The sequence below is a fragment of the Candidatus Chloroploca sp. Khr17 genome, from assembly GCF_004138165.1.
In the GTDB taxonomy this organism is placed as follows: Bacteria; Chloroflexota; Chloroflexia; order Chloroflexales; family Chloroflexaceae; genus Chloroploca.
Genome location: NZ_RYFF01000035.1, coordinates 1 through 57671, shown reverse-complemented (window position 1 = coordinate 57671; position 57671 = coordinate 1). Strand labels below are relative to the sequence as shown.

The 57671-nt window shown below is 57.0% G+C and carries 46 protein-coding genes and 1 riboswitch (1 of these 47 running past the window's edge); of the genes, 17 read left to right on the top strand and 29 right to left on the bottom strand.

The window, feature by feature from the left end:
- From EKD05_RS18245 to EKD05_RS18235, 3 genes are all read left to right on the top strand, one after another.
- Positions 1-506, top strand: partial view of an NAD(+)/NADH kinase gene (locus tag EKD05_RS18245; protein ID WP_129675486.1) — the 3' portion only. The gene continues 328 nt to the left of window position 1, outside the view; only the last 506 of its 834 coding nucleotides appear in the window; its start codon lies beyond the left edge, outside the window; its stop codon occupies positions 504-506.
- Between the two features lie 15 nt (positions 507-521).
- The gene (locus EKD05_RS18240) at positions 522-1133 is read left to right on the top strand and encodes a DNA methyltransferase (protein WP_129675483.1); all 612 of its coding nucleotides are present in this window, start codon (positions 522-524) and stop codon (positions 1131-1133) included.
- Positions 1134-1309: 176 nt separating this feature from the next.
- Positions 1310-2545 carry a BACON domain-containing protein gene (locus EKD05_RS18235; protein WP_129675480.1) on the top strand — a complete coding sequence of 412 codons (1236 nt, stop codon included), beginning with the start codon at positions 1310-1312 and terminating at the stop codon, positions 2543-2545.
- Positions 2546-2624: 79 nt separating this feature from the next.
- On the opposite strand, the gene EKD05_RS18230 is transcribed toward EKD05_RS18235, so the two are convergent.
- The 3 genes from EKD05_RS18230 to EKD05_RS18220 all read right to left on the bottom strand — a co-directional run bounded on the left by EKD05_RS18230 (position 2625) and on the right by EKD05_RS18220 (position 9728).
- Positions 2625-5048 carry an N-acetylmuramoyl-L-alanine amidase gene (locus tag EKD05_RS18230; RefSeq protein WP_129675477.1) on the bottom strand — a complete coding sequence of 808 codons (2424 nt, stop codon included), beginning with the start codon at positions 5046-5048 and terminating at the stop codon, positions 2625-2627.
- A gap of 9 nt (positions 5049-5057) precedes the next feature.
- On the bottom strand, positions 5058-7154 hold the full coding sequence (locus EKD05_RS18225) for a putative glycoside hydrolase (protein WP_129675472.1): 2097 nt from the start codon (positions 7152-7154) through the stop codon (positions 5058-5060).
- A gap of 105 nt (positions 7155-7259) precedes the next feature.
- Entirely contained in the window at positions 7260-9728 is a 2469-nt protein-coding gene (locus EKD05_RS18220) for a GAF domain-containing protein (protein WP_240695844.1), read from the bottom strand.
- Between the two features lie 310 nt (positions 9729-10038).
- On the opposite strand from EKD05_RS18220, the gene EKD05_RS18215 reads away from it, so the two are divergent.
- On the top strand, positions 10039-11163 hold the full coding sequence (locus EKD05_RS18215) for a site-2 protease family protein (RefSeq protein WP_129675468.1): 1125 nt from the start codon (positions 10039-10041) through the stop codon (positions 11161-11163).
- 19 nt (positions 11164-11182) lie between these two features.
- Entirely contained in the window at positions 11183-12046 is an 864-nt protein-coding gene (locus tag EKD05_RS18210) for a fumarylacetoacetate hydrolase family protein (protein WP_129675464.1), read from the top strand.
- A gap of 66 nt (positions 12047-12112) precedes the next feature.
- On the opposite strand, the gene metK is transcribed toward EKD05_RS18210, so the two are convergent.
- From metK to EKD05_RS18170, 8 genes are all read right to left on the bottom strand, one after another.
- The gene (gene metK, locus EKD05_RS18205) at positions 12113-13324 is read right to left on the bottom strand and encodes a methionine adenosyltransferase (RefSeq protein WP_129675461.1); all 1212 of its coding nucleotides are present in this window, start codon (positions 13322-13324) and stop codon (positions 12113-12115) included.
- Between the two features lie 5 nt (positions 13325-13329).
- On the bottom strand, positions 13330-14595 hold the full coding sequence (ahcY, locus tag EKD05_RS18200) for an adenosylhomocysteinase (RefSeq protein WP_129675458.1): 1266 nt from the start codon (positions 14593-14595) through the stop codon (positions 13330-13332).
- Positions 14596-14619: 24 nt separating this feature from the next.
- Positions 14620-15594 (bottom strand): carbohydrate kinase family protein, encoded by a 975-nt coding sequence (locus EKD05_RS18195; RefSeq protein WP_129675455.1) that lies wholly within the window; start codon positions 15592-15594, stop codon positions 14620-14622.
- Between the two features lie 16 nt (positions 15595-15610).
- The gene (locus tag EKD05_RS18190; protein ID WP_129675451.1) at positions 15611-16687 is read right to left on the bottom strand and encodes a hypothetical protein; all 1077 of its coding nucleotides are present in this window, start codon (positions 16685-16687) and stop codon (positions 15611-15613) included.
- 6 nt (positions 16688-16693) lie between these two features.
- The gene (gene mtnA, locus EKD05_RS18185; protein ID WP_129675448.1) at positions 16694-17746 is read right to left on the bottom strand and encodes an S-methyl-5-thioribose-1-phosphate isomerase; all 1053 of its coding nucleotides are present in this window, start codon (positions 17744-17746) and stop codon (positions 16694-16696) included.
- Between the two features lie 46 nt (positions 17747-17792).
- Positions 17793-17915: riboswitch (SAM riboswitch) on the bottom strand.
- A 147-nt stretch (positions 17916-18062) separates the two neighbouring features.
- Entirely contained in the window at positions 18063-19277 is a 1215-nt protein-coding gene (locus EKD05_RS18180; protein ID WP_129675445.1) for a DHHA1 domain-containing protein, read from the bottom strand.
- On the bottom strand, positions 19274-21250 hold the full coding sequence (locus tag EKD05_RS18175; RefSeq protein WP_129675442.1) for a peptidoglycan recognition family protein: 1977 nt from the start codon (positions 21248-21250) through the stop codon (positions 19274-19276). Before EKD05_RS18175 ends, EKD05_RS18180 begins: the two co-directional genes overlap by 4 nt.
- Positions 21251-21270: 20 nt before the next feature.
- Entirely contained in the window at positions 21271-23253 is a 1983-nt protein-coding gene (locus EKD05_RS18170) for a GAF domain-containing protein (RefSeq protein ID WP_165360793.1), read from the bottom strand.
- Positions 23254-23358: 105 nt separating this feature from the next.
- Between EKD05_RS18170 and EKD05_RS18165 the strand changes: the two genes are divergently transcribed.
- Together EKD05_RS18165 and EKD05_RS18160 are read left to right on the top strand one after the other, a co-directional pair.
- The gene (locus EKD05_RS18165; RefSeq protein WP_129675434.1) at positions 23359-24090 is read left to right on the top strand and encodes a TIGR02206 family membrane protein; all 732 of its coding nucleotides are present in this window, start codon (positions 23359-23361) and stop codon (positions 24088-24090) included.
- 120 nt (positions 24091-24210) lie between these two features.
- A complete protein-coding gene (locus EKD05_RS18160) occupies positions 24211-25389 on the top strand; it encodes an META domain-containing protein (protein ID WP_129675431.1) in 1179 nt (392 codons plus the stop codon).
- A 76-nt stretch (positions 25390-25465) separates the two neighbouring features.
- Here EKD05_RS18160 and EKD05_RS18155 read toward each other — a convergent pair whose 3' ends face one another.
- Positions 25466-26821: a Mur ligase family protein gene (locus tag EKD05_RS18155; protein ID WP_240695843.1), complete on the bottom strand. Its 1356-nt coding sequence runs from the start codon at positions 26819-26821 to the stop codon at positions 25466-25468.
- Positions 26822-27592: 771 nt separating this feature from the next.
- Here EKD05_RS18155 and EKD05_RS18150 point away from each other — a divergent pair.
- A complete protein-coding gene (locus EKD05_RS18150) occupies positions 27593-28441 on the top strand; it encodes a deoxyribonuclease IV (RefSeq protein ID WP_129675425.1) in 849 nt (282 codons plus the stop codon).
- 86 nt (positions 28442-28527) lie between these two features.
- Positions 28528-29325, top strand: coding sequence for a ComEA family DNA-binding protein (locus EKD05_RS18145; protein ID WP_129675422.1), 798 nt, complete (start codon positions 28528-28530; stop codon positions 29323-29325).
- Between the two features lie 94 nt (positions 29326-29419).
- Here EKD05_RS18145 and EKD05_RS18140 read toward each other — a convergent pair whose 3' ends face one another.
- The 3 genes from EKD05_RS18140 to EKD05_RS18130 are packed head-to-tail and all read right to left on the bottom strand — an operon-like array spanning position 29420 to position 33449.
- The gene (locus EKD05_RS18140; protein WP_129675419.1) at positions 29420-30520 is read right to left on the bottom strand and encodes a hypothetical protein; all 1101 of its coding nucleotides are present in this window, start codon (positions 30518-30520) and stop codon (positions 29420-29422) included.
- A 47-nt stretch (positions 30521-30567) separates the two neighbouring features.
- Positions 30568-32751, bottom strand: a complete 2184-nt coding sequence (locus tag EKD05_RS18135; RefSeq protein ID WP_129675416.1) for an ATP-binding protein — start codon at positions 32749-32751, stop codon at positions 30568-30570.
- Between the two features lie 17 nt (positions 32752-32768).
- A complete protein-coding gene (locus EKD05_RS18130; protein ID WP_129675413.1) occupies positions 32769-33449 on the bottom strand; it encodes a response regulator transcription factor in 681 nt (226 codons plus the stop codon).
- A gap of 619 nt (positions 33450-34068) precedes the next feature.
- Between EKD05_RS18130 and EKD05_RS18125 the strand changes: the two genes are divergently transcribed.
- Positions 34069-34476: a hypothetical protein gene (locus EKD05_RS18125; protein WP_129675409.1), complete on the top strand. Its 408-nt coding sequence runs from the start codon at positions 34069-34071 to the stop codon at positions 34474-34476.
- A 48-nt stretch (positions 34477-34524) separates the two neighbouring features.
- On the opposite strand, the gene EKD05_RS18120 is transcribed toward EKD05_RS18125, so the two are convergent.
- Together EKD05_RS18120 and EKD05_RS18115 are read right to left on the bottom strand one after the other, a co-directional pair.
- A complete protein-coding gene (locus EKD05_RS18120) occupies positions 34525-35247 on the bottom strand; it encodes an LrgB family protein (RefSeq protein ID WP_129675406.1) in 723 nt (240 codons plus the stop codon).
- A complete protein-coding gene (locus tag EKD05_RS18115) occupies positions 35240-35608 on the bottom strand; it encodes a CidA/LrgA family protein (RefSeq protein WP_129675403.1) in 369 nt (122 codons plus the stop codon). Before EKD05_RS18115 ends, EKD05_RS18120 begins: the two co-directional genes overlap by 8 nt.
- 139 nt (positions 35609-35747) lie before the next feature.
- Here EKD05_RS18115 and asd point away from each other — a divergent pair, with 139 nt between their 5' ends.
- The 4 genes from asd to sppA all read left to right on the top strand — a co-directional run bounded on the left by asd (position 35748) and on the right by sppA (position 40240).
- Positions 35748-36797, top strand: coding sequence for an aspartate-semialdehyde dehydrogenase (gene asd, locus EKD05_RS18110; RefSeq protein WP_129675400.1), 1050 nt, complete (start codon positions 35748-35750; stop codon positions 36795-36797).
- Positions 36794-37849, top strand: coding sequence for a hypothetical protein (locus tag EKD05_RS18105; protein WP_129675397.1), 1056 nt, complete (start codon positions 36794-36796; stop codon positions 37847-37849). Before asd ends, EKD05_RS18105 begins: the two co-directional genes overlap by 4 nt.
- A gap of 171 nt (positions 37850-38020) precedes the next feature.
- Positions 38021-39220, top strand: coding sequence for a PLP-dependent aminotransferase family protein (locus EKD05_RS18100; protein ID WP_129675394.1), 1200 nt, complete (start codon positions 38021-38023; stop codon positions 39218-39220).
- Positions 39221-40240: a signal peptide peptidase SppA gene (gene sppA, locus EKD05_RS18095; protein WP_129675391.1), complete on the top strand. Its 1020-nt coding sequence runs from the start codon at positions 39221-39223 to the stop codon at positions 40238-40240. It abuts the gene before it with no gap.
- A gap of 70 nt (positions 40241-40310) precedes the next feature.
- On the opposite strand, the gene groL is transcribed toward sppA, so the two are convergent.
- From groL to EKD05_RS18075, 4 genes are all read right to left on the bottom strand, one after another.
- The gene (gene groL / locus EKD05_RS18090; protein ID WP_129675388.1) at positions 40311-41969 is read right to left on the bottom strand and encodes a chaperonin GroEL; all 1659 of its coding nucleotides are present in this window, start codon (positions 41967-41969) and stop codon (positions 40311-40313) included.
- Between the two features lie 23 nt (positions 41970-41992).
- A complete protein-coding gene (gene groES, locus EKD05_RS18085) occupies positions 41993-42295 on the bottom strand; it encodes a co-chaperone GroES (RefSeq protein ID WP_129675385.1) in 303 nt (100 codons plus the stop codon).
- Between the two features lie 215 nt (positions 42296-42510).
- Positions 42511-43701 carry a glycosyltransferase family 2 protein gene (locus EKD05_RS18080; protein WP_129675382.1) on the bottom strand — a complete coding sequence of 397 codons (1191 nt, stop codon included), beginning with the start codon at positions 43699-43701 and terminating at the stop codon, positions 42511-42513.
- A 21-nt stretch (positions 43702-43722) separates the two neighbouring features.
- Positions 43723-44775: a hypothetical protein gene (locus EKD05_RS18075; protein WP_129675379.1), complete on the bottom strand. Its 1053-nt coding sequence runs from the start codon at positions 44773-44775 to the stop codon at positions 43723-43725.
- A gap of 265 nt (positions 44776-45040) precedes the next feature.
- On the opposite strand from EKD05_RS18075, the gene EKD05_RS18070 reads away from it, so the two are divergent.
- Positions 45041-46630 carry a biotin/lipoyl-binding protein gene (locus EKD05_RS18070; RefSeq protein ID WP_129675376.1) on the top strand — a complete coding sequence of 530 codons (1590 nt, stop codon included), beginning with the start codon at positions 45041-45043 and terminating at the stop codon, positions 46628-46630.
- A gap of 173 nt (positions 46631-46803) precedes the next feature.
- Here EKD05_RS18070 and EKD05_RS18065 read toward each other — a convergent pair whose 3' ends face one another.
- Genes EKD05_RS18065 through EKD05_RS18040 form a run of 7 tightly spaced genes read right to left on the bottom strand, consistent with a single transcriptional unit; the run spans position 46804 to position 54455 of the window.
- Complete coding sequence (locus EKD05_RS18065; protein WP_129675373.1) at positions 46804-48489, bottom strand: alpha-L-arabinofuranosidase; 1686 nt, start codon at positions 48487-48489, stop codon at positions 46804-46806.
- A 24-nt stretch (positions 48490-48513) separates the two neighbouring features.
- Entirely contained in the window at positions 48514-49317 is an 804-nt protein-coding gene (locus EKD05_RS18060) for a hypothetical protein (RefSeq protein WP_129675370.1), read from the bottom strand.
- Between the two features lie 13 nt (positions 49318-49330).
- Entirely contained in the window at positions 49331-50923 is a 1593-nt protein-coding gene (locus EKD05_RS18055; RefSeq protein WP_165360791.1) for an O-antigen ligase, read from the bottom strand.
- A 5-nt stretch (positions 50924-50928) separates the two neighbouring features.
- The gene (locus EKD05_RS27005; RefSeq protein ID WP_255427234.1) at positions 50929-51063 is read right to left on the bottom strand and encodes a hypothetical protein; all 135 of its coding nucleotides are present in this window, start codon (positions 51061-51063) and stop codon (positions 50929-50931) included.
- A gap of 4 nt (positions 51064-51067) precedes the next feature.
- Positions 51068-51865, bottom strand: a complete 798-nt coding sequence (locus tag EKD05_RS18050; protein ID WP_129675363.1) for a CpsD/CapB family tyrosine-protein kinase — start codon at positions 51863-51865, stop codon at positions 51068-51070.
- A 21-nt stretch (positions 51866-51886) separates the two neighbouring features.
- A complete protein-coding gene (locus EKD05_RS18045) occupies positions 51887-53371 on the bottom strand; it encodes a flippase (RefSeq protein ID WP_129675360.1) in 1485 nt (494 codons plus the stop codon).
- Between the two features lie 19 nt (positions 53372-53390).
- Positions 53391-54455, bottom strand: coding sequence for a hypothetical protein (locus EKD05_RS18040; RefSeq protein WP_129675357.1), 1065 nt, complete (start codon positions 54453-54455; stop codon positions 53391-53393).
- A gap of 484 nt (positions 54456-54939) precedes the next feature.
- Here EKD05_RS18040 and EKD05_RS18035 point away from each other — a divergent pair, with 484 nt between their 5' ends.
- Together EKD05_RS18035 and EKD05_RS18030 are read left to right on the top strand one after the other, a co-directional pair.
- A complete protein-coding gene (locus EKD05_RS18035) occupies positions 54940-55668 on the top strand; it encodes a sugar transferase (RefSeq protein WP_129675355.1) in 729 nt (242 codons plus the stop codon).
- A 39-nt stretch (positions 55669-55707) separates the two neighbouring features.
- Complete coding sequence (locus tag EKD05_RS18030) at positions 55708-57393, top strand: sugar transferase (RefSeq protein WP_129675352.1); 1686 nt, start codon at positions 55708-55710, stop codon at positions 57391-57393.
- A 57-nt stretch (positions 57394-57450) separates the two neighbouring features.
- Here EKD05_RS18030 and EKD05_RS18025 read toward each other — a convergent pair.
- The coding region (locus EKD05_RS18025; RefSeq protein ID WP_165360790.1) for a zinc ribbon domain-containing protein at positions 57451-57671 on the bottom strand (221 nt) is incomplete at its 5' end.

Sequence of the window (57671 nt, the reverse complement as noted above, 5' to 3'; positions counted from 1 at the left end):
GGCACGATGAACGTTCGTTGATCCGAGCGGCGCTCTATCGCGAAGGGCAACCAATCGCCGCCTTTACGGCGCTCAACGATGTGGTGCTTTCACGCAGCGATATTAGCCGTGTGATCAAGGCCCACGTGACGATTGATGACTCACCCTTGACCACCTATCTCGCTGATGGAGTCCTTGTAGCAACCGCAACAGGCTCGACAGCCTATGCACTGGCTGCCGGAGGCCCCATTGTTGACCCGCGCTCGCGTTCGCTTGTGCTGGTTGGCATTGCCCCCCATCTCACCAATGTGCCCTCGATGGTGCTGCACGAGGATGCTGTGGTCTCGATTCGCGTCGAAAGCCATTATCATGCTATCCTAGCGGTTGATGGGCGCGAGAATCTCCCGCTCCATTATGGCGATGAGGTCGTTGTTCGGCGTAGTCCCAAGGTCTGTACGTTTGTCAGGTTACGTCCGAGTAGTCAGTTTTATACGCGGCTGGTAGAACGGCTGCGTCGCGATGCGTGAGAGAGAGGATTCAGTATGCAATACGTTGGAGCATCGGTTGGTGGTGTGATTGATGCACCTATGCAGGCGATCTGGGATCTGATTAGCAATCCAGTCCGCCACCCCGAACTGGCTGGTAGTGGGGAAGTGCAGTCGGTTGAGGTCGTCAGTGGGCCGATGGGCCTTGATGCGATCTTTCAGTCGCGGCAAAATATGCGCGGCATAGAATATACGACGGCCAATCGTGTCGTGATCTGGCAACCACCCTATAATATTGCTTGGCGCATCGGCTTCCCCTTTGCCCCTGGCGTCGCCCAGATCTGGATGTTCACTCTTACCCCGGCTTTCGGCGGAACTCTGGTCGAGAATGGGGTCGTTCTGCCTTTTGTGGTGCCCTCGGTCTTCCCTTTCAGTATGATCCGCAAGCAGATTGCACGCCGCCTGATTGCTGTCATGTATCCGACCATCTCGAATATTTCGCAACTCCTCGGTGTGGCCGCGCCAACGCAATTGACGGCCGCCTATGACCCGCCCTCAATGGTGTCAGTTTTGTTGCCATCGCCTTTGATCCAGGGCGCCGCAATGGCCGGTGGCCTGGCGACCCTCTTGCTTGCGATGAAGAAGAAGTCGCGCGCACGGGCTGCTTAACCTTTTGTCTTAGAAACAACTGGTACCCTAGGAGCGAAGTCTAAGGACTTCGCTCCTATTGTTGTGCCATATGAAGGCTACTACAATAGATCATGAAGCCAGTGTAACCTGTGATACCATTCCACCATCATTGGCATGACTTGTGCTTGTGAGTTGGGGCGCGAGGAACCATCATTATGAAAACCCGTTATCTTGCATCATATCTATGCTGTTCGCTCCTGTGTTTCCTTTTGTTGGCCCGCGCGCCCGTGCCGACCTATGCTCAAATCACAACACCTGCACATCCTTTGCATCCGCCAGTCGCCCCGTTAGCGGTCCACGTTGAACCCAGGGTTGCCCCAACATCAAACCCGGCCCAGGCTTTGCCCCCCCTCAAGGCCGTCTTGATCGTCGGGCCCATTGATGGCGACGAAGGTAGCTGGACAAACAAAGAACGCGGCAATATGGAACTGGCCGCTCAGGAGCTCGAAGCAAATGGCGTGACGGTGATGCGGTTTTATACCCCTGATACCAATTGGGACGCGATCAAGGCGGCTGCGCAAGGTGCCCATTTTCTGCTCTACCGGGGCCACGGGGTCTTTTTGAGTGATATGCCTTCACCGGATGTGGGTGGCCTGGCGCTGAAGGATCAGTTTGTGCTACCCGACGATCTTCGGCAACAGCTTCAACTCGCCCCCAATGCCATTGTGATGCTCTATGGCTGCTTCACCGCAGGCAGTTCGAGTCTCGACGGCTCGATCAGCAGCGAAGAGGCCCAACGACGGGTGGCCCAGTACGCCGATCCTTTCTTTGACATCGGGGCCGCTGGCTACTATGCCAACTGGTTTGGTGATGCCTTCCAACAGTACCTACGCTCACTCTTTGCCGGCAAGACCCTTGGCGAAGCGTATGAGGCTTACTTCGATTTCAACCCGGTAAGTGTCGAGCGCTTGGCGCATCCCGAGCATACCGCGATGGCGATGTGGCTTGATAAAGATGTCTGGAGTGGGGTGGTACGCTACAATAATGCCTTTGTTGGCCAAGCCAACCAGACCCTCGCCGATCTCTTCCAGGTTCCCACAGTTGAGCTATCAGAAACGAGCGTGGCAATGCTCGCCGATGATCAGTCGCCCACCACTACGTATCAGGTTATCGTCGAAAGTTCAACGGAAACCAGCCTCTCATGGCAGGCTCAGGTGACCAATCTTGCCGAAACACCCTGGTTGCAGGTGACCCCCGCGACTGGTACAACGGGACAAGCGCTGACCCTCCTGGTTGATCCACACGCTCTCCCAGTCGGCATACATACCGCCACCGTGCGCATCTTTAGTACGTCACCCCAGTATTGCCTGAGCGAAGAGACCCTGACCATCCAGATCGTCAAGAGCGGAACCCTCTTATCGCGAGTCTATCTGCCAGCCATCACCCGGTAGGAGCACGGCATTGACGAAGAATTCCTGTGACGAACAAAGCCAGCGAAACTGGCTTTGTTCGTCACAGGAATTCTTCTTTTCACGGCATCGGAATGCCCAAATTCGTTGACCCACCACGGAGGCCACCACCGGGGAAGAGCGAACGCTCAGCAATGATCGGGCGCGTGCTCTGCACGATGGCCGAGACAATGTTTTCGTCGGGGTAGATTTCGTGGACAGCCATCGTGTAACGTGCGCCAGCCGGCACCACAATGCTCTGTGAACCAATGGCCCCATCACCAAAGCTGAAATCAACCGTCACTGTGGTCGGCAAACGGTCGGGGTTGCTGACGCAGAGATAGTAGGTGACGTCGCTGGTGCGCCCATCAACAAACGCCCAGCGCAGGGCTGGAGCCGTGGCCCCGGTACCAATCGTACCAGCCGCATCGTTATTGAAGCGCAGCGAGCGTTCTACAGCGACAGGGCGGTCTGCGGTAACCATGGAACTGACGCCAAGATCTGGGATGATCGCATTGGCATTGATGGCAAGTTGCGTGCGTGGTGGCACCGCAAACTGGCGTACCGCAGCCTCGCCTTCAGGCCCCATAAAGGTTGCCGTGACATTGGCTGGTTGGAGGTTGGGGTTGAGCACGAGCAGGTGCATCTGGAAATCGCTCTGGGTTGTGCCTTCGGCAAAATACCAGCGCCGTGCCAGCGTCGCGATCCCACGCCCCGTATGCAATCCCGAGCCATTCTCGCCAAACCGCATCGTACGTTCGGCGGCCAGCGGCTGACTGGCAACAATCTGTACACCGAAATTCTTCCCAACGAGCGGGAGACTGCCATCAGGCAGGGTAATGTCGTTGACAGCAATAACCAGACGCGATTGGGCCGCAATCTGCACATCCTGCGCAAAGGTGGCCCCATCACGCTGCATATAGATCAGGGTTGCCTGCACATTGACCGGATTGGGGTTGAAGAGCAACAAAAAGGTGCGCTGGGTGCCTTCAGTTGAACCTTCCGCAAAATACCAGACCCGTGAGAGTTCGGTAATACCCGGCCCTCCATCAATATCGGTCGTCAGGCTCATCGACCGTTCAACCAGAATGGGCGCACTCGACTCGACAATCGCCGGCAACGCCAGCGCATTATCCAGCAAGGTGTTCACGGTCAGGTCGGCCCGGGCATTGGCTGGAATACGCACAATGCTGGTCACCGGCGTATCGCCAGGGCGCACAAGCGTCACTGTCGCTTCAGTTTCGGCCTCAGTCGGGTTAAAGAGGGCCAAGCGTTGACTATACTCGGCTACATTGCCCTCGGCAAAATACCAGCGTGCTCGCACAGTAGATTGGTCAGTCAAGAGGCGCAGTTGCGGCACCAACGCATCGAGCTCAGGCGTACGCTCGGACGCAGCATTAATGAGTGTATCGAACCCAACGATATTAGGACGATCAGTCGCCGCAGCATCACCGGCCACGCGATGTGTCCCCATCGGATCGATGCCATAGGCTTCACCAAGCCAGGCCATCAGGTTGATCAACACACCCTGTGCCGTCGGAGAGAGTGCCCCCCCTCGCGGAACAAGCACACCAATATGGACAGCGTCACCCCCGGCGGCCATCCGGGGCACAAATGACGTTGGCCCACCGAGGCGCCCCTCAAAGAGATTGCCTTCGGGATCAAGCAGGTAGTGGTAGCTCAGGTCTTCCCACCCGAGCACATCCAGTTGATAGCTTGCCAGCGCACGCACCATGTCAAGGCTTGTCCCGGCCCTCACTTCGGCATCGATCTGATGCAATACCAGGCCACGTGGTGTACGTCGCAGGGGCTGCGCTGCTTCCGCTCGGCCACGCCAATCGGCGCGTGGAATAACCGCAGGCCGTGGGGTCAGGGTCTTGCCTCCTGCGAGCAGCGGACGGCGGGGCAACCCCGTGGCAAAAATAGGCTCAGGTGGAGCCGTACTCAAGTAGGTAAGCGTGATGGCTTCGAGCACCGCTGAAGCACGTTCCACTTCGCTTGTAAAGCTCGCCCGCACCTGAAGCGCCTGGCTGGTAGCTGGCACAGCGAGCACCGCAGGGGTCACAAACGTACCCTCATCATCAGACGCAGCTGTCGCGGCATCAATCGCGCTGAGGGGCTGCCATGCGCCCCACCCTGCCTCAACATTATCGTCACCCTCACTATCACGCACACGCACTTCAAGGGCCAGGCGGGTACCCTCGGGCACATCAGCCTGCCAGCTTGCCCCGACAGCATTGAAGGCAAAGTCGGTGACAAAAGACGGCGAGACAAAGGAACCCTCGCGCTGCTCATCGGCAAGGCGCACCTCACCGCCAGCATTATTCGTCACCAACGCCCCCTCAGCAACACCAGCCTCCCAATCAGTGACGGTCGTGAGGCTAAGCGCCGCGAGGTTTGTCTGAGGACCCTGCTGCTGCGCAGCGGCAGGCAGCAGGGCAAACGAAGCACAGACGACAGCGAGCACGATGAACGAAACAAACAGAGCAGGAGAGCGCTGGCTCATGGGTACCGCCTATGGAGCAACTCGCGCAGCGCCGCCAAAGGCACCGCGATAGGCATTCGCCGAGTCGTAGAGCATCCAGCCATCAATTTCGGGAAACTTCTCGGTCGCATCAATTTGGGCCCGCACCTCTTCAGGGCCATACCGCACGACCTTGTAAGCCCACGGATCGGTATGATCCTGCAACCATGGGCGCAGACGAGCATACTCGCCCTCAATCGTTTCGAGGCCAGCCGCATTCGCGGCCTCAAGCACCTTGTATGGCTCTTCGACCGGTGAAGGCAGATCAAACGCGCCAGGCCACCAGAGCGAAGGATAGGGCATCGGGGCAATGTAGTCAGTATAATTGCCCATCAACTGCATATCCTGGGCAATCGTGAGTGATCCACCCAGCACAACCCGGCCAAAGACACAGATCGACATCTTGGCCCCGGCCCCATTAACTGCACGATGCGCCTCGTCCATAAACTCAGTAATAACCTCGAACATTCGATCTGGATTATTCACCGCATCAATTGGCTCAGAGAAGAGCAACTTCTCGCCAAACTCAGCCTTTGGGCCAAACCAATCGGGGAAGCGAATATAGTCATAATTGACTTCATCAAAGCCCATCAAGGCCGCTTCCACGCCAAGCTGAATATTATAGTCCCAGACATTGCGATTCGTCGGATCGAGGTAGGCATACCGAATGCCAGGGCCAGGATAATCTGCGTAAACTTCACCGGTCTCCCGCACGCGAATCGACCACTCGGGACGGGCATCGGAAAGCACATTATCATGCGAGAAGAGTTGAATGCGTGCAATCGTATAAATGCCACGATCTTTGAGGCCTTGCACCAGCGCCGGCATATCAATATAGGGCCGCGAGAGGTTCAATTCACGGGCCAGCGGCACTTGTGAGTCATAATAGACCATACCGAGATCGTCACGCAAGTCACTCTTGATGTCAATCACGATCGCATTCAATTCAGTCCGCTCAATCAACTCGATATATTCTTCGAGCAGATTGGGCACACTGGCAACCGCAGACGTCACATAGAGCGCCTTAACACGGAAGCGTTCCAGGGCAATTTCGGTCGGCACGTTACCAGGTTCAATCGGGATAATTTCCGTCCGATACCCAGGCGAGAGCACCTGCAGATAGCCCTGTTCGGGGAGACCGGGGAGGGTAAAACTGCCATCTTCACTATCGACAATGCGCTCAAAGGCCACATCTGTGCCAGGGAACGTTGTCGTCGCCAGGATGGCGGCATTGACGATTGGTTGACCACTATCTTTGTCAATCAAACGTCCACTCAAGGTATCAGGGCGCAACACCGCATCAAGCGCCGTCACCTGGCCGAGTTCCTGCGAGAGGGTGGCATAACCATCAGCACTAATCTCGACCGTGACCGCATCAACGGGAATCCCCGTAACCCGATAGGTACCCGAGGCATCCGTCTGGGCACGCACATCGCCGACTTGCACCGTTGCCCCGGCAATACCTTCAGCGGTATACCGATCCGTAATCGTACCGGCAAGCACATTCGGCCTCAGGTTCAGATCGAAGGCTGTTGTGCGAACGAGTTCTTCGGATGCGGCGGCAAAATCCTCGGCTTCAACAGCAAGGGTAAACTGCTCGGGCAACCCGCTCAGCGTATACCGCCCTTCGAGATCGGTTGTCGTCGTAAGCGTCTGCGTCACATCAAACGTCGCCACCACCTGAGCATCGTCGACAGGCATGCCGGTAAATTCGTCGAACACAACGCCCGTCAGACCATTGGGACGCAACGACGTATTGAGCGTCACCGTCAACGCATTTGTCCCAGCCAATTCGGGGCGTCCTGCAAGAGGCAAAGCCAGCGCCTCATACTGCGGAGCACGTACCTCAAGCGTATCACGATTACTCCATCCGGCAACGCTGAAGACACCCTCATCACTCGTCGTACTCGTACTCGCACCAACCTCAACCAGCGCACCTGCAACTGGTTCACCCGTATAAGCATCGGTAATGACACCGGTTAAAGTGGCTGGAGTTGTGCTACAACCAACGACGACAAGGATAAGCAAAAGGAAAAGCAGGGTTGTGAACCCACGCTGCACAGCATACACACGTCCTCGACGGATCATTCGCGCATAACTCCTCAAATAGACGCAGCGATACCAGATATGATCAACACGAGGACATTGTACACCATTTTCTCGGGAATGCAGGGCAACCAGGCGCTTGTGTCACTACAACAGACCGACTTCAAAGACTTGATGAGGTTGCTCTTTGCCCTTGAGGTGAATCGGGCCACGGGGGATGAGTTTCCAGGGCGAGAGCCAGTTTTCAGCGAGCACATCGGCGAGGTGATGCGAAACAATCACCTGACCGGGATGAGCGATGCCCGAAAGACGTGAAGCGGTATTGACCACATCACCAATAAGCGTATAATCCTGGCGTTGTTCCGAACCAATATTGCCAACAATGGCCCGGCCAAAACTAACCCCAATGCCCATCCCGATCGTATAATCAAGCTCAGCCTTCCACTCGGCGGCCAGCATCGTAAACGCATGCTGCATCGCAACAGCAGCCGAGAGCGCCCGTTGCGGATCATCGGGATGCGCAATCGGTGAACCAAAGACCCCGATGATGCCATCGCCGAGAAACTTATCAATCGTCCCATCGTAGGCATACAGCACTTCCGTCATCGCGGTAAAATAGCGATTGAGGATCTTCTCGATCAAGACCTTAGGCTCGGTGCGTTCGGTAATCGTCGTAAAGCCGCGGATATCGGCAAAAATGACCGCCACCTGACACTCAGTCGGCTGACCAAAGCTCCCTCCGGCTGTAAGCAATTGCTCGGCTACCTGCGGTGACACATAACGCCGAAAAACGTCACGCACCCGATCCCGCTCCTGGCGTTCGAGGCGCTTGATCGGCGTAATATCACGCAAGACCAGCACCTTACCAAGGCTCACATGCTCACCACTTGCCACCGGGGCAATGCTCACACTGTAACTGACATCGCCAGGCAGGGTCATCTCAGTCACGCTCGAGGCGTGATCCATAGACGCCTCAACGAGCGACAGCAGATGGGCCAGCACCCCATTGCCCTGCTCAACCAGCGCATGCATCGGCTTGCCATAATGCTCCTGAAGCGGTAAGCCAAAGTGCTCTTCGGCCGCACGATTCGCCAGCAAGAGATCCTCGTCAGGCCCAAGCAACAAAATCGGATCGGTCGCACTCCGCAGCACGGCATTCAGGGTTGAGCGTTCATCTTCGACCGCCCGATAGAGGTGTGCATTGCCAAGGGCAATGCTATACTGATACATAATCGCACTCAGCACAGCCTCGTCATTGCTGCCAAAAGCGTCAGCCTCAGAACTGCTGACATCAAGCACCCCAAGGACTTCACGGCGCAGAATAATAGGCACAATCAGCTGTGAGCGCACCTGTGCATCATCGGGCAGTAGCACCTCAAAGCGATCTTCCCGCGTCACATCGGTCACGGTCACAGGTTGATGGGTACGAAAGACCTCTGCATAGAGACCACGATGCAACGCAAAGCGAATGTCGCGATGGCTATGTTCGACCATGGGGCCTGCCACCGCTTGAACCACCAGTTCGTCACCCTCGCGCATCATCAGACAGACCAGCGGGTAGCCAAACTGTTGTTGAATCATATGCACCAGCAGCCGGGTAATCTGCTCAGGTGCCATCAGTTCCGACAGGTACGCATTGATCTCATTGACCTTACGCAACTCTTCGGCACGGCGCGTAAGCAGTTCTTTCTGGCGTTGGGTCAGACGAAACAGGCGGGCACTCTCGAGGGCCACCGCACTCTGCGCGGCAAGTGACGTGAGTAACTCGACATGCTCTTCGGTGAAAAAACCGGGCGTATGATGCACCAGTGTAATCACCCCAAGGGCTTGGCCCTCACGGATCAGCGGAATCGCGGCCACCGAACGTACTTTCGAGTGATAGGTATTTGTTGTTACCCAGCGGCTATCATGACGCGCATCTTGAATAATCGCGGGCCTGCGCTCGCGCAAAACCCAGCCAGCCAGGCCCTGACGCAAGAGATCATTCAAGACGAGCGTCGAGGGGTTGCGACTACTCGAGTAACAGACGGGCTGATGATCCTCAAATTCAGCCAGAATGATCGAAGCCCTGATCGCCCCGAGCGAATCGGCCAGATGATCGAGAAAGCCAGTCATCAACACATCAAGATCAATGCTGGCACCAAGATCACGGGTCAGATGCAGCAGCAACTCGGTCTTGCGCTGGGCATGTTGCAACTGGCGCTGTGCCCGTTGCAAGCGCAGCATTGCCCGTACCCGTGCCAGCAAGCTATCCATCAGGATCGGCTTGACTAGAAAATCGTCCGCACCTGCATCAAGGCTCGCCACACTGTAGGTAACGTCGTCATGCGACGACATGATCATGATGGGAATAAAGGGTTTTGTTTGATCGGCCTTCATCCGGCGCGTAAAACCAAGACTATCCAAACCGGTGAGGCCAAGTTCCAGCAAGATCAGATCAGGCGTGATCAACTGCAAATAGGCCAGCGCTTCTTCGCCACTACCTGCGGTCGAAACACGATAGCCATCATTGATCAGCATGTCAGCATAAATACGACGAACTGGCACATCATCATCAATGACGAAAATATGTGCTGGCTCAGCCAGATTTTTTCTGGAGATTTTTACGGTTTCCATGATAAAACCTAAGGGAGGAGAAGTATACAAGTCTATTATTAGTGTTCTTTTACCTGGAATTATACCACATCATAGATCGCCTGCACGAAGATCTCGGCCATATCTGCACAAGAATGCAAGGTCGCACCTGGCCCCTGCAAGGTACGCGCCAGCTGCGGGGTTGCGGAGGTCTACAGCCCCCAGGAAGCTCGCTTGGACTGAGACAAACGATCGGCTTCGCCGGTTGTTTGCTCCAGTTATTGGTTTTAGGGCGACAGCCTTGAACCTGATCGTGGTATAGTAACCGTTAAACATCTGCACACGAGGAAGTATGGATCTCTACACGTCAAGCCCGGTTCCTGAAGCACTACGTGCAACAGTGGCCGAGGTGATGCTCATTGATGATATTGAAATGGTGCGACGCGGTGATTTTGAGTCACCCCGTTTTCTGGGCCGCCTGAAGGTTGAAGCGCAAACGGCCTACGATCAGATTAGTCCTCGTCTGCGAGCGATGGGGCTGCTTGGTCTGTTGCAGCAAGAGGGTGATCGCGTGGCCTTGCTGGTTTTGCCTGCGCTCGCCCCTCCCCGCCCGTCACGCCTCTGGCTGGCGTTGTTGCTCTTTGCCTTGACGATTGCTTCAACATTTTATGTGGGCGGGCAAGATGTCGATTGGGCAACCGGAGCGATTTCGTTTAACGTGGGCCACGGGCTCGCGTTCAGTGTCTCACTGCTCGCGATTCTGCTGGCCCACGAGCTTGGCCATTATCTGATGGCTCGCCGCGAAGGTGTGGCTGTGAGCTATCCCTTCTTTATCCCGATGCCACTCTTTTTGCTCGGAACAATGGGCGCGTTTATTTCGATCAAAGAACCCGTCCCCAACCGACGTGCCCTCCTGGGCATTGCCATTGCTGGTCCCCTGGCCGGGCTTGTGGTGGCCATTCCTGTGTTGCTGATTGGGCTTGCGCTCTCTGAGGTACGCAATCTTGCCGAGATGCAGGCCCAGTTGCCTGACATGATCTTTTTTACCGAAGGCAATTCGGTGCTCTATGCCGGGCTGAAACTACTGGTCTTCGGACGCTTCCTCCCCGATGGCGCGTATGATGTCTTTATGCATCCGGTAGCCCTGGCTGGCTGGGCCGGTCTTCTGGTCACCGGGCTCAATCTCTTGCCGGCTGGTCAACTCGATGGCGGGCATATCTTTTTTGCGCTCTTTGGCCCCAAGGCAGCCCAGATCATGAGTATGCTGGTTGCCGTGGTTTTGCTCGCACTCGGGTTTCTCTGGAGTGGCTGGTTTCTCTGGGCGGTGATTGTGGCTCTGCTTGGGCAGAATCGTAGCCCGCTACTCAATGAGGTGACGCCCCTGCGGGGATCCTGGCGGCTCTTGGCCCTGCTTGGCCTCGTGGTCTTTGCCCTGGTCTTTACCCCTATGCCAATTACCGATGTGATAATGCCCTAGTCTAGCATGAGGACGGTCTATGAAACTGGTGACGTATCGGAACGGTGCGGTCGAAGCGGTCGGTGCGGTGCGTGACGATGGTGTGGTCGATCTGAGCAGCCTGGCCGCCTCAATGCTGGCGTTGATCGAGGGTGGCCCGGCCTTGCTAAAGCAGGCCCGTGATTATGTTGCAACGGCAACCACGGTCATACCGCTCAGTGAGGTGACGTTGCTCGCCCCGATCCCGCGTCCCCGCAAAAATATCATGTGCCTGGGCATGAATTATGCCGCCCACGCGATCGAGTCGTTGCGCGCCAAGGGTTTGCCTGAAAAACTGCCCGCCTATCCGGTCTTTTTTACCAAAGCCCCAACCGCCATCAACCATCCCGGTGCTCCGGTTCCCCTGATGCCCGAGCTCTCGTCACAACGCGATTGGGAGGTCGAACTCGCCTTGATTATGTGGCTGCCGGCCCGCAACGTCAAACCTGAAGAGGCCCTCTGCCATGTCTTCGGCTATACCATCCTCAATGATGTGTCGGCCCGGGATCTGCAGACAAACCACCAGCAGTTCTTCTTTAGCAAGAGTCTCGATGGTTCAGCCCCAATGGGGCCCTGGATCGTGACTGCTGATGAGATCCCTGATCCGCACGCCTTGCGCCTGCAACTGCGGCTCAATGGCACGACGATGCAAGATTCAGTGACAAGCGATATGATCTTTGACATTCCCATCTGCCTGGCGACCCTGACCCGTGGCATGACACTCGAGCCTGGTGATATCATTGCCACTGGTACGCCGAGTGGCGTCGGCATGGGCATGACTCCCCAGGTCTGGCTCAAAGCAGGGGATGTGATGGAGTGTGAAATTGAGGGTATTGGGGTCTTGACCAATCAGGTCGAGGGCTGACTTTTGTTTTGTGTGCGCAAAAGGCCAGCAAAGCTGGCCTTTTGCGCACACAAACGATCTTAGAAACTACCCAATTGCGCGACGCAATGCTTCGACGCGATTGGTCTCTTCCCAGGGCAGTTCAATATCGGGACGTCCGAAGTGGCCGCCAGCGGCGGTCTGCTTGAAGATTGGGCGACGCAAACCGAGGTCGCGAATGATCGCACCGGGGCGCAGATCAAAAACCTCATTGACGGCCTTGAGGATGACCTCGTCAGCAACGGCGCCGGTGCCAAAGGTCTCGACACTGACCGAAAGCGGTTTGGCGACACCGATAGCATAGCTCAGTTGCAGTTCACAACGCTCAGCGAGCCCAGCGGCAACAATATTCTTGACCACCCAGCGGGCCGCGTAGGCAGCGCTGCGGTCAACCTTGCTGCTATCTTTGCCACTGAACGCACCACCACCGTGACGGGCGACGCCGCCGTAGGTGTCCACAATGATCTTGCGGCCGGTCAGGCCACTATCACCCATCGGCCCACCAACCACAAAACGCCCCGTCGGATTGACAAAGTACTTTGTCTCGGCGTCGAGCCACTCGGCCGGGATCTCGGCCTTGATCACATGCTCGATCACATCGGCGCGGATCTGCTCCTGGGTAACCTCAGGCGCGTGCTGGGTCGAGATGAGCACCGTGTCAACGCGCACGGGCTTGCCATAGCTGTACTCGACCGTCACCTGGCTCTTGGCATCGGGGCGCAGGTAGGTGAGGGTTCCCTCCTTGCGCACCTTCTCGATGCGGCGGATCAGCCGATGGGCCAGTGCGATGCTTGCCGGCATCAACTCGGGCGTCTCGTTGCAGGCAAAACCAAACATCATGCCCTGATCACCCGCGCCAACCGCCTCAACCTCATCCTCGGTCATCGCCCCGGTCTTCGCCTCGAGGGCCTTATCAACGCCCATCGCAATGTCAGGTGACTGACCATGAATCGCGACCATCACACCACAGGTATCGGCATCAAAACCAAACTCGGCGCTGGTATAGCCAATCTCTTTGACAGTTGTGCGGACAATCTCTTCGATCGGAATATACCCGCGGGCAAAGGTCACCTCGCCAAGCACCACAATCAAGCCCGTCGTCGTGGCTGTCTCAACGGCCACCCGTGCACGCGGATCGTGCGAGAGAAAGGCATCCAGGATCGCATCGCTGATCTGATCACACATTTTATCAGGATGCCCGCTCGAGACGCTCTCACTGGTGAAATAAAACTGGGGCGAGGTGGTAAATGTTGTTGCCATCCCTTTTACGTCCCTTCCTGCCAACTATTGAGATAGAGTTCCTGCTCGGGGGTAAGCACATCAATCGTCATGCCCATGGCCCGCAGCTTGAGGGCAGCAATCTCTTGATCAAGATTTTTGGGCAAGGCGTGGACCCCAACGCCGAGGCTGTCACGATTCTTGAGTAGATACTCGCTGGCGAGCGCCTGGTTGGCAAAGCTCATATCCATCACAGCGCTGGGGTGACCCTCGGCACTTGCCAGGTTGATCAGGCGACCTTCGCCGAGCAGGTTGATCTGACGACCATCGGGAAGCACATACTGGTCAACGAAGCGCCGCGGCTGCTTCTTCGCTACGGCAATTTGCTCGAGGGCCGGAATGTTGATCTCAACATTGAAGTGGCCGCTATTGGCAATGACGCAGCCATCTTTGACCACGGCAAAGGTATTGCTATCAATGACGTGCTTGTTGCCGGTCGCAGTCACGATGAAATCAGCCACTGGTGCAGCCTGCTCCATCGGCATGACGCGGTAGCCATCCATCACCGCTTCAAGCGCCTTGATCGGGTCGATCTCGGTCACAATCACATTGGCCCCAAGGCCGTGAGCGCGCTCGGCGATCCCACGTGAACACCAGCCATACCCGGCGACCACAAAGGTCTTGCCAGCGAGCAGCACATTGGTCGCCCGGATCACGCCATCAAGGGTGCTCTGGCCGGTACCATAGCGATTATCAAACATGTGCTTGGTATCGCTATCGTTGACCGCGATGACTGGGAAGGGCAACACACCCTCGGCGGCCATCGCCTTGAGCCGGATCACACCAGTGGTTGTCTCTTCCGTGCTGCCAATCATGCTTTCGATCAGATCTTTGCGATCCTTGAGGATGCCACTTACCAGATCGGCACCATCGTCCATCGTAATCTGGGGATTGTGGTCGAGGGCGGCCTTGATATGCTGGTAATAGACTTCGTTGCTTTCACCCTTGATCGCATAGACTGGGATCTCTTCATAGGCAACGAGGGCGGCGGCAACATCATCCTGAGTGCTGAGCGGGTTCGAGGCAGCGAGCACCACATCGGCACCACCAGCGGCCAGCGCACGCATAAGATTGCCGGTTTCAGTCGTCACATGGAGGCAGGCGCTGATCCGGATGCCGGCGAGCGGGCGTTCCTTTTCAAACCGCTCACGGATCAACCGCAGCACCGGCATCTCCTGCTCGGCCCATTCCATGCGCTTGCGGCCCTCCTCGGCCAGGCCGAGATCCTTGATGTCGTACGAACTTGTGGTCATAAAACGTATGCTCCTTATCGCGTCCTACGCAACTTCTGCGGAACGAAGTAATTCCAGCGGATACTCACTAGCAAAAGCTTCCCGATACCGGGCAGCAAAGTCGGTTCGCCCATAACCGTGTTCCTGGCAGCCACGGTGCTCGATGGCATACGTCGCAGCAAGTGCGGCGATTCGTCCGGTCACGTCGAGCGGCAGATCGCGGGCAATGCCAAGGGCAAGCCCGGCGAGGTAGGCATCACCAGCCCCAGTGGGATCAACAACAGCCTGCACCGGTGCCGTCGGAATGGTCGCGGCTAGGTGTCCATCCGTATAGATCAGCGAGCCCTGCTCACCCTTGGTCATCACCGTCAGCGGCGTACTCGCGATCAACTCCTCTTCACTTATGTCAAGTTTCCTCGCCATCATCCCGAACTCATAGTCATTGCCAACCAGCACTCTGGCCCCTTTAAGGCCGAGGGCAAGATGTTCGGGGGCAAGGCGTGGGGCCTGCTTGCCCGGATCGAAGATATAGGGCACGCCCATCTGCTGGCATTCGATCGCAAAACGCTCAATCGCCTCGGGCGTCGTGGGGGAAATCAAGACTAGGTCATCACCAGTCAACCCGCGGGCAACGAGCGAATTGGTGTGGTCATAGCCCATCGCGCCCGGATAAAAGGCAACGAGCTGGTTATTCGCCTGATCGGTATTGATAAAACATGAGGCAGTAAACTCATCTTCGATGATCGCCACACCTGTCGTATCAACACCCTGGCGTTCGAGCCAGGTGCGGTAATCGTGAAAATCGCTGCCAGCGGCACCAACCAGCAACGGACGTTCACCAAGCAGGGCCAGATTGTAGGCAATATTGCCCGCAACCCCACCGCGCATCTTGCGCATCGAGTCGACCAGAAAACTGACCGACAGAATATGCGCCTTTTCCAAGAGCATATGGTCTTTGAAATAACCAGGGAAACTCATGATGTAATCAAAGGCCAATGACCCGGTGACCACAATTCGCACGATACAGGCTCCTCTCTCAGGTACTGGTTGTTGCTTCTAGAAAATGCACCGACCGCAGTTTTGTTGCCACTTCGGCACAGAGTTGGGCCGCATAGGCTGCCCGGTCGGATGGCAGATGGCACAGACGTCCACTCGTGCTGATGAGCGCAGAGGCATAGATTTTGTTGGCATTGATGCCTCCTGCGGCGGACAGATAGGCCACCGTCAACTCGAAACGCTGCACCAGGGTCGCAGCGTTTTCATGACCAAGCGCGTGTTCATCGTGAGGCACAATGCCCCATCCGAGCATCCCGCCACGGTCAAGGTAGCCGGCTACCGCACTTGCCGCCTGGATCAGCCCGGCACTGTGTTCATAGGCGTCAAAAAAGACCACTTCGGCTGGCAAGGCCAGCACAGCCGCCCAGTTGGGAACCCCCGCCACACACAGCGCACGGGTGGGGGGCAACTCGCCCAGCGTACGCATCAGCATGTCGGTACCCGCTTCCCAGTCAAGCGGACACAGGGGCGAACTCAACGCATCAAGAAAAGGCTCATCAAAGCAGACCATCGGCAAGCCAGGGACGCCCTTCAACTGGTTGAAATACCAATTAGCCCGCAGGATCGTGTGTTGACACAGGGCCTCACGCAAGGGAAGATCGTAGGCCAGGGGCCGTTCGTGATCATCAACGACCTGGAGTGCGAGACTCACCGGGCCAGTCAATTCAAGGCGTGCACAGGCCCCCCCGATCTGCTCGAACTGGCGGAGCGCCTCAGCAATGACGCGGGTCTGCTCAGGAGGGGGAACTGCCCCTGCTTCCTCATGATTGAGGTAAGCCAGCGCAAGGCGCGCCAGCGACGCTTCGGCTGCTTGATGATCAATGACTGCCCGTGCCTGTTTCAGCTCGAGGGTTCCGCCGGGGAACCCGGCCATGGCAAGAGCAAACGGCTGTTCAGCCCCATTGCGCTGAGCCAGTGCAGCCAGACGGCCTTGAACCGTCACGTTGGCATGAACAGGTACTCCAACACGCGGGACGGGCAAGCAGCCAGGCGTATCGTCACGAAACCCAGGTTCGGTTAAGGCAGGCGAGCTTGTGGTTGAGGCTTGCATCACCATGCGTGACTAGTTCCCCGCCTCGACACAACGTCGTAAGCCGTCGTCGTAAGGGGGAAAGAGAACCCCATGCTCGGTGATGAGCGCAGTAATCAGATGATGAGGGGTCATATCAAAAGCCGGATGCGCCGCCCGCACGCCGATCGGGGCAATGGGTTGCCCAGCAAGATGCGTCACCTCATCAGGCGAACGCTCTTCGATCGGGATGAGATCCCCATGCGCTAGAGTCAGGTCAATGGTTGAAGAAGGGGCCGCCACATAGAAGGGAATTCCATGAGCCTGAGCGAGCACAGCCAGGCTGTAGGTGCCAATTTTGTTGGCGACATCACCATTGGCAACAATGCGATCAGCCCCAACGATAATGCAGTCAACCTGGCCCTGACGCATCATATAGCCAGCCATATTATCGGTAATTAAGGTGAGAGGAATCCCGGCTTGCTGCAATTCCCAGGCTGTCAAGCGTGCCCCCTGAAGGAAGGGGCGGGTCTCGTCAACCAGAACGTGGAGGGAGCGTCCCTGACGAAACGCGGTGCGAATCGGGGCCAGCGCCGTGCCATACCCTGCGGTAGCCAGGCCACCCGCATTACAGTGAGTGAGCACCTGGCCGCGTGCGGGAATCAACGCTGCCCCGTGATCGCCAATCGCATGGCACATCGCGAGGTCTTCAGCGAGAATCGCATGGGCTTCGGCGAGCAGGCCATGCCTGACGGTTTCAACGCCACCAGCGCCAAGCAGCTGGGCCTGACGAAGCATGCGGGCGGTGGCCCAGGCCAGATTGATCGCCGTTGGCCGCTGCGCATTCAGCACCTGGCGCGCCTGTTCAAGTTCTTCCAACAAGGCCGCGCCATCAACCGCCTTGCTCTGCATCGCAACCAGCGCCAGACCATACGCTGCGGTACACCCAATCGCAGGGGCACCACGTACCACCATCGTCTTGATCGCGTGGCCTACTGCCGCAAGGTCAGTACAGTGTACCGTCACCTGTTCGTGAGGCAGGCGCAACTGATCAATTAAACAGACAGCCCCCGGCTCCCACCAAACTGTACGTAGTTCATTGTCCATAACGTACGAAAAGCCACCCGCATGGCGAGAGGCTCTTCAATCACTCCTCTCATCTCCCGGTACATCCATGGGTACCGCTGGAATTGGCACCGTACTGGAGTGGTTCAGATCCCTCTCCAGGGGTTGCCGGGCGTCATTGGGCCAGTCCCTCAGCCCCTCTTGATGAGCACTATCTACTTTGCAATAGTAAGTATCTTGATGTGCAAAGATCGGTGGGGATTATACCATGCAACAGATGGGCCTGCAACTACGGGGCGAAGGCAAGGATTTAAGAAGATGGCAAATAGGAAAGAGCCGAGCGCATCAGGATGCAGCGTCAGGCCTGGATCTGCTGGCGTATGGTGCCGAGCGCCGCCTCAAGGTCTTCACTCTGCGCACTGCCACCTTGGGCAAGGCGGGCGTTGCCACCCCCACGCCCTGCGAGCCGGGTCAGGCCGTGTGCCAGCAACTGGTTGGCCTCGTAGCTGCTCTCGACGGCGCAGGCCACGACAAGGTTGGCCCGTGCGCCCCTGCTCCCCAACAAGGCAATGCCCCCTGGGCGGGCGGCAATCGCCTGCGCAAGGGTCCGCAAGCGCTCGACAGACAGGTCAGCAAAACAGGCCTGAACAACCCGATTGGTGCCCACCGGCTCGCCCGCTGCATAGAGGCGCTCGGCTTCATGGTCAAGGAGTTGTTCTTCCGCCGTTGCGAGTTGGCGTTGCAAGGTCTGTTGAGCCACCAACAGTCGCTTGGTGGCAACAGGCAACTCATCAAGGCCAACACTCAACTGTTCAGCAGCCTCACTGGCGACCTGGTTCAGGTGCCGTAGTTCGTTCAGCGCACGCGCACCACATGCAAAGCTCACCCTGACCCCGCCGCGCTGCCGCGTCCAGCGGAGTACCGCAATGATGCCAACGGTGCCGGTGTGGGCCGGGTGAGTGCCGCCACACGCCGAGTGGTCAAAATCATCAATGCTGACCACACGCACCGGGCCAGCAACCGTCGGCGCTTTGCGCAACGCCAGGCCATTCAGTTCATCACGAGCGAGGATGCGAACGGTTACCGGCAGGTTGCCCCAAACAATCTGATTCGCCAGGTCTTCGGCAGCCTGAACCTGGTTGCGCTGCAAGACTGGCGTGTCCAGATCAATGGTGACGATCCGCTCGCCCAGGTGAAAGCCGACCGTCGCAGCCCCACAGATCACCTGAAAAGCAGCGCTCAGGATGTGTTGACCACAGTGTTGCTGCATATGATCAAGGCGTCGAATCGGATCAACCGCACCGTGGATATGTGCGTCTACATCAAGGCTCTGGTCATTGCCTGCTGCCCCAAGCGCATGCCAGACAACCTCGTCGTGCGCCTGCACATCGGTGACTGGCAAGCCGTTGAGGGTGCCCCGATCGGCGGGTTGACCGCCCCCCTCAGGATAAAAGGCACTCTGATCAAGCGCGATCCAGCGCACGCCATCGCGGATCTCTGCGGCAACGACGGTGGCCTCAAAATTGAAGCGACTTGAGTCATGAATATAGAGGCGTGTGGTTGCCTGGATCATACGCTGATCGCCTCACACAGGCTCACGAGCGGCAAACCGTCGAGCAGATCGGGATCACCACCAGCGAGGCTACTCCACAGCAGGATCGCATCAGGCGTCAGTTGATACCGAATGCTCAGTTCACACAAGAGGTTCGTGAGTGCGGCGACTTGCAAAGCCGTCTCGCTAGGCGAACCCGCAGGCCAGTCAGCCGGTCGTTCAAGGCCGATGCCCAAACTGATGGTATTGAGATTCCACCAGAGCCCATCGGCCGAGCCGAAGCCAGCGTGCCAGGCTGCCTCGGTCTCGTCGATCACCTGGATGATCGTGCCAGCGAGGGTCACATAATAATGGGTGGCAAAGGTAGATCCAGGTTCGGTCATCCGAGCCAGGACATCCTCGGGGGAACCTGGCAGCGCATGCAGCACCACCAGTTCAACCTTGCGCCCATCGCGGGGGCTACGTGCCCAGGATGGCAGGGTCGAGCGAATAATCGATTGATCAAGCCGGTCGGGATGCAAAGCGCCACGTTCCGGTGTCTCAAGGGTGGCAACTGGTGCTTCAGCGTCAACACTGCCACCGAGGATCGTCATCGCTGGCTCAACCACAGCGGAACGCGATGCGCCACCGAGCACCGATGGTGCCGGAAAGAGTTGGCTCATCCGACGCACCTCGCTCCAGCGGGGGACGAGGTTAAAGAGAGTGTCAAGTGCGTAAACCTGGATCGCATAGCTCCGCCCTTCCACCAGAATCTGGTACGAAGCCGAGAGTGGTGCCCCAAGCGCGTCGCGACGAGCGCGTTGATGAAACGCCCAATCTGGCCGATACGTTTGCCCAACAACCCGGTAGGTGGTAGAGAGCAACGCCTCACGCAGGCGGACATCACTGGCATTGGTTGCCCCAGCGAGATGACTCAAGAGGCGCACATCGTCCCAGTTGGGAATCAGGTTATAGAGCGTATCAACCGCAAAGACCTGATAGGCATACTGTTTGCCATCAACCGTGATTGTCGCCCCAGGCGCAAGGGGCGGCCCCATGCGACGCAGCAGCGCAAATTGGTGAAATGCCCAGTCGGGACGGAAGGGCGCATTGCCTGCGGCAAAGGTCTCTTCGAGCAAGCGCCGCCCCAGGCCTGCGGGCGGAATACTCCCCCCAAGCAGATCCGAGAGCGTCCGCACATCGCCCCAGTTGGGCACTTCCGTATAAAGCGTCTCGCGCGCAAAGGGCTGCATATCGTACTGACGCCCGCCTTCCATCAGGGTACGACTTGGCCCGATAGGTGCCCCGAGTTGCTGCTCAACCGCATATTGATGGAAACTCCAGGCCGGATTATACCCCTGGCTCCCTGCCCGCTGACGAAAGGTCTCTTCAAGCAACCGCTCAAGCAAGACCTCATCGGAAGGCTGAATAACGGGCGGATCAGGCGGCGGGAGCGGGGGAGTCGCAGTATTATTCAGGTAGGCCTCGACACTCGCCCAGACCCACTCTTTGGTCACGGCCCAGCCCGGACAACTCTTCGCATTGGTATAATCACGATGAAAAGAGATCAATCGGCGCGGTGGAATACGCAAGCGGCGCGACAACTCACCCATCACTGCCAGCGCATAGTTCCAGACGGCCCCAGCGGGGCGCACCGCATCAAAGCGACCAACCATCTCGAGGCCAAGCGAATACCATCCCTGGGCGACTGAGCCATTGCCAACACCGGCGTGAACGCCGACCTGCGACATCGGGGTAGCGAGCCAGATCCCATCGGGGCCAGCAAAAAGATGTGGCCCTGCCATCCAGCCCTTGCCGGCATAAAAGCGCTGGATACCGCGCATGGTCGTCAGACCGCGCCACTGTGCTTCGGTAGGCGTATAGGTATGGTGCAGCACCAGGCGACTTGGGGCCAGCGAGCCAAAGTCATACCCGGCGACATACTGCTTCCATTCCGCAAGCGACAGGCGGCGGTTGATAAAAGGCGGACGTCCCTCAGTCGGAAAATCACTCATCACGCCTCCTTAGGCAGATTTCACAGCGTTTCCCCAACTTCATCAATAATATGTTGCGGAAAGCAGACCTGTGCCCGCATCCAACCGTGCTCATCATCACGGATCAGGCGGAAGTCCCCCCCGAGATCCTGGTGAACGAGCGTTTCGATGATATGCAAACCCAACCCGCTGCTATGGGGAGGGCGCGGGGGCGGTGGATGGCGCGGCCCATCATCGCGAATCTCGACCATCACCTGGCTTACACCCAGCGTAGCTTCAACCTCGACACTGCCACCCTCAGCGGCAAGCCCGTGCGAGAGAGCATTGCTAATCAATTCATTGATGACCAGCGCCAATACCGTTGCATCCCGTGAACCAACGCGCACCTCATCGCCCATAATGGCAAAGCGAACGGGCGCATCGCTATGCACCAGCGTTGACTGGGCGCTCTCGACGACCTGTCGGGCCACGGCGTTGACCGTCGTAACGCCCACATCCTCGCGTGAGAGCAGATTGTGAATGGCCGCAATCGACTGGATGCGCGCCGCACTCTCGCGCAGCGCTTTGGCCCCCTGGCTGTGCGGCTCAACCCGTCGCAGTTGCATTGCCAGCAGCGCCGAAATAGTCTGGAGGTTATTGCGTACCCGGTGGTGCATCTCTTGTAGCAAGGCCGACTTGATCGCGAGCGCACGCTGACTCTCTTCATAGAGCCGGGCATTTTCAATCGCAATCGCGGCCTCATCAGCAAAGGTGCTGAGCAGGCGTACCTGCTCATAATCAAAGAGGTGCGGCTCACGTTTATAGAGACAAATCCCGCCAATCGTGCGTTCACGGGCGCGCAACGGCATGCAAAAGAGCGAATGAAACTGCTCGCGCCGTGCGACAGCAGCCAGTTCAGGGAAACGCGCATCTTGATAGGCATTCATCACGGCCAGCGGGCGACTATCCCGCACCGTCTGGATGATGAAATCCCGCACGCCGTCACCCTCGCCACCGTAGGTCGCCATCAATTGCAGATGCCCGTCGTCGCCCATCTGAAAGATCGAAGCCCGGTCAGCCTGGGCGAGTTCGACTGCCTTCTCGGTAATCAGCGAGAGCACATCACGCAACCCGATCTGCTCGGCAATGCTTTTCGAGACCTGCTGCAACGTCGTCAGTTCACGCAATTTCTGGTGGAGACGTTCATCCGTCTGTTGATAGAGCTGCGCATTAGCAATGAAGAAGGCAAGCTCGCCTGCAACCACCTCAACAAACGAGATCTCTTCCTGAGTGAAGTCACGCGGGCCGATCGTCTGCCCGGTAATCACCCCTTGCAGCTTATCGGCACTGAACTGATAGCGCTCGGCGCTAAAGAGCACAATCGGCACCGCGAGCATCGAGCGAAACGTCTCTTCGCCGAGCTGCGGTTCAACATTGAAACGAGGATCCTGCCAGACATCGCGCACCGCCACAGGATGCCCAAGTTGGGCAGCCCAACCCGTCACCCCTTGCCCCAGGTGCGAAACAACCTGCCCGATCGCGGCACGATTGAGCCCACGGGTCGCCCGCAAGACCAGTTCGTCACGGTGCTTGTCGTACAGGTAGACAGAACATGCCTCAACCCCAACAACCTGGGCAACGGTTTCAACCACGGTCTGAAGTGATGTATCGAGATCCAGCGTCGAGTTTGCCGCCGAAATAATGCGATGAAGACCATCAAGCTCAGAGGCACGCGCCAGCAGACGGGCTTCCCATTCGCGGGTACGTTGCTCTTCCTGGGCAGCCCCGTACGCCAGCAATAATTCACTGACCACCAACCCCTGCGAAAGCTTGAGGCGTTCCGCGAGCGCCAGCCCGAGTTCGGTCAGAACCTCAGCCACGCCTCCTTGCGCATACCAGACAGCCCCGATATGACGCAAACCGCCGATCCGTGCCTCGGCCATCGCCTCGGTCTCCAGATCGGCAAGCAATTCGGCAATGCGCGGCCAGGTTTCACACAACGCCGCCACGAGGTCAGGCGGCTGTGATGTCTCGACCTCGTACATCGGCATGGGCAGGAATCCTCCGGTTGATAGAGCAGTATCACTGTATTATACGAAGAATAGAAGATGGGTGCAACTTCAATGAATAACGAGAGATAGGAAACGGTCATGTTCCCCACTATCTTTGGCCCGTCGTTTGTCGGACCTCGGTTTGAGCTCTGGTCGCCTGAACATCTCTTGCCGCTGCTGGCAATTGCCCTGGGATGTGTCGCCCTGGTGTGGGTGACACCACGCCTTGATGCGCGGGGCTGCACCATGCTCAAACGTGGCTTAATTGTCTATAGCCTTGCCAACTGGTTTGCCTGGGATCTCTGGCAACTGAGCAACGGACTCTGGAATATCCAGTATTCGCTGCCGTTGCACCTCTGCACGCTGGCGGTGCCACTGTCGGCTTTGATGCTGGCGACAGGCAATGTGCGCCTATTCGAACTGATCTATTTCTGGGGTTTTGCCGGTTCGGTTCAGGCCCTGCTCACCCCGGATCTCCAGAGCAACGGGTTCAATTTCCCTCATTTTGTCTACTGGATCTTCTGGACCTCGCACGCGGTACCGCTCTTTGCGGCCCTGTTTGCGATCAGAGCCTGGCACTACCGACCCACCTGGGGGGCGCTTGGGCGGGTCTTTCTGCTTACCAATGCCATCTTGCTTGTTGTTGGCCTGGTCAACTGGCTCACTGGGGGCAACTATATGTTTATCGCCCGCAAGCCGGCGTTCCCAAGTCTGCTCGATCTCATGGGACCGTGGCCCTGGTATCTCATTCCACTGCAGTTTGTCGGCCTCCTTGCGTTTGTACTGGTCTATCTACCCTATGCCCTGCGCGACTGGCTGAGAAAAAGCTGACAAAGAGCGCCCGGTGGGAACATTCCTACCCAAGACAACGTTCTCACTATGGCAGGGCTACACAGCACCAGAATAGTGGCCCCGCACACAGATTATCCTTGAGTAGAAGTGAGGAGAGCAATGAAGTTGCGAATGACGATCCTTTCGGCGCTGCTGATGGGCATGCTTGTCCTGGCTGCCTGTGGCACCGCACCGAGCACCGGCTCAACAACCGAGCCGACACCGGCGACGACCGAGCAGGAGACACCAGTCACCGAAGAAGCCACGATGCCAGAGACGAGTGATGCCCTGGCCGGAACGAGTTGGGTGCTTACCGCGCTCAACGGTGCCGCGCCGCTGAGCGAGGGCACGCCCATCTCCGCCGAGTTTGATGCCGAGGGAAGCGTCGCGGGGTCGGCTGGCTGCAACCGCTACTTTGCCGGTTACACCATTGCCGATGGCACGCTCAGCATTACCCAGGCCGGCAGCACCATGATGGCGTGTGAGGATGCGCTTATGGCGCAGGAAATGGCCTTCCTGGATCAATTCAGCCGCGCTACGAGCTATGCGATCGACGGCGACACCCTGACGATCACCATTGATGACGGGACTACCCTCGTCTTTGAGCGTGCGGAGGAAGAAATGACCTCAAGCAATGACCTGACCGGCACGAGCTGGATCCTCACCGCCATCAACGGCGCCGCGCCGCTGAGCGAGAGTGCGCCAATTTCGGCCGAGTTTGATACCGAGGGCAGCATCACAGGTTCGGCTGGTTGCAACCGCTATTTTGCCGACTACACCGTTGCTGATGGCACACTCAGCATTTCGCAGGCCGGTAGCACACGGATGGCATGTGAGGAAGCAGTCATGGCGCAAGAGCAGGCCTTCCTCGATCAACTGAGCCGAGCGACGAGCTATGTAATCGACGGCGCGACGCTGACGATCACCATTGATGACGGGGCCACCCTTGTCTTTGCGCAGGCAAGCAATGCCCTGGCCGGCACGAGTTGGGTGCTGACTGAGCTCAACGGCGCAGCGCCACTGAGCGAGGGTACACCAATCTCCGCCGAGTTTGACGATGAGGGCCGGGTCGCAGGTTCGGCTGGCTGCAACCGCTACTTTGCCGGTTACACCGTTGCCGATGGTGCGCTCAGCATTACCCAGGCCGGCAGCACCATGATGGCGTGCGAGGATGCGCTTATGGCTCAGGAAACAGCCTTCCTCGAGCAGTTCAGCCGGGCCACGAGTTATGTGATCGAGGGCGAGACCCTGACGATCACCATTGATGACGGGGCCACCCTCGTCTTTGCCCGTGCGTAGGATCGGGCCTAGCCCTTCAACCTAGCGTTTTGCACTAAAAAGAGCCAGCTTTGCTGGCTCTTTTTAGTGCACCAACTCACCCTTCCCAGAAGGGCTTCACCCACCCCCGCCGCGCAAGATCCTCGCGCAAGGCGAGCATCGCCGTGTACGTAGGCAAGATCGCCAGCGTTGCCCCCGCTGGCAAACTCGCCAGGGCTTCATCAAGTGCTGGATGCACCTCGGGGACAATGCGCATCATCGCGGGATCAACGCCGGCATATTTCAGCCGTACCGCCATATCTTCGGCCCGTGTACCACTGACGACCACCGAGGCAACCTGGCCCGCCAGGGCTTCAAACTCGGCATCCCAGAGCCACGAAACATCAGTTCCATCGGCAAAACGGTCGTTGATCGCGATCAAGAGGTGCAACCCTCGTGGTTCGTGCGCGGGAACCGCCGACGTCTGGACGATCATCCGCACTGTTTCGGTTGCGCCAACGGGATTCTTGATCAAGGCAATCAGCATCGGCGCACCACCCTGCCCCGCAGTCACCCGCTCGATCCGCCCAAATGCAGCACTGAACCGTTCGAGCGCACGGCGGGCCATCGCTGGTGGCACACCGAGGGCGAGCGCAGCCGCAAACGCAGCCAGGGCATTGGTTGCGTTATAGAGCCCGGGGAGCGGCAGGTTGAGTTCGAGGCCCCCCCCAGGATAGCGTAGATAGAGCCTGCTCGCCTCGATGCCGCTCAGGTCAAGCCGGGCCAGTTGCACCTGGGGTGTGGGACGCCGATAGCCACAGCGTGGACACTGGTAGTGGCCGATATGGGCATAAAAGGCCAGGCTGTAGCGATAACGCTCACCACACTGCTGACAAAACTGCGAATCGGCAATATGTGCCCCCGCGCCAACGGCATGCTGTGCATCTTCGAGCCCGTAGTATAAAACGTGACATCCCAGATCTTGGCCAAGATAGGCAACGGCGGGATCATCAGCATTCAACACGATGCATGTCTCAGGCGAGAGCGTTCGGAGGGCCTGCTTCCAGGCCTGGGCTAGGGTGTCAACTTCGCCATAGCGATCAAGCTGATCGCGAAAAAGGTTATTGATCAGCACAAGACGAGGGGCTGTCTCGGCAAGCGCCTGCGGAAGCGCCGCTTCATCGGTCTCAAAGAGGCCAATGGTCGCCTGTGGATGCCCCCGCCAATCGGTGCCTGCAAGCGCCGTTGTCGTCAACCCTGTGATCAGATTGGCCCCGGCACGATTGTGCAAAACCCGCTCGCCATTGGCGCACAAGATTTCAGCCAGCATCCGGCTCGTTGTTGTTTTGCCATTGGTACCCGAGAGGAGGATCACCCCACCTGGCAGCGCAGCACTCAGATCGCGTAACACCGAAGGCGCAACCACACGGGCAACCCTTCCGGGCAGCGTCGTACCCCCACCGAAGCGCAACATGCGCGACAGCGTACCTGTCGTTTTACCTAAGCCAACAGCAAATACGTTCGACAATTTCTCCATGCCCTAATAATACACGATCCAGGGCTGATCCGTCACCACCCCAACCGTAATAGCCAGGGCTACGCTGAAAAAGGGGGAACCAAGTTCCCCCACGCCCCCGTTTTCCTGCGTGGTGGTGCGCCGGCAGGCGCATCGTGTGCTGATGCAAAGTCCACCTGACCGGAGCACCGTCGGGCTGATGGTCTTCCAGAAATTAATCCGCTCTAGCCCACAAAGGTGGGCTTCGCTTCCCATAGCCGAAGGGCTTTAGCCCCATGGCATCGGGTTCATAGCGGATCATTTACTGAAAAGCCATAAGCCCTCGGCTACGGGTCGCGAAGGCCGCCTGCGTTGCCTCATCCAGCCGGCGAAAGCCGGCTTCGCAGACGGGAGCCGAGCCGTTGACGGCGACGGCGACCCTGGAGAACTGACGTTACATCAGCCCTGCCGTAATAGTTGGGCACCCTTCTCCTGGAAGCGCGGGCGGGACGCCTACTTAATAGTCTGTAACGGAAGTTTCTTGATGTGGTACGCCCCTGGGTGCGCGGGCGGCTCGCCCGCTGGTGCTCCCGAAGCGGGCGAGCCGCCCGCGCACCCAGGATGCAGAAACATCGAGGGCGACGACGTCACACCCAGCCCGCATCAGCATTTACCATTACAGCTTCACGCCTGTTGCGCAGATCATGCTATAATCAAGCATGATTCAAAGCATCGTCTGTAAAGGTTTGTATGCCATTTGGCGCACATATGTCGATCGCGGGCGGGGTCTCCAAAGCATTTGCTCGTGGTGAGCAGGTTGGCTGTGAGGCCATGCAGATCTTTAGCAAAAACGAGCGCCAGTGGGTTGCGCGACCTCTGCCCGAGGCCGAAATTGCCGCGTTCAAGGCAGAGCAGGCGCGCAGTGGCATTGGCCCGGTGATTGTTCACGATTCGTACCTGATCAATCTGGCCGCCCCTGCGGATGAACTCTGGGAAAAATCAATGCGTGCCTTTGCCGATGAGCTCGAGCGTTGCGCACTGCTTGATATTCCGTATCTCGTAACCCATCCCGGGGCGCATACGGGCAGTGGCGAAGAGGCTGCTCTAGAGCGTGAAGCAGTAGCACTGAATCGTCTCTTTGACGAGGGGGTTGGGGGCACGACAACCGTGCTGCTCGAAACAACCGCTGGTCAGGGCACAGCGCTTGGTCATCGTTTTGAACACCTGGCACGGCTCTTTGAACTGGTTCCCCACCATGATCGTATGGCTGTTTGTGTCGACACCTGCCATATCTTTGCCGCCGGCTATGATATCCGTACCCCTACGACCTACGCTACCACCTTCGCCGAGTTTGATCGGCTCGTGGGGCTTGACCGGATCAAGTGCTTTCATCTGAATGATTCGCAAAAGGATCTCGGGAGTCGCGTTGACCGCCACGCCCATATCGGGCAAGGCTTCCTTGGCCTTGAGGCCTTTCGTCTGCTGGTCAATGATCCACGTTTTCGTTCCATTCCAAAGATTATCGAGACGCCCAAAGGTGATGCGATGCTTGAAGATATCGAAAATCTGACCCTGCTGCGGTCACTTGTTACGTTGTAAACGAAAAAGACGATCCTAATCGGGGGCTTGTAGCTCCCACCCCTCCATCAGGAGTGGTACTTGAGGTCATTGTTCCACAGGAGATCATGATGCTACGCAGGCTTTTCTGGTTGAGTACTCTGGCCGGGGCTGGATATCTGGCCTGGCGCTGGCTACGCCAGCAAAACGAACCGGTCAGCCCGGCACCGTATACACCACCTGCTCGTCCTGCTGCTGCACCAGCAACAAGTGGGCCATCATCAGCAAATCCAGCCGCCAGCAGCGGTCCGCGCCGCATCCCCACGCGGGTTCACCGTGGTGCACCACCAAGCGCACCCTTACCCAGCTCTCAATCACCTGCCCCCGTGAAAGATGAAACCGTCGCCGAGACCGTCGCCGACGCCATCGCTGACACCGTCGCTGAAACCACCGAGACCGTCGCCGACACCACCGACGCCATCGCAGACGCCGTTGCCGACACCACCGACGCCGTCACTGACACCGTCGCTGAAACCACCGAGACCGTCGCCGACACCACCGACGCCGTCGCCGACACCGCCGAAGCTATCACCGACACTGCCGCCGACGCCGTCGCCGACACCACCGAAGCTATCACCGACGCCGTCGCCGACACCGTCGCCGAAACTGTTACTGATGAGCAAGATGCGGTCGAGGAAGACGCGGAAGACGAAGCCGAAGCCGAAGGAACACGCGAGCTTGTCAACCTCAACACTGCTGACGAAAAAACCCTTGCAGCATTGCCCGGGATCAGTCCATCACTAGCCAAGCGCATCGTTGCCTATCGCCAGGAACGTGGCCCCTTCAACACAGTCGAAGACCTCAACCTCATTGCAGGTATCGGCCCACGGAACTTTGGCAAATTCGGCCATTTGCTTACCGTGTAAATAGTCTGGGAAATAAAATTTCCGATACGCATAGGAGCGCGGGCTGGAAGCCCGCGCTCCTATGCGTATCACTATCTCATAACCGTGCGCTTCATCAATCAGGCTGATTTGAGACATGCAACCCACGTAAGCGCCAGATCAGATTGCCAAGGGCAGGCCCAAAACGATCAACCCAGCGCTGACGATCGCGTCCTTGCACATACAATTGATGGGCGAGTTGGCGCACCTCCTGGGCATCAGCCCCGACGCTCCGCGCCACTGCGGGCGAGACATCAAAACTCACGCCATCGAGGCCAAAGCTCGCAGCCACATCAATCAACCGGTTCAATGACTCATATGGCGGTTCAAGTTTCAGATTAGCACGCACAAAGATCTGCGCATCACGGGCGCCAGCGACGATCTGACGGAACTGCTGACGAGCGGCGAGTGACTCGAAAAGCACTGGGGCATCAAGATCAAAGACCAGGCACTCGCACCCGGCCCGCGCCATCCGCGCCAGCAACGCACGCTCGAGGTGGGCAAAGGAGGCGTGCGCCTCCCAGCTAATCGTGAGTTGAGCCTGTAACAGAGCGTGCAACAACGCATCCAACCAGGCAAGGTCAATCGTCACCGGCACATCGGTGAGCAGATAATGACGGACACCAAACTCGTGCGCAAGGGATCGCAACTCGGCCACAATCTGGGTGGGTGTCCGCAACACAAAGGCACCGACAGAATTAAGCCCGGCAATCGCAACGCTCGTCTGCAACTCACCACCGGCGGCACGCAAGGCATAGCGTTCGAGCGACAGCAAGTGACGAGCAGGTAACGGCAACTGATTGCAACTGGCCGGTAAAGGCTCCTGTTTGATTTGCCCATACTGCTGATCGAACCATGTCAGCCCTTCGACACTCACCTGCCACGCATCAAGGCCATTGCGACTCATCGGCATCGCCAGCACATGCCCATCATGAACCGCTTGCACCGCGTGGAGAGCCACTTCGAGATCAGCCTCGTATTCGCCGGCAACAATGACCACCGCGGGCAAAAAGGAACGGAGGGGTTGGAGAGCCTCGGCAAGGGGAAGATCAGGTTCAAGGGCAAGATCGTAGATACGCACAATATGGCGTCGCTGTTCGAGCAGTGCCGCCAGATAAGCGAGACTGAGGGGAGGACAGACCGGGTTAGGCGTACTAGCCAGTGCAATGAGTGCCATGTTCACGCATCAACCTCGTTTCCGAGCAGGAGCATCACCTATGAGCGTCAATGAACCGTCTCGCTAATCGTCTGTTCGCGGAGCACCATGGGCAAGACAAAGGCAAACCGGCTTCCGTTGCCCTCTTCGCTTTCAACCCAGAGCCGCCCATTGTGGCCTTCGATAATCTGTTGACAGATCGAGAGCCCAAGGCCGAGATGCACTCCCTGTGTCACAGAGCGATTCTTGACCTGATAAAACCGATCAAAAATCTTCCCCTGCTCTTCAGGTGAAATGCCAATGCCGGTATCACGCACATATACTTCGACATCGCGCTCGTGTACATCAACGCCAACGGTAATTGTACCACCGCTCGGTGTTGCTTTAACCGCATTTTCAATCAAATTCGTTACAACCTGGCCAACTCGTTCTGTATCCATCAACAGTTCAGGAATCGAGGATGGGATATGTGCAACAATAGACAACCCGGCCTGATCAGCCTGAAGTTGAAACCGCGCCACCGTCATCAGCAAGAGGTCAGTCAGATCAGACCAATCGGGGTGCAACTGGAGGCGTCCGGCTTCGAGACGATTAAATTCCAGCAGTTCGGTAATGCGGCCTTTGAGCGCATCAGCCTGCTCATCAGCAAGCGCCAGAAACTCTTGTTGGAGCGTATTCAAAGCTCCGGCTTTGCCTTGCAACACCACCTTGAGGAAGCCATTGAGCGTATTGAGGGGATTGCGCAATTCATGTGATACCATCGAAATAAACTCAACCCGCTGTCGCTCCTGGATCTTCAGACTGGTGACATCGTGGAGGGCAAAAGCAACCGGACACAGCCCTTCATCAGGCACGCGCACAAGCGAGGCAAAGATCTCATAGTGCAATTCATCGTCACCCTCACCAACCGTCAACTCGCGGGTCAAGACGGGAGCCTCATACGCACGTATCTCCTGGTTCAACTGATCAAGCACCTCGCGCAGCTTCCCTGCGTGGACATCGTTATGCTGGAGCGCCTTATACGCATGGGAATTGCCCAATAGCAAGGCCCCGTGAGCATCAACGACAAGCAATGCATCGCCAATATCACGCAGAACCGCTTCAAGCAAAAGACGCTGACGGGTCAACTGGGTATGCAAATCAGCATTATGAATCGCAATACTTGCCTGGATGCTAAACGAGGTGAGATACCGTGACTCGACCGACGTAAAGAGGTGAGGCTCATCACTGACAATCGTCAAGGCACCAAGCACCTGATCATCAGGGTCAATCAAGGGTACACTGAGCGCCGACTTGATCGCAAAAGGCTGAAGGGCGAGCCACTCGGGCTCACTGCTTGCATCGCCCACCAGCAAATACCTACGCGTCTTGATGACATGCGAAGCGAGCACTTCAGCCCAGATCAATTCACTTATCAGCTTGGAATCGTCACTCAACAGACGGTGGTCAAACTGGTCACGCCGGGCAAGCGTCAGTGCGATCGCCTTGACTGGCCGTGATCCAAGCATCTGGCGCAAACTATCAAGGATCTGGCTCAACACTGCATCAAGGCTAAGCAAACCAGTAATGGCCCGCAAACTCTCTTCGAGCGTCTGCTGGCGGCGAATGCGCGAGCGGAGATCAGTCGCAATGCCTTCGAGTTCAGCGACGTGTTCAGCGTTGGCAGAGCGATCCTGTTCCAGGCGAAGACTCACGCGTCGGGTAGTTGCCATGCGTTGTTCAGCCAGGACGAGCAGCAACACCACAAAAAAGACAGAACTCGTCACAATGCCCCAGAAAGCGAGCCATTCTTCGGTTGAAAAAGCTTCCGGGCGTTGCGTCAGATAGAGTACAGCGAGATCGACTGGTCCTACCAGGGCTGGAACCAGCAACGTCCAGAGGGTAATGCGGCGATAGCAGAGCGCCTTCAGCACCATCACTACATAAAGAGGAAAGATACCGAGGGTCAGTGGACCAGCGGTGGCAAAGACGAACCAAGCAAGGATGGCATCACTGGCAACCGACACAAGCAACAAGGCGACCAGTGTGCGCTGCTGTCGTTGTTGATCAGCCTTGATAAGCCCTGCTAACAACATCAGGTTGACAACGGCATAGATCACAAGCCCGATGGTCGTGGTTGTCTCAAGAGACATCTGTGCCAACCACCAGGCCAGGCCCACCACGGGGAGCGGCAGCATTGCGCGCACACCGGTACGAATAGTCGCACGCAACCAGAACGGGTCACGCGCAAGAGGTGTCTCGGTTGCCGCCATGAAATCGGCTCTCTTCCTCAAGGCTCAAATTTATAGCCCAGGTTACGCACAGTAATCACATGGCGAGGATGTTCAGGATCTTCTTCGATTTTGGTGCGTAGACGGCGAACATAGACCGCGACCAGGTTGCTCTCGCCTTCATAATCATAGCCCCAGACCTTATTAAGAATCTGGGTAATGTTGAGAATGCGTCCGGAATTCTTCATCAGATAATAGAGCAACCGAAACTCAAGCGGAGTCAATTCAATTGTACGATTATCAGTAAAAATCACTTTATGTTCCACAGGATCAAGCGTGATTTCACCTTGACTCAGGCGTGACGAAGGGTTGAGCATATCACTGTTGCGACGCCTGAGCACTGCCTCCACCCGCGCAAGCAATTCAGATGGCTCGTAGGGTTTGACCAGATAGTCATCGCCACCAATTTGCAGCCCCATCACCCGATCTTGCAGCAGGGAACGACCTGAGAGAAAAATGATCGGCACATCCGAATTACGCCGGATCTGACGGCAAATCTCGAAGCCATCTGATCGGGGCATCATGACATCAAGCAGGATCAGATCAGGATTGTGCTGCTCAACAGCTTGCAAGATATTCTGCGCATCATAGACTTTATAGACCCGGTAACCAGCCTCTTCCAGCACAAAAGACGTCAACTTTACACTGGGAATATCATCATCGGCCACCAGAATATGCATGTCACCTGCTCCTTAACCGGAAACCAGCAACCCACCGCTTTACCATCGTGCTAGCAGAGGCAGGGCGACCACCTTCGAATGCATTGCGTGTTGCTGACGAAAGAGGGCCGTCATCTCTGCGTTGTGCAACTCCAGACTGGGCTGACCAGTCCATCAACTGAATTGCTTCCGTTGCCGCACCAGATAGCCGACAACTCGCGGTAGGATCCCCCTGGCTCTAGTATAAACGGCTCAGCGCAGAAAATCATGTCATGGTATCCTGCTTTTGTCTATCTTAACCGACGAAGGCCACGTTTCGCAAGTACTGAATGGCACTTGCCATCAATTTTGACCAAGATGGGCGATCCTGGCCCCTGTTTTCCCCGATAAATGCTACAATTTTCCTCTAGGTGACAAGAGTGTCACGTTTTTGCCAGGTTCCTGGTAATAGATTTGCGGTATGATACAATTAGGGGGAGAAGCTTCGACGGCCTACGTACACCGCAGTACGCGTCGGATGGAACCCACGGAGTCGCTCTGGAATGGACATTGGAGCGGATCAGCTGCGAAAGTCGCACGACTTCCTCTACGGCGTTCACAGCCGCCCGGCTGAACCAGTGTCCACAGAAAGGACGCTGCTGTGATCGACATTGATATCGATGGTTTGAGTCTGACCGAGTTGGAACAGTTACGTGATGCGGTCAATCATCGTCTTATCCAACTTCGCTACAGTAACCGCCACACCCTCCCCGAACTGCTGCGTATGCTTGAAGAGTTGAAGACAGCACTCAACGATCAGGGCAAGCAGTGGCGCTCACTTGAACGCTGGCAGTGGATGGATGGGCAGATTCGCTTCTGGTTGAATCCAACTGATCAGGTTCAGTACCAATCAGGTTGGTATACGATTGACGAATTGATGCTCTGGTCGCGCAACAATGGCCCGGTCATGGTGCGCGAAGAAGATGACGACGAGCCAGGCGAGACCTGGACAGAAGTTGACGGTGTACGCATTCGCTGGCTGCCTGATGGCACGATGCAGCGTGAGTAATACAAGCGACGCGCCAACCCGCATCGTGACGCGGGTTGGCGCGTAACATTATAACCCCAACCATCGCAAAAGTGGCGGCACCAGCATGGCCGTTATTGCCCCGTTGAGGCCCATCGCCAGTCCCGCAAAGGCACCTGCCTCGCGGTCAAGTTGTAGTGCGCGTGCAGTGCCGAGCCCGTGTGACGCTAGGCCCATCGCAAAACCGCGGATGCTCTGATCGCGACAGCGCAACAGGTCAAGCACTTCACGCCCCACGATAGCCCCCACCATGCCAGTCAGAATGACCAGCACTGCCGTGAGTGACGGCAAGCCTCCAATGGCCTCGGCAACACCCATGGCGATCGGGGTGGTGATACTCTTGGGAGCCAACGAACGCAACACCGGTTCGTCTAACCCGACCAGTCGGCCAAGCAGCACCGCCGCGATGATTCCGGTCGCCGCACCAATCACCAGCGCTCCAAGCCCGGGCAAGAGCACCTGGCGTAGTTTGCGCTCGGCCTGGTAGAGTGGGATCGCCAGCGCAACCGTGGCCGGCCCAAGCAAAAAGTGAATAAACTGCGCCCCGTCAAAATAGACCTCATAGGAGGTGGCGGTGAGCAGCAAGAGACTGACCAGCGCCACAATCGTCAGTAAGACCGGATTGAGCAACGGGGGTGCCCCAACCCGCCGTGAAAGCGCCTGCGCACCCTGATACACCCCGATCGTCGTCACCAGCCAGAGCAGCGGCGTCTGAGCGAGGTAGACCCAGATCTCGATCATTGGTTCACCCATCTGTCTGTCCTCCCCTGGCGCGTCGCTGCACCCTGACCAACCCCTGCATCGTGAGGGCCGTCACAACAAGGGTAATGAGCGTGCTAACGATGACCGTCACGAGCAACTGCCACCATCCTGTGCGCAACAGATTCAGGTGTACCATCACCCCGACTCCAGCAGGCACAAAGAGCAGCGAGAGGTTGTTGAGCAGGGCTTCGGACACTTTGTGGAGCGTGTCGGGCACACGACCATGGAGCTTCAGCGCACCAAAGAGGAGCAACATCCCCACGACGGGTCCGGGAATCGGCACCCCCATAGCACGTACCAGCACCTCGCCAAGCAATTGAAAAACGAGCAGGCTCAGCAGTGCATTGATCATAAGCGTTCTTCCTGTTGTTCGACGATGTTTCACTCTGCGCAGTAGCGCTTATAATACACCCTATACCGATCCCTACCGCTACCTCGCCGAGGGAAGCACAGAGGTTCACGCGAGGATGTAGACTGAAGGAGTAAGCTCGATGAAGATACGCGTCAGTGTCCTGGGAGCGACAGGAACCGTCGGCCAGCGTTTTATTCAGTTGCTTGAAGGGCATCCCTGGTTTGAGCTTGCCGCGCTTGTGGGGAGCGAGCGCAGTGCCGGGCGTACCTACGCCGAGGCCACTCGCTGGGTTCTTGATGCGCCTATGCCCAGCGAGGTTGAGGGTATGACGATTTTGCCTGACGATGCTGATCTCGATACCCCACTGGTCTTCTCGGCCCTGCCCAGCAAAACAGCAGGCATCATCGAGCAACGCCTCGCGCGAGCTGGGCATATCGTCTGTTCCAATGCCTCGGATCATCGGATGGAACCTGATGTACCCTTGCTCATTCCCGAGGTGAATCCTGAACATCTCGCGTTGATTGACGTGCAGCGCGCCCGTCGGGGTTGGCCTGGCGCAATCGTGACGAATCCAAATTGCACCGCCACTGGTCCGACAATGCTGCTGCGCCCCCTTCATGACCATTTTGGCGTCACCAAGATCTTGTTGATGAGTATGCAAGCGCTCTCGGGTGCAGGGTATCCCGGCATTCCTTCCTACGATGCGATTGACAATGTGATCCCGTATATTGGTGGTGAAGAGCCAAAAGTAGAAACTGAGCCACAGAAGATGCTGGGTGTTGTGCGTGATGGGGTCATCGTGCCAATTGAGTGTACAATTTCAGCCCATTGCAATCGTGTCCCTGTACTAGAAGGCCACCTGGAATGCCTCTCCATCGGCTTTGCACGGCGGCCCGAGCTTGAAGAAATGGTCGAGACACTACGCTCGTTCCGGAGTCTCCCGCAAGAACTGAACCTGCCCAGTGCGCCAGCCCAACCCATCATTGTGCGTGACGAGCCAGACCGCCCGCAGCCACGCCGTGACCGCGATGCTGGGCGTGGGATGAGCACCACAGTGGGCCGGGTGCGCCCATGCTCGCTCCTCGATTACAAACTGGTGTGCCTGAGCCACAATACGATCCGCGGGGCTGCTGGTGGTTCACTGCTGAATGCGGAACTGATGTATGCACAGGGCCTGGTGAAGGCATGAGCATCAGAGCAACGATTGCCGACCTTACCGGGGATGTGGTGATCTATCGTGATCTAGAGGCATGTGAGCTCCGGCTGCCGCGGCTGGCGACGATCCGTGCATCGCTTGGCCATAGCGACGGGCCACCGCCACGCAAGCGTGATCAGGCCTATGCCGAGGTGATGCAAGCACTCGCAGATTCAGCCCAGCAGCTGCGAGGCGGGCCGACGCTGACCGCCTTTGCGGTGCTTGGCGACACCGATAATGATCGCATGCTTGCTGCCCACCTGCGCATCATTGGTTCACGGCCTGCCTATGGCTTCATCGGTGAAGATAGGCCTGTTACCGACGAGGCGATGACCTGGCAGGGCGATACAGCAACGGCAACCCGCTGGCATCTGATTCACCCATGGATTGCCGAACTCGAAGCACGGGGCATTGACTGGGCACGTACCGCCCTGCTGATTGATATTGACAAGACGCTGCTCGGCCCACGCGGGCGCTCAGATGGGGCGATTGATGATGCACGGGCCGAGGGGGCCCTGGTGATCGCCAGCCAACTGGTGGGCGAAACCCTCGACGTGAGTACGTTTCGCCGTTACTACAGTGAACTTTGCCGCAAAGAATGGCACAGTTATACGCTTGATAATCAGGACTACGTGGTCGCAACGGCCCTGTGGGCGACGCTCGGGGCAATTGAGCTTGAGCCAATGCTTGATGCAATTCTGCACGGGACGGCACCAACCATCAGCGAGATTCTGGCCCTTGCCACGCCGCGCTTGCCGGCGAGTCTGGCGAGCCTGCAAGTCGAATTGCAAGCCAGGGTCGCCGAGGGTGATCCAACGCCCTTCAAAGCCTTTCGGCGCGCTGAACTCACCGCAACGCTGGATCGAATGCACGATGGGCGCCTGACCTTGTGTAGTGATCTCTTTCAGGTCAGTCAGGATCTTGCCCGCCGGGGGGCACTCTGCATGGCCGCGTCAGATAAACCAGCCGAATCGGCGCTGCCCTCAGCCGAGCAAGCCGCTGCCGGGATGCTCTCGTTGCATCATACCCCGGCCCTCGTGATGTGAATCTGGGGTTTGGGGTTCTGCGGCCCCCAAACCTTTCGCTTGTGCTGGCGCAAGCAGCCAGGTTCGCTGGCTGTTTGCGCCAGCACAAGAAAATGCCAGCTTTGCTGGCATCTTTCGCCAGAAGGAACCTTGGGTTTAGGGTGTCAGCCCAGAATAAGGATAGAAACTCATATGCAACTTGCCGACCTCTATACAGCCCGCGCACGCGAAGCATTGCCCCCGCTCTGGGGGCCTTCCCTTGAGACGGATGGAGAACCGCCGCTCTCACTGGCCTATGGACTGGCTGATCCGGCGTTGTTTCCCCAGGAAGAACTGGTTGACACAACGGCCAAGATCTTGGCTTCACATCTGAATGACGCCTTGAATTATGCGCCTGTGGCACCTGCGTTAACCACCTTGATTGCCGAGCGCCTGCACCACGAGGGCGTACAGGCTCATGAAGACGAGATTCTCGTCGCCTACGGTTCGTCGCAGATCCTCGGGCTCTTGCCCCGGGTGTTGATCGAGCCTGGTGATACCGTGCTGGTCGAGGCTCCAACCTTTATGGGGGCCGTACGTCAATTCAAGCGGGCAGGGGCACAGATGATCGGGCTGCCAGTTGATGCCCATGGGCTTGATGTGGAAGCCCTCGCGACAACCCTGGAAGCGCTGAAGCGCAAAAATCTTCGTCCCAAATTTCTCTATACTATTCCGACCTTCCAGAACCCCGCTGGCGTTACATTGAGCCTGGAACGGCGCCAGCGAATTGTTGAACTTGCCGCCACTTATGGGGTACTGGTCGTGGAAGATGATGCGTATGTTGATCTACGTTTTCGTGGTGAGCCATTGCCACCGATGGCGGCACTCGATCAGGAAGGATGGGTGCTACGCGTCGGTACATTTTCCAAGATTCTTGCCCCAGGGCTACGCGTGGGGTGGGCACACGGCCCCCGCGAACTGATCGCACGTCTACAAATGTTCAAATTGGAAGGGGCGAGCAGCCCCTTCGTGACCCATCTGGTGGCCAGGTTTAGCGCCAACGGTCGGCTCGAACAACATATTACGGATCTCTGTGCTCATTATGCACTAAAATGTGCTACGATGAGTCAGGCGCTGCGTCGTCACATACCCGAAGCCACCTTCATCGAACCAGATGGGGGCTTCTTTATCTGGTTGCAGCTACCACACGGCGTCCAGGCGAGCCAACTGGCCCCGGTTGCCCTCCAGCACGGGGTTGAAATTCTGCCCGGGACACGCTGTTATACCGATGGCTCAGGCGAAGCGTATATTCGTCTGGCCTTCAGCGAGTTGCCTGGCAATCAGATTGAAGCAGCGATCCGTCGTCTGAGCACGGCGATCAAGGTCGTACAACGACCCACAGAAGGAGGCTAGATGTCTGTCGAACAACCAGCACCGCAAAAGCCAGCCGCGCGGGGCTGGATCATTGCGGTCTCGATCATTCTTGGGATTATTTTTGCCTGTGCGCTCTTGCCACTCGGCGGGTTCGCTTTGCTGCTTGCTGCGGGCAGCAGCAACACCAGCATCGGGCCAATCGCTTCACCACCCTGGGAAGAACAACTGGTGGAAGGTTCAGGCACCGATCGCATTGTGATTATTGAGGTGAGTGGGGCCATTGGCGCAGCCGCCGACCCGTTTAGCCTGCAACTCTCGCAGGGACAACTGTTGAGCCAGATCCGCCAGGCGAGCAGCGACAATCGCGTCAAGGCTGTCGTCTTGCGCGTGGACAGCCCCGGGGGAGGTGTGGTGGCAAGCAGCGAGTTGCACGAGAAACTCCGTGCCTTGCGTGAGCAAGGCAAGATTCTGGTTGTCTCGATGGGATCAACCGCAGCCAGTGGCGGCTATTATATTAGCGCACCGGCCCACCGCATCTATGCCAACCCCGATACATTGACGGGCAGCCTGGGGGTCATCCTTTCGACCATCAACATCGAAGGGGCCTTTGAGAAACTCGGCTTGCAGAGCATTGTCTACAAAAGTGGCGAGCTCAAAGATATTGGGTCATCGACCCGCGAAGCCACGCCAGAAGAGATCGCCGTGCTGCAAGCCATTGTTGACGAGGCCTACAATGGCTTTGTGCAGGTCATTGTCGAGGGGCGCGGCCTGGACGAGGCTCGGGTACGCGAACTGGCTGACGGGCGCATTTACACCGGCAACCAGGCGCTCGAGCTGGGCCTGATTGACGAACTGGGCAACCTCGACGAAGCCATCGCCGGGGCGCGCGAACTCGCTGGCCTCGAGACCGCGCTGGTCGTACGCTATACGCAGAGCAGTTCGTTACGCAGCCTGCTCTTGAGTCGGCTGAGCGCCCCGCAACAACCAGTTGATCCGCTGGGCTTGCGGGTACTGACCGAGCGTGAGCCAGTGAAACTAGAGTATCGCTGGGCACCCTAGAACATACATCCTCGGCACACAAAAACACGCCAGCTTTGCTGGCGTGTTTTTGTGTCGGCGCTTGAACCTCTTAGAAGTCCATACCGCCCATGCCGCCCATACCACCCATACCACCGGGCATACCGCCGGCAGCGCTCTTCTCTTCGGGAAGGTCAGTAATGAGCGCCTCGGTTGTCAGGATCATGCCTGCAATCGAGACCGCATTCTGCACCGCACTGCGGGTCACCTTGACCGGGTCAATAATGCCCTGCTCGATCATGCTGCCATACTCACCGGTCAGCACATTGTAGCCCAGGGTCTTATCGCCGGTCTCTTCCTGATAGCGACGCACATTGGCGATAATGACCGAACCCTCTTCGCCAGCGTTGCGAGCCAGGATGCGCAGAGGCTCTTCAAGGGCACGGCGAAGGATCTGGATGCCGACCTTCTCATCGTCGTGAGCAACCTTGACATTATCAAGGGCCGCGACGACATTGATCAGAACGACGCCACCGCCAGCAACGATACCCTCTTCGACGGCCGCACGGGTCGCGCTGAGCGCGTCCTCGACACGGTGCTTCTTCTCCTTGAGCTCGGGCTCGGTTGCGGCACCAACCTTGATGACGGCCACGCCCCCGGCGAGCTTCGCCAGACGCTCCTGGAGCTTCTCGCGATCGAAGTCGCTGGTCGTCGTCTCAATCTGAGCGCGGATCTGGTCGATACGAGCGCGGATTGCACTCTCATCGCCACGGCCCTCAACAACGGTCGTATCGTCCTTGGTTGCCACCACCTTGCGGGCGCGGCCGAGGTCATCAATAGTCGCGCTATCGAGCTTGCGACCAACCTCTTCAGAGATCACGGTACCACCGGTCAGGATCGCGATATCCTGCAGCATCGCCTTGCGGCGGTCGCCGAAGCCAGGGGCCTTGATTGCCAGGGCATTGATCGTCCCGCGGAGCTTGTTGACCACCAGGGTCGCGAGCGCCTCGCCGTCAACATCCTCAGCGATAATGACAAAGTTCTTGGTAACCTGAAGAACTTTCTCGAGGACGGGCAGCACTTCCTGGATGCTGCTAATCTTCTTGTCAGTAATCAGGATATAGGGATCGTCGAGTTCAGCTTCCTGGCGCTCGACACTGGTCACCATATAGCCCGAGATATAGCCACGGTCGAACTGCATGCCCTCGGTGTACTCTTTCTCGAAAGCCACACCCTTGGACTCTTCGACGGTGATGACGCCATCTTTGCCGACCTTCTCCATCACCTCGGCGATCAACTCGCCAATCTCGGTATCGGCAGCCGAGTTAGTCGCAACGTGGGCGATATCAACGCGGTCGCGGACGGGGGTAGCGCTGGCCTTAATAGCGGCAACGAGCGCCTCGGCACCACGGTCGAGGCCGCGCTTGAGCAGCATCGCGTTGGCACCAGCGGCGACAACCTTGAGGCCCTCGGTGACAATGGCCTGGGCGAGCACCGTCGCGGTTGTCGTGCCATCACCGGCGACATCATTAGTCTTGGTGGCAGCCTCTTTGAGCAACTGGGCACCCATATTCTCGAAAGGATCGCTCAGTTCAATCTCTTTGGCAACCGTGACACCATCGTGGGTAACAGTAGGCGAGCCGAACTTCTTATCAATCGCCACATTGCGGCCACGGGGCCCAAGCGTCGTCTTGACCGCATCGGCCACCATATCTACACCGCGCTTGAGCGAGCGGCGAGCCTCTTCGTTGAAATAAATCTGCTTAGCCATAATCTCGTAATGCTCCTCAACAATTAGGCCTGGATAATGCCCAGGATATCCTTCTCTGACAGAATGAGATACTCGACCTCGTCAACTTTGAACTCGGTGCCACTATACTTCGCGAAGACTACCTTGTCACCAGCACGGACATTCATCGGGACGAGCTTGCCACTATCATCGCGGCGGCCCTCACCCACAGCCAGAATCGTGCCTTCCATGGGGCGCTCTTTGCTGGCCGTATCGGGCAAGAAGATCCCACTCTTCGTCTTTTCCTCGCGCTCCATCGGCTTGACCACTACACGGTCGCCGAGGGGCCGGATACGGAAATCGGTCATCGTTATCCCTCCATCTTACTGACTTGACTGACGTGAGAAGTGTTAGCACTCATCAAGCACGAGTGCTAACCGTTGTGTATAATACTCAAGCGGGGGGATTTTGTCAAGGGGTATTTTAGCACTCTTTTGTTTTGAGTGCCAGAATGGTGGATTTCTGTTCGTGTACGTGGAAACAGCCAGCTAAGCTGGCTGTTTCCACGTACACGAACTTCTCCTCAGTTACGGGTGGTACGCACCCAGGCTTTGGGGCCGGCCCCAAAGAGCACGCGTAGATAGAGCAAGATCTTCCAGACCACCAAGCCTGGTGCATACACGAGCGCCTGATAGAGCTTTGGCGAAGCACCTGCCATAGCGAGGCCCGCCAAGACATAGACGGCCTGCCCGCCGATCAGGGCTGTGCCAATGATCACCGCCGGACGGCTGCGCAGCACAACACCGGCCCCAAGCGCGGCGGCGCTAGCCCCTGCCAACACCGAAAAGGGCGGGATCAGTTGCTCTATCGCGGCATCAAAGAGCATAAAATCGCGGCGCTGAAGCGACTCACGCAAGAGACGCGGCACAAAACGGCGCACCATCTCGACCCGCCCTCGTTCCCAGCGTGCGTGCTGTGAATCGGCGGCCTTAAGCGTATTCGGCATCTCGGCCCAGACCACGGCATCGGGGGCAAACATGGTGCGCTCACCATCAAGGATGAGTTCCATATGGTATTCAATATCCTCAGTCAGGCCACCGGTAAACGGCTGACGGCGGACAATATCGGTAGCGAAGACCATGCCATTGCCTTTGAGACCAGTCGAACCACCGAGCACCATGCGCCCCTGGGGGCGCAGAAAATGCAAAACAATCAATGCCACCGCACGGAGGGAGGTACTCCACGAACTTTCGGCATTCCGGACGGCATAATAGGACTGGATGACGCGTTCGCCACGAGCAAAACGAGCATCCATGACCCGCAAGAAATTAGGCGAAACAACCGTATCGGCATCAAGGATGACGACGGCATCATAGGTTTCATTGCGGATAGCGATCTGTTCGACCAGCCAATTGAGCGCATAGCCCTTGCCGCGCAGCGTCTGATCGTGGCGTTCGTAGACAATGGCCCCGGCGGATCGGGCCACCTCGGCGGTACGGTCGGTACAATTATCGGCCACGACAAAAAACTGGCGCAACACGTGCGGATAATCGAGTTGATGGAGGCTCGCGAGCACCTCGGGCAGCAACTGCTCTTCGTTATGGGCAGGGATCAAAAAAGCGAAACGGTGGCGTGGAGCACCACCGTGTTGCGGGGTCAAGCGCGGCGCAAAGAATGCCGCAGCGGTCAACAAGAGCAAATAGGCCACAAGGACGGCCAGGATCAGATCAGAAGCGAGCAAACCGGCGCGGAGGAGCGTGAGGACAATATCCATGCCAGAACCTGCTTTATTTGATCAACTCTTCACAGGCGAAACCGCACCTGCGGCACCAGGATCAGAGCGTGAAGATGAACTGACCCGCATGTTGCTGGATGAGCGATGCTGGATCAGCGGAACCATCGCAAGCGTAGGTGCCTTCAAACCATACTGCACATCTGTCGGAAAGTAGAGTGCCCGATCAACGAGCATCAACAGGATAATATGGACCAGGATTAGGAAGAAGCCACCTGCCAGGAAACCACCAAACACAAAGATGGCTCGTCGCAGCAGAGAAGGCGGCTGGGTAGGAATCGCGGGCGAGTCAATCACCAGATAGCGTTGCAAGGCCTCGCTATTCACTTTAGCGAGCGATAGGCGGGCATTCTCTTCCTTATCTTTCGCATCGGCCAGTCGATTTGCCGCCTGAGCAACCAGCGACTGCAGCCGATTTATTTCAAAGACCTCCTCAGACGGGCGTTCGCCACGGATCGGGTCAGGATACAGCATCAGATAGTCAAACAAGGCCCGTTCCGCCCGGGCGAGGTCTTCTTCATAACGAACAATGAGATCCGCAAAGAAATCGCGCGCCACTTCGCTATCAGTACGCTCAAAGGTCATCCGCCAGTCGACATAGGCATTCATGGTTTCATTGACCATTTGTTGCGCAAGCACAGGATCAGGATGCGTTGCAACAAAGACAACAATATTCACACCTTCGGCCATCACCATCATTGCGTCGCGATAATCACGCAGCGCACGTTCACGAAAACGGCCTTCAGCAAGCACATTGTTGCGCAGAGAGGTCTCTTTGAGCACATCACTCGCAAACGAGTCGGTATAGATCAGCGAGACGACCTCAGAGAGCGTGGCCTGTGAGGGGCTGGTATATTGCGTCACCTGGGTAACATCAGAGAGCGACGTCAGCAACGAGTCACGCTGCACATAGACGGTACCGCGCAACTGATAATTGGGTGGGATCAGAAAGAAGATCGCCGGAGCGGCAAGCAAGGCAGCGACCAAAATCAATATATAGAGGCGATAGTTACGAAAAATTGTTTCAAGAAAACGCAAGGTGATTAGACGCAGCATACGCTCAATCCTCGTTCAAAATCCATCACTAGTTCCATCCCTATCATATCACTATACCAGATCGCTATGTACACCGAGTTGCAAAGCGCGACATGCTTGTTAAAAAGTTTGTCATTCAGACGACAAAAGGTGCGTATCTGTCACCATCCGACTCGCGCTTGAGGTACACTAATGATAAGATACAAGCTAGGCTGTGACAACCAGCAAGCTTTCTTGTTTTGACTATAGCAGTCCTAACTCTGTGGTCATGGTTCGGAGTTCGTGTATGCATTTCAGATTGCTCTTTTTGTTAACGTTGGCCCTGTTTCTGGGGGCATGTGCGGTTGCCACCCCCCCACCGCCACCGCCACCCACCGAGACGCCAGCCGCCGGTGGGAGTGAGACCGCACCCGCACCCACACCCACCGCACCCACACCCACACCCAGCGTCGCCGAACCAGAACGAACCCTCTTCACCGTGCGACGTGGCGAAATCGTCAACGAACTAGCCCTTGAAGGCAGGGTTGTTCAGGTTCAACAGGGGCAGGCTTTTACCGAAGACGGGGTGCTCAAAGCAATTTTTGTGCAAGTGGGGGCGATGGTCGAGCAAGGTCAGTTGCTGGCTGAACTCGATACACGTGACCTAAATGCCCAGTTGAGCCAGGCTCGTGTGGTTTACGAGCAGGATCGCGTTGCGCTTGAGCGTGCGCGAGCTACTGCGCAAACACAAGTGCGCCAGGCCCAGGTTGATCTTGATGCGGCCCGTTCCGAATTAGCCCGCGCTCAGCGTGGGGCTAGGCCCGATGAGATTTCGCGGGCACGCGCCGTGCTACAACAAGCCGAGGCTGATCTCGCCAATGTACGCAACGAGGCCTCACAAGTCAAGAATCAGGCCCTCCGTGAGATGGAAACGGCGGTCGAACGCCTGACATTTGTCCAAGAGCGTTTTGCTGCAGCGCAGATTGAGTTTGAGAAAAATCCGAATGAGACCACCCGCAACGCTTCCCTCCAGGCTCGCGAAGATTTGCGGGTAGCCGAAGATGAAGTGCGCCGAACCCGCATTGCCTACGATACGGCCCTGTCGAATGAAGTCGCGCTGGTGAGTCGCGCTGAGGCTGTCGTGGCGGCAACCCAGGCTGACCTTGATCGTTTGCTGGCGGGACCTGATCCCTTTGATGTTGCCCAGGCTGAACAGGCTGTGGCACGCGCCCAGATCGTCCTCGAGGCGGCACGTCAACAGGCCCAGACTGATCCCGAACTCGCCAAGCAAATTGCGCGCAGCCAAGCCGAAGTGATCCGTTTGGAACAGCAGATTGAAAGTCGTCGCCTGATTGCGACAATGACCGGTCAGGTCGTGGCCTTAGAGGCCGAGCCAGGGATCGCAGTTCGTGCGGCCAGTCCTGTGATTATGCTGGCAAATAATAGCAGCCGCGAGATCATTGTTGAAGAGCCAGTTGCCCTCGATCCGCTTGGAACCACAACCAGTTTGTTGCCTGGTCAAGCGGTAGCAATCGAGTTTGTCCGATATCCTGGGCAGGTCTTTTCGGGCGTGGTGACGCGTGTGCCCGGTCGCCTCCCAACGAATGATGCCTTCCTGAGCAGTGAGTATGCCATTAGCTACGAAGCGCCCGGTGTCGAACTGAGTGTCGGTGATATTGCTGAGGTGACGATTGTGCTCGGGCGCGTTGCCAATGCGCTCTGGTTGCCACCTGAAGCAGTGATTGTCACACGAGATCGCTCCTTCGTGAATAAAGTTGATGGTGATACCGAACAGCGCCTTGAGATTGTCACAGGCATTGTCACCCCCAGTCAAGTCGAGATTCTCCGCGGTCTTGTCGAAGGAGATGTTGTAGCTGGCGAAGTATTGCCGCGCTAACACCATGCCCCACCTGGACGCATGAGCCCTCACAGGTCTTGGAGACCTGTGAGGGCTACGCTAAAAATGGGGGAACCAAGTTCCCCCACGCCCCCGTTTTCCTTCGTGGGCTGATTGCAAAAAGAGCCAGCAATGCTGGCTCTTTTTGGGGCGTGCGCGATGGTACGTTTCAATCAAGGTCGGATATCGATCTGTAACAAACTTATAGAGTATGGGGCAAACGTGTAGATAAAGCGACTGCTCAGCCCGGTCAACTCGGTTGGAGGCGCATCGCTCAGATCATTCGCGGGATCAGCCACCCCATTCCAACGCACCTGCATCGCCTCGAGTGAGTCAGCCGACGCCACATCAACTCGTCCACCGATGACCTCAGCGATACCATCAAGGGCAATCAACGCACGTTGCGCCTGGCCCTGCTTGTTGATGACCAGCAGCGTGAGGGTGCGCTCATCCTTGCGTCCGGCATAGGCACTGAGCGTTGTTGCGGCATCAAACGACGACTCGATAGGCAACAGCGTGTTCCCAAAGTTCGTCCAGAGTGGGAAGACATAATATTGTGGGTAGCGTTCGAGGCTGCCCGCATCAAGCAGGCCATAATTGCCAAAGCTATCGGTCTCACCATTGGCAAGATTCCACTGGTTGCCCATAGCGACACCATGCACGGCCATCTGCCCGATGGTATCAGCCAGATGGAGCATATTGATCGCCCGTGTCATCCAGCGTTCGGTATCAAAATCCTGGAACGAGAAGAGATTGTATTCAGTGACGGCAATCGGGACACGGCGGCCACCGGCATAGCGGTCGAAGGCCGCGTGGACATCAGCGACGATCGCCTGCCAGGTCTGCTGGGGTTCAGCGAGCGGTTCTTGGATCGAGGGTGGCAGTTCATAGTAGGCATACTGATGAACAACATAGAAATCCATCGCATCACCCGCCGCAGCGATCACATCATTGCCCCAGTTATTCCAATCATCCTGGAACGGGACGCCAACAGCCCCAACGAGGATCGTAGGATCAACGGCCTGCATCGCATTGCGAAAATCAAGAAAGCCCTCGTCACGTTCAGCGCCTTCACCACGTCCCAGCACATACTCGGTGCCATCACAGGTCCAGCCACCCTCTTCCCAGCCCCAGGGGGTGCAGCCTTTGCCAACATCTTCTTTCCCGCCATAGATTTCGTTGCCGATTTCCCAGAGCTTGATCGGCACTGGTTCGGGATAGCCAAGGTCAGCGCGCAGTTGCGCCCAGTGGCCGACGGTCTTCCAATCGCGGCCTCGGCGATCGACACCGATCGGACGCACATCATCGGGCAAGGCGTTAAAGAAAGCCACCAGCGCCGCAGCTTCTTGTGACGTCCCATTGAAATTGATCGTCCACATCCCTTGCTGATCAACGCGGGTCAACAGTTCAAGGAAATGAATCGGCTGGGCGGCCCAGGTCCAGTAACAGTTCGCCTCGTCACCGAGTTGGCAACCCAGCCAGTCGTAGTGATTGCTCCAACTACCGCCGGGCATCCGGATCACCGTTGTACCCGCAGTGATCGTGCGGTCAATCAAGGTCGGATCAGCCAACCCATTCGGATTGAGCCAGGCAGGCACATTGGTACCAAAGAGGCGCGCATCGATCGCCCGCCCCGAGGCTGTTGCATCAAACTGAAGCGTGCCATCGTAATCAACCGGGGAGGGAGCGGGCGCTGCTTCTGAGGGTAACGCCGGCTCTGACGGCGCGAGTGGGGTTGGCGACGCATCAACAGGGATAGGGGAGAGCGCAACCTGAGCGGCTTGGCTGCCACAAGCTTGCAAACCAAGCAGACTGCACAACAGCAGCACGCCCAACAACCAGATCGATCTATCTTTCATCAAAAACCCCTTCGCTAGAGAGAGCTAGGAACGGCGCAGTAACAGCACCACTCGATCAACATAAAAGGTCTTGACATAGGATGCATCATTCATCAGCACAAGACCCGTCACATAGGTATAGTCTACCTGATCGTAACCATCGAGCCAGACCTCAATTTCAGCCCATTCACCAGGTTCGAGAGCACGGCGCAAGCCAAACTGGCTCAAGCCAAGTTCAGGAAAGACCAGCGTCTGATCGGCACCACGTTCAGGCAAGCGCACCGACGTATCACCCTGAACATGGTAGGGATAGCGATTACTGCCCATCACCCGAACAATGAGGCTATCAGGCTCAAGGACATTGGCCCCACCGCTGACATAAAAGCGCATCCCCAGCACCTCAGCGCGAGGATAGACACCACCCTGGGGGCCATTGGCAAAGAAGAGGCCACGGAAGCCATATTGCAACGGCGTCACCTGGAGCGCCGTGCGGCCCGAGGTTGCAAACTGATTTTGCAGTTGAATTTGCATATTCCAGCTCTCGCCAACGCCCCAACCGGGGGCGAATTGATCATCAAAGATGACAAACTCCGTCAAAAACTGACTGGAGGCATCGCGACTCGCCTCAGCCTGGCGGGTCGCCATCTCACGGGGCGGATCAGTGACAATCCGGGTAGGGCGAGGGGGCGCCGTTGGGAAGAGCGCCGGCGGAATCGTTGGCACCTGGCCGGTAAAGAGCGGAGCGATCGTCGCGGTTGGGCGGGGTGGCTGATCCGTCGTCGAGGCAAACGAACCACAGCCACCAAGCGCAACGAGGAACCCTAGCATTAACATAACAAAAGAACGCATCGTGATCCTCACCTCAAAGTTGCTGGAGGCCAGGGGGAGGCAGAGGCACCGGTTGCCAAGGCCAGCGTTGCGGTGGCACCACAACGGGATGCGCAACAATGCGATCAAACACACTGATCAAGCCGAGCATTGCCCCCAGATAGACCATACTCTGAGGCTGCCAGGCTATATCAAGGTAGGTAAAGAGCACATGCATCAGCACATAACTAAAGGCAACAAAAGCAAAGGCACGCATCTCACCAGGTGGTGCTTGAAATAAACGGCGTACCCCCAGCGCAAGCGAGACGCCAATCAACATCATCATGGCAAAAAAACCGCCCAGGCCCGTCTGCACCCAGATCCAGAGGATCGAATTATGGGGAATATAATCAGCCCAGATAAAAAAGCTAATATCAGCCATAGGAAAAGGCTTATAGAACGCATGGCCAAAACCGATCCCCAGCAACGGAGCCTGACGGATCGTATACAAGAGATTCGCATTCTCAAGATCGCGATAAAGGTTTGACGAAGAGTCGCGAGTTTCGGGGGGAGGATCAACCTCGGCCCGGATCATCTGCGCCACAGCACCTGGTGCCGACTGAACATTCCAGAACGCAACGAGATAGAGGCCAAAGAGCAAGCCAGGAAGCAAGACAAAGATCAGAAAGATGCGACGATGAAACCAGAAGAGCAACAGCGCAAAGACGATGAGCGCAACAGCCAGGGCAAGATAGCCGGCACGACGTTGATTGCCAACATACGCAACCAGCATGAACGGCAAGAGCAAGAGCGTATACCAGAGCATCGGGCGGGTCACTGGCTCGGCACGGGCCAGAAAAATCAACATCGCCGCCAACAAAAAGATCGTATTCCACTGAATCGATAAGGGATGCTCGGCAATTTCATTCAACTCAGCATAAGCCCAATTGAGTTGTATCGCGACAAAATAGAAGCCATAGAGCGCATTAAAAGTCAGACCAAACAGCACACTCCAGAAGAGGACACGGACATGTTCGCGGGTTTCGATATACTGACTCACCATCAGGATCATGATGGGCAGGTAAAACATCGAGCGAATCGACCAGAGCGCAATCGTCGTATCACCACTACGAAAGATACCATAGGCAAAGCCCAGAGCAACAAACGCGACAAAGATCAGCGTCCAGAAGAGGATCGGGGTCAAGGGTACAGTAAAACGCCGGGTTGCGAGCAAACGCAGAAACCAGCTGAGCATCAGCAACGCGAGCAAGATCTCGAGGGGGCTAAAGCTGGCAATCCGACCAAGATACATGATCGATTCGGGACTCGAGAGATTTTTACTCATCGGGTACCACGGCAGCAGCACCCCATCTGCGGCCACCGTAAAGCCAACGATCAGATAGATTCCATAGCGCGGGTTATAGAAAATGGTGCCCACGACGATCATAAAGATAAGCCAGGCCAGGGCCGCCGGCCCAGGCCCAAGGAGAAAGAAAGCCAGGGCAACCAGCAGACTAAAGCCAAGCCCTGCCAGCGACAAAAGCACATGCTTGCGTCGCGCATAGGCGAGTTGTTGTCCAAGGGTCGAAATACGCTGCATCAACGGCATCGTCGTCGGCAACGCAACAGATGGATTATGCTGAGTCATACGCATTAAAAAAAATATAAACGAACCATAAAGAGCACAATGATCAACGCGAGCACAAGTTGGGTATAGATAAAGGGCTTCTTGCGTAAAAGAATGCCGAGCACACTAAAAATGAGCATCAAGACAATAAACTGCGTCATGCATCTACTCCTGCGGCAAGAGGCTCAAAATCCAATCAGGGGTGGACAGATTGACTTGATTCAAGACCACACCGAGCACGGGCATATGCTTAACCTCATCAAGGGCACGCTTGACCGTATTGATCGGGGTCACGCCATGGCGCACCACCACACAGGCCGCCTCGGCCAGGGAGGTCAACGCGAGCGTATCACTACTCGTCGCCACAGCCGGCACATCAATGAACAGATAATCGAACTGTTCGGCCAGCGAGGCAAACACCGCTTTGAGTTCACTACTACGGGCAATAGCGGAACGTACATCGGGGGCCACAAAACCAGCCGGGAGAAGCCACAGATTAGCGCGGTCGGTCGGCACAAGGGCCTTTTCGAGCGCCAGCGTACCCTGCACGACCGCCCCGAGGCCCGGATCGTCAGGGCCCGGCAGCGGCGCCATTGCGGCGGCAGCTTTGTGCTGCTTGCGTTTGCCCCCCGTACGAAGGGCTGGCGGTTGCCCCGCAAGATACTGATGCATTCCGGGATGCCACCAGTTTACCTCTACGGCACAAACGCGAGCCTCGACATCATGGGCGAGCGTTGTCGCCATGGCGAGGGTAAGATAGCTCACACCTTCTTGTTGCAGCGCCGAGATACAGGCAATGCTACGGGGAAGCGTGGACTGATACATCAGCGTCGTCAACATGCGCCGCATACTCGTCACTACTTCTCCAGAGAAGGCGAGCATACCTTTGCCATCAGCCGTACTCAACATCAGTTCATATTCGGCACCATCGACTGGCATACGCTCTTTACGTCGCGACAACATAGACGATCTCCCCTTCTCTGACTAATTGACCGTATCAGCAGCAGACTTACGCAGGCGGACAAATGCACTGCGGACAAAATCGATCACCATCTGTAAATCATCTGGAGCAATGACCCGCAGCAGAACAATCAAGGTCGGGTAGACAACCGCCCCGATCAAGATAGGAAGCGCGAGAAACAGATCACGAAACGGCCAGACACACAGGAGCATGATCAGAGCCACCGCAACCACCTTGAGCGAATGGATGATTGCCTTGCCATCAAGGGTTCCGCGAGGAACGAGGAACCAGCCGGCCAACACCTGGCCGGCCTGGGTGACCAGGAAACTGAAGGCACCGCCGATTGCGCCAATCCCAAAAACACGCTGGCTCCAGGGCACAAAAAGAAAATTGAGCGGCACGATCATCACCGCCGTCACAATCATCACGATCGTCCAGATATGCTGCCGATCAATCGAGACAAAATACTGTCCAAAGAGCGTATTGAGATACATGAAAATAATCACAAACCCGAGCACCTGAAGAATATCACCACTAGGAGCAAATTCAGCCCCAAAGAGCAGATAAATAAACTGATCAGCAACGGCAAAAACACCAAAGCCAATCGGGACACTGAGCATCAAGATCAGGGAAAGGCTCCGACGGAGCAGGGCAGGCATGCCTTCCGGATTAACTTTATGGGCACGCGCCATCGGCGGAAACGTCACGGTATTAAAAATGACCGCCCCAAAGAGCAATGCACCAAAAATCTGCATCGAAGCGCCGTACCACCCTACCTCGGTGGCATCCAATTGGATGGAGAGTGTCTGGATTGACAGTTCATCATAGGCAACCATGCCAAAAATGGTGGCAACATAGGGCAGACTCATCGTCAAAATCGTACGGCTCGCCGCCAGGCGCACCCGCGGCGTTAAATGATGGTAGCGATAGAGAAAATAGGCTTGCATCAGAAACATCAACAGACCAGTGGTCGTCATCACAATCGCCACGGCCAGTTCACGAAAACCGAGCATGAGCACAGTGATGCCCAAGACCATATGGGCAAACTTGCTGACAATCTCTGACAGCGAGATATACTCCATCGTCTCAAGCCCCTGGAGGGCCGCTGAACTGGCGCTGGAGAGCTGAAACAGGAAGGCCATCATCCCAACTACCTGGATCAACAGCCTAACTTCAGGCGTAAAGTTGAGAGCAACACTGTACCAATAGACGAGAGTCACACTGATCACGTAAAAGACAAATCTGATGAAATAGGAGGTGCCAAGCAACTCGGCGGCACGCTCACGATCACGGGCAATCTCTTTCGCGAGGAGGATATCCATCCCAAAGCCAATAAAGACCCCCAGAATGGACCAGATCGACATCGCGATCACGATATGCCCTGAACCTTCCGGCCCAAGAAAACGCCGCATGATGATCGAAAAGACGAGGGTGAGCATCCAGGTGATCAACTGTGATGCAAGCATGACCCGGGCATTTTTGAAGATGACTTCCTTGGAGTGCGACATGGAGAAACTACCTTATAGCTCAGGAAGTAGCGGTTCTGGTGAATGGGTCATCAATTGGTGTTGATGGGGCGGTACGCCCTCTGCTGTGCGGCGCGGGTACCAGATGCTGACGCGCCGGAGGAACCTCGGTGAGTACGGGTAACGCCAATTCTTCATATACGTCGATCCGGAAGAGCAACGTGCGATCAAAGGCCATCCGTGCGAAGACAAATATCATCATCACGAGCAGACCAGCGAGCGGAAAGATGGTTGCCAACACCAGACGTGCGACAATTGGTTCTGGCGCTGGAGGAACAACGGGAAGATCAATAATCCGGTAGGTCTGATCAATATCGCGATCGGTTTGCAGTTCAGCCAGGCGCGCCTGTTCGGCTTTATCCTGGATGTCCTGCAAGCGCTGTTCGAGCAGCGTCACCTCGTTCTGCAAGCGAGTCAATTCGAGCACTTCTTCGACGGGGCGATTGCCGACGGCAGGATCGGGATAGAGTTCAAGATAGCGCCGCTGGGCATCACGCGCCTCAGCAAGATCCCGCTGATAGGGTTCGATCAGTTCGGCAAAAAAGGTTTGGGCAATCTGGCCCTCAACAATGCTCCGATTGATATTCCAGGCACGGTACGCATTAAGGGTTGCCATCGCCAATTGATAGGCCAGTTCAGGACGCTCAGCCTCAAGCTCCAACCGGATCAGATTATCAGCCGGGACCGCGACCGTAAGTGACTCACGGTAGAGAGTAAGCACCTGCTCAACCTCACGAGAGGAACCATTCAACTGATCGCGGAGATCCGTCTCGGCGATAACGGCGGAAGCAAACGCCTCGGTTGAAGCCAGGGCCTGAAACTCGCTGGCCGTGATCTGGGCCAGGCTCACCACGGTGACGCCACCAAAGGCCGTATCACGAAGCCGAATGGCCGTCAGGGTTTCAAGCAGATTATCACGCTGCAGATAAATCGTGGCGTGCGAGATATAGACCGGTGTCAGTAAGAACGGGATTGCCAGCAGCGTCAGGCCCACCACAGGCAAGAGATGCAACCAGCGATGACGCAACAATGTTTCGATAAAACGCAAGATAAACCGGCGCGACATGCTCGTATCCTTTGCCTAACCTCAAGCTGCATTGCCTCTTGTAAAGAGCATACCAGATAGGTATAACCAGACAGCACACAGTGAATGCATGGACAATGCCACGCGATAATGCGACTCTGCTTGTGATGGTAGCATACCACACCTGAGGCTGACATCTCTGTCATTGGTGATGGCAGTCGGGCTATCCTGAATGAACAAAAGGTGATACTATAGCCTCAGAAAACCAGTCCAACGAAGGAGTTCTGGCGACAGAGAGAGACGCAGAGAGAGCAGAGAGGCCCACCAAAACCATCCTTAACCATCTAACCATCCTTCCCATCACCCCTCAAGGCGCTATCCAGAAGGAATCAGCACTAAGCACGTGAAGTAATCTTCATCTGCAGATTGCCAAGATGTAAGGAAATAGTTTAAAATTTCAGGTAAAGTAGAGTGGGACATAGTACCGATAACCTGCCATGCGTGCATTTCAAAGGAGTAAGAAGCGATGGCTCAGCCACCAGATGACCCCAAGACAGCCCGGATGGTCGCGATCTTCGCCGAGCGACGCTTTGAGCGTTCGCGCGCCAACCAGCGGTTACGCGCACGCATGCTCGTGTGGTCAATCCGCACGAAAGTGGTGCGGAACCTGAAGCGTGCGCTCGATGTCTCGCTTGCCAGTGCGGCCATTGTTGCCACGGCCCCCCTCATGATTGGTACAGTCGTTGCGATCAAGCTCGACTCGCCAGGGCCGGTCATCTTTCAGCAGGAACGGGTGGGCAAAGATGGCGAAACCTTTGGCTGCTATAAGTTTCGCTCGATGTATGTTGATGCCGAGCGTCGCAAAGCCGAGTTACTGGCGAAAAACGAGGCGGATGGCCCGGTCTTCAAGATGAAAGATGATCCTCGCATTACCCGTGTGGGCAAGGTTATTCGTAAACTTAGTATTGATGAACTACCGCAACTCTTCAATGTCTTGAAAGGCGAAATGAGCCTGGTCGGGCCACGACCCGCGATTCCCAGTGAGGTGGCACGCTATAGCTATGAACAACTTGGGCGCCTCAATGCAATACCCGGCATCACCGGTCTGCAACAAGTCTCAGGGCGGAGCAATCTCGATTTTAAACGCTGGGTTGAGCTTGATCTCCAGTATATTGTCGAGCAGAGCCTCTGGAAAGATATCGAGATTCTGACGCGCACAATCCCCGCCGTGATCTTTAGTCGTGGAGCCTATTAGGCCCGAGGCCTTTTTTGAGATCGGACGATAAGCGTTCTTATGCAAGTACTCATTCTCGCAACCGATGAGCAGCCAAAGCTGGGGCCGCTCACCGCAACGATGCCAGCAGCCCTCCTCCCGCTCATTGATCGCCCTGTGCTTGCCACCACGCTCGAAATTCTCGGTCGTTATGGTTGTCCAGATGTCTTGATCAGTCTGTACGAACGTGGGGGCCAAATTGCGGCGTATGTGGGCGGCGGAAGACGTTGGGGCTTTGACATCAAGTATGTGACGCAACGCAAAGCCTGGGGGTCGGCAGGCTCGCTGCGCTGGGCGGGGAGTTTGCTCGAAACCACCACGCTGGTGCTGCCGGGAGACGCGCTCTTCGATCTCGATCTGGCCGAGGCGGTGGCGTTTCATCAGGCCCACGGCGGCAAGGTGACGGCGATCCTCCATACGCCACGCCCTGGCGACCAACACCCCCGCGTACGCCTGAACGACGACCAGCGCATCACCGAACTCGGTGCCGCTGCGACTGGCCTGCAAGTCACCGGAGCAATCATCCTCGAACCTGAACTCCTGCGGGCGATTCCTGATCACGAGCACTACGACATTGTGGCCGATCTCTTGCCCGAACTGCTGGCGGCCAATGAACCAATCTATGGCTTTCAGATGACCGGGTACTGGAATCCGCTCGCGACCTTCCGTGACTACCACGAAGCGCAACAGGTCTATCTCTCCAGTGCCTATGCCGCCAGTGCCCCTGAAGAAGCCATGACAGGCCCGGCGGATCGGCTCCGCTATCCTTCCCTCGACGCCCGTCAGATCGCCCCCGGGATCTGGGTTGGCCGCGAACATTCGATCCACCCGACGGCCAAACTCGCCCCTCCAGTCTATATTGGACAGCATACCTGGATCGGGCGGGAGGTTGAACTCGGGTTCGGAACAATCATCGGGAGCAATGTAGTTATTGACGATGAGGCTACTATCATCCAGAGTAGTATCTTGAACAATACCTACGTCGGCCAGCTCGTACATATTGAGCACAAACTGGTCACACCCGGCTCGGTGAACGATCCAGTCGAAGAGGTAACGACCGAAATAGTCGATCCATTCCTCATCGGTCAGGTCGAAAGCAAGCAACGCAACCGTAGTTCACTACGGCGTACGCTGACCAACTTGGTTGCGCTACTCCTCGTTTTGCTCACGAGCCCGCTGCTCGGCGTGATCGGCCTGCTCAACTTCTTGACGACAGGCGGGCGCATGCTGATCCGCGACGTGAAGGTAGGCCAGCGCCTCAACGAAGAGAATGGACGCTTATACACCTTTGAACTGATCCACTTTCGCACTCGTCGTCACGATGGAAGTTACACGCTACTTGGCAAATGGCTAGAGCAGTGGGAGTTGCATCGATTGCCAGAATTCTTCAATGTGTTGCGTGGCGATCTCGAACTGGTTGGCGTCAAGCCCCTGAGCCTCGCCGAAGCAGCGCAACTGACCGAAGAATGGCATCAACGTCGCCACGATGCACCAGCCGGGCTTACCGGACTCTGGTATCTACAAACCGAGAGCACAACGGATCTCGACACCGTGATTGTGACCGATGTCTACTATACCGCGACCCGCACATGGCTCGAAGATGTGCGCATCCTCTTGCAGACACCGAACGTCTGGTCACGTCGCATACGGACAAGAACGCCCCGCGCCAGGGATGCAAAAACAAAAAACGAGATCAGTCGCATGTGACGGCTCCCAGGGCTAAAGCACCTGGGCTTCAGAGTGTGCCGCCCCACACTCATCAAGCTACGATCTAAGGTACTGGAGACCCCGATGCAGGATGTTGCGTGCCGCATTATGATCCCTATCCATCACCAGCCCGCAATTCGGGCAGGAATGGGTGCGGTCGCGCAGCGTCTTCTTCACGAGTTCACCGCAGGACGAACACAGCTGCGAGGTGTATGCGGGGTCGACCAGTACGACCGTCCGCCCAGCTTCTTCCGCTTTGACGCACGTCATCCTGACAA

Coding starts and splice junctions, on each gene's coding strand:
- EKD05_RS18240 (WP_129675483.1), top strand. CDS start 522: ATGCAATACGTTGGAGCATCGGTTGGTGGTGTGATTGATGCACCTATG.
- EKD05_RS18235 (WP_129675480.1), top strand. CDS start 1,310: ATGAAAACCCGTTATCTTGCATCATATCTATGCTGTTCGCTCCTGTGT.
- EKD05_RS18230 (WP_129675477.1), bottom strand. CDS start 5,048: ATGAGCCAGCGCTCTCCTGCTCTGTTTGTTTCGTTCATCGTGCTCGCT.
- EKD05_RS18225 (WP_129675472.1), bottom strand. CDS start 7,154: ATGATCCGTCGAGGACGTGTGTATGCTGTGCAGCGTGGGTTCACAACC.
- EKD05_RS18220 (WP_240695844.1), bottom strand. CDS start 9,728: ATGGAAACCGTAAAAATCTCCAGAAAAAATCTGGCTGAGCCAGCACAT.
- EKD05_RS18215 (WP_129675468.1), top strand. CDS start 10,039: ATGGATCTCTACACGTCAAGCCCGGTTCCTGAAGCACTACGTGCAACA.
- EKD05_RS18210 (WP_129675464.1), top strand. CDS start 11,183: ATGAAACTGGTGACGTATCGGAACGGTGCGGTCGAAGCGGTCGGTGCG.
- metK (WP_129675461.1), bottom strand. CDS start 13,324: ATGGCAACAACATTTACCACCTCGCCCCAGTTTTATTTCACCAGTGAG.
- ahcY (WP_129675458.1), bottom strand. CDS start 14,595: ATGACCACAAGTTCGTACGACATCAAGGATCTCGGCCTGGCCGAGGAG.
- EKD05_RS18190 (WP_129675451.1), bottom strand. CDS start 16,687: ATGGTGATGCAAGCCTCAACCACAAGCTCGCCTGCCTTAACCGAACCT.
- mtnA (WP_129675448.1), bottom strand. CDS start 17,746: ATGGACAATGAACTACGTACAGTTTGGTGGGAGCCGGGGGCTGTCTGT.
- EKD05_RS18180 (WP_129675445.1), bottom strand. CDS start 19,277: ATGATCCAGGCAACCACACGCCTCTATATTCATGACTCAAGTCGCTTC.
- EKD05_RS18175 (WP_129675442.1), bottom strand. CDS start 21,250: ATGAGTGATTTTCCGACTGAGGGACGTCCGCCTTTTATCAACCGCCGC.
- EKD05_RS18170 (WP_165360793.1), bottom strand. CDS start 23,253: ATGTACGAGGTCGAGACATCACAGCCGCCTGACCTCGTGGCGGCGTTG.
- EKD05_RS18165 (WP_129675434.1), top strand. CDS start 23,359: ATGTTCCCCACTATCTTTGGCCCGTCGTTTGTCGGACCTCGGTTTGAG.
- EKD05_RS18160 (WP_129675431.1), top strand. CDS start 24,211: ATGAAGTTGCGAATGACGATCCTTTCGGCGCTGCTGATGGGCATGCTT.
- EKD05_RS18155 (WP_240695843.1), bottom strand. CDS start 26,821: ATGTTGCGCTTCGGTGGGGGTACGACGCTGCCCGGAAGGGTTGCCCGT.
- EKD05_RS18150 (WP_129675425.1), top strand. CDS start 27,593: ATGCCATTTGGCGCACATATGTCGATCGCGGGCGGGGTCTCCAAAGCA.
- EKD05_RS18145 (WP_129675422.1), top strand. CDS start 28,528: ATGATGCTACGCAGGCTTTTCTGGTTGAGTACTCTGGCCGGGGCTGGA.
- EKD05_RS18140 (WP_129675419.1), bottom strand. CDS start 30,520: ATGGCACTCATTGCACTGGCTAGTACGCCTAACCCGGTCTGTCCTCCC.
- EKD05_RS18135 (WP_129675416.1), bottom strand. CDS start 32,751: ATGGCGGCAACCGAGACACCTCTTGCGCGTGACCCGTTCTGGTTGCGT.
- EKD05_RS18130 (WP_129675413.1), bottom strand. CDS start 33,449: ATGCATATTCTGGTGGCCGATGATGATATTCCCAGTGTAAAGTTGACG.
- EKD05_RS18120 (WP_129675406.1), bottom strand. CDS start 35,247: ATGGGTGAACCAATGATCGAGATCTGGGTCTACCTCGCTCAGACGCCG.
- EKD05_RS18115 (WP_129675403.1), bottom strand. CDS start 35,608: ATGATCAATGCACTGCTGAGCCTGCTCGTTTTTCAATTGCTTGGCGAG.
- asd (WP_129675400.1), top strand. CDS start 35,748: ATGAAGATACGCGTCAGTGTCCTGGGAGCGACAGGAACCGTCGGCCAG.
- EKD05_RS18105 (WP_129675397.1), top strand. CDS start 36,794: ATGAGCATCAGAGCAACGATTGCCGACCTTACCGGGGATGTGGTGATC.
- EKD05_RS18100 (WP_129675394.1), top strand. CDS start 38,021: ATGCAACTTGCCGACCTCTATACAGCCCGCGCACGCGAAGCATTGCCC.
- sppA (WP_129675391.1), top strand. CDS start 39,221: ATGTCTGTCGAACAACCAGCACCGCAAAAGCCAGCCGCGCGGGGCTGG.
- groL (WP_129675388.1), bottom strand. CDS start 41,969: ATGGCTAAGCAGATTTATTTCAACGAAGAGGCTCGCCGCTCGCTCAAG.
- groES (WP_129675385.1), bottom strand. CDS start 42,295: ATGACCGATTTCCGTATCCGGCCCCTCGGCGACCGTGTAGTGGTCAAG.
- EKD05_RS18080 (WP_129675382.1), bottom strand. CDS start 43,701: ATGGATATTGTCCTCACGCTCCTCCGCGCCGGTTTGCTCGCTTCTGAT.
- EKD05_RS18075 (WP_129675379.1), bottom strand. CDS start 44,775: ATGCTGCGTCTAATCACCTTGCGTTTTCTTGAAACAATTTTTCGTAAC.
- EKD05_RS18070 (WP_129675376.1), top strand. CDS start 45,041: ATGCATTTCAGATTGCTCTTTTTGTTAACGTTGGCCCTGTTTCTGGGG.
- EKD05_RS18065 (WP_129675373.1), bottom strand. CDS start 48,489: ATGAAAGATAGATCGATCTGGTTGTTGGGCGTGCTGCTGTTGTGCAGT.
- EKD05_RS18060 (WP_129675370.1), bottom strand. CDS start 49,317: ATGCGTTCTTTTGTTATGTTAATGCTAGGGTTCCTCGTTGCGCTTGGT.
- EKD05_RS18055 (WP_165360791.1), bottom strand. CDS start 50,923: ATGACTCAGCATAATCCATCTGTTGCGTTGCCGACGACGATGCCGTTG.
- EKD05_RS27005 (WP_255427234.1), bottom strand. CDS start 51,063: ATGACGCAGTTTATTGTCTTGATGCTCATTTTTAGTGTGCTCGGCATT.
- EKD05_RS18050 (WP_129675363.1), bottom strand. CDS start 51,865: ATGTTGTCGCGACGTAAAGAGCGTATGCCAGTCGATGGTGCCGAATAT.
- EKD05_RS18045 (WP_129675360.1), bottom strand. CDS start 53,371: ATGTCGCACTCCAAGGAAGTCATCTTCAAAAATGCCCGGGTCATGCTT.
- EKD05_RS18040 (WP_129675357.1), bottom strand. CDS start 54,455: ATGTCGCGCCGGTTTATCTTGCGTTTTATCGAAACATTGTTGCGTCAT.
- EKD05_RS18035 (WP_129675355.1), top strand. CDS start 54,940: ATGGCTCAGCCACCAGATGACCCCAAGACAGCCCGGATGGTCGCGATC.
- EKD05_RS18030 (WP_129675352.1), top strand. CDS start 55,708: ATGCAAGTACTCATTCTCGCAACCGATGAGCAGCCAAAGCTGGGGCCG.